This is a genomic window from Nocardioides antri (assembly GCF_008373765.1).
Lineage (GTDB): Bacteria > Actinomycetota > Actinomycetes > Propionibacteriales > Nocardioidaceae > Nocardioides > Nocardioides antri.
Genome location: NZ_VUJW01000002.1, coordinates 282,090 through 338,765 on the forward strand (window position 1 = coordinate 282,090; position 56,676 = coordinate 338,765).

Below are 56,676 nucleotides of genomic sequence, written 5' to 3' on the forward strand. Positions count from 1 at the left end.
CTACCAGCTGCCGCTCCCGGGTGGCGCCGACGTCGGCGACGACCCGATCACGGTCACGGTCGAGTTCGAGGACGTCCTCGACCTCGTCCCGAAGTCGTCGGTCAAGGTCGCCGACGTGACCGTGGGTCAGGTCACCGACGTCGAGCTCAAGGGCTACACAGCCGAGGTCACGCTGGAACTCCGCAACGACACGGACCTGCCCGACAACGCCATCGCGACCATCCGGCAGACCAGCCTCCTTGGCGAGAAGTTCGTCTCCCTCGAGGCGCCGCCGGGCAACCCGTCCGACGAGGAGCTGGACGAGGGCGACACCATCCCGCTGGAGGCGACCGGCCGCAACCCCGAGGTCGAAGAGGTCCTCGGCGCACTGAGCCTGTTGCTCAACGGCGGCGGCGTCGCGCAGCTGAAGACCATCGCGACGGAGCTGAACCTGGCCCTGGAGGGTCGCGAGGACTCCGCGAGGTCCGTGCTCACCCAGATCGACTCGCTGATGTCCCAGCTCGACGACCGCAAGGCGGACATCGTCAACGCGATCGAGTCGCTCAACCGGCTCGCCCTCGGTGCCCGCGAGCACCAGGACAGCATCGACCTGGCGCTCGAGGAGCTGCCGAGCGCGCTCGACTCGATCAGCCGGCAGCGCCGCGACCTGGTCCGGATGCTGCAGGGCCTCAACCGGCTGGGCACCGTCGGGGTGCGGGTCATCCAGCAGACCGAGGCCTCGACGCTCAGCGTGCTGCAGGAGCTGAACCCGATCCTCTCCCAGCTCAACAAGGCCGGCCAGTCCTTCGTCGACGCGCTGCACATCTTCTACAGCTTCCCGTTCTCCGACGACGTCATCGGGCGCGACCCGGCGGTGGCCAAGAGCCTGCACTTCGGTGACTACGTGAACCTGTCGGTCGAGATGGACCTCAACCTGGCGAACCTCGGCCTGCCGGACGTGCTGTGCATCCCGTTCCACCAGCTCCCCGACGACACGCCGCTCAGCGACCTGGTCGACCTGCCGAACCTCTGCCATGGCGTGCAGCGCGCGCTGCAGCGGTGCCTGAGGACGCCTCCGGACCCGCAGGCGTGTGCACGGCTGCCCGACTACCTCCTCGACGAGGTCTGCGACGCCGTGAACCTGCCGCTGTGCGACGCGCTGCCGCTCGGCGGCAACGCAGCCAGCCAGGGCACGACCATCGAGGACCTCCTCGACGGCGTCGTCGGCAACCTCCCGCTGCCACGGGGTGCCCCCGACCTGACGGGGGTCGACCGGGAGCGATGGGACAAGAGGTACGACGACACCGACGCCGACCTGGCGTTCTTCCTGGCCGCACCCGTGACCGGTGAAGAGGTGGCGCCGTGATCACCCGCCGCACCAAGGTCCAGCTGCTTGCCTTCGCGATCATCACGCTGCTCGGGGTGTCGTTCGTGGGCGCCCGCTACGCCCAGCTGGACCGGCTGGTGGTCGACCAGTCCTACACGGTGGTGGCGCACTACCCGCAGTCCGGCGGCATCTTCGCCGGCGGCGAGGTGACCTACCGCGGCGTGGGCATCGGCAAGGTCAGCAAGCTCGAGCTCACCAAGGACGGCGTCGACGTCTACCTCGAGATCGACAACGAGTGGGACGAGATCCCCAGCGACACGATGGCCCTCGTCGGCAACCGTTCCGCCGTCGGCGAGCAGTACGTCGAGCTGCAGCCGAACGTCGACGGCGAGCCCTACCTCGAGGAAGGCTCGGAGATCGACGAGGTCGCCACGCCGATCCAGACCGAGAAGCTGCTCGGCGACATCGTCCGCACCGTCAACAGCGTGGACAGGCAGGCCCTGCAGACCACCATCGAGGAGCTCGGCATCGCGTTCGCCGGCACCGGCACCGACCTCCAGCGCATCATCGACACCGGTAACTCGTTCATCGAGACGGCCAACGAGAACTTCGACATCACCACCGCCCTGATCCGGGACTCCAACACCGTTCTGCAGGGTCAGGTCGACTCGGACAACTCGCTGCGCACCTTCGCCCGGGAGCTCCGGGTGTTCTCGCGAGCGATGGTCGGGGCCGACCAGGACCTCCGCAAGGTGATCGACAGCGGCTCGTTCACCGCCAACCAGCTGCGCACCTTCCTCGAGCAGAACGAGGCCGTGATCTCCGAGCTCCTCAACAACGTGATCACGACCGGGAGGGTCGTCGTCGAGAACATCAAGGGTCTCGAGGCGGCGCTGATCGCCTACCCGATCCTGCTGGAGGGGTCGTTCACCGTCGTCGACAAGAACCCGGACACCAACAACTACGAGACTCACGTGGGCCTGATCCTCGCCAACACGACGCCGTGCTACGACGGCTACCAGGGGACGGACAAGCGCAGCCCCTCCAATGTCGAGCCGCGCGAGCTGAACAAGGACGCCCGCTGCACGGAGCCGCCGACGAAGAGCAACCCGCGCGGCTACCAGAACCTCCCGCGAGTGAAGCCCGACCTGGACGGCAAGCCCGACGCGAACGAGACCGTGCTGGGCTCCTTCGACTCCCGGACCGGCGAGTTCGAGTGGGGTGCCCCGAGCTCCTCCTTGGACCCGACCGGTAGCGTGGCGCAGCCGCCGCTCGGAGAGGACTCGTGGAAGTGGTTCTACGTCGAACCCCTGCTGGACGCTCAGGAGTGACGGATTCGCCTGCCCGCCGGCGTGCGATCCTCGCAGTGCTGGTCCTGGTGACTGTCGCCTGCCTGGCGTCGGTCACGCTCGTCGTCGCCACCCGCGGCGCGGGCGACGGTGTCGGTGAGCGGCTCCGCTCGCTGAAGAACGACGAGGTTCCCGAGTCCGACCGGGCCGAGGACCGCGAGGAGGTGCTCGCGCTCGCCCGTGAGTTCGCGTCCCGGTTCAACACCTACGGCCCGGAGATGCTGGACGAGCAGGGTCAGATGCCCGACTACGCGGCCGTCCAGGACCTGATGACGTCGAAGATGGGCACCGCCTTCGAGAAGTACCGCGGACTCGTCGAGACGACCGTGGCCCAGTGGGACGCGGCGAGCGCGTGCGAGGTCTACGTCGCGGGCGTCGCGTCGCAGGACGAGGACTCTGCCGAGGTGCTGGTCGCCGGGACCATCCAGACGTCGCTGTCCTACTCCAGGAACCAGGACGGCTCCCCGGGTCCCGGCGGGGGGGCCGAGGACGACGACGAGATCCGGGTGACCGACGACCCGAAGGACTTCCGCTACCAGGTGACGCTCGTCAAGATCGACGGGGCGTGGCTGGTCGACGACTTCGACGACGTCGACGACGGCCTGCCGCAGTTCTCGGAGCCGGGGATCCCGGAGGAGTCGCCCCTGCCCGAGCCGTCTGCCCCCGCCACGAGTGCGCCCCAGGACGACCCGACGAGTGAGCAGACCGGGGAGGGCGACCGATGACCGTCAGCCTCTACGACCTCCTCGACGTCGACGAGGACGCGACCGCCGACGAGATCCGCGCCGCGTGGAAGTCCGCGATCGTCGACCTCGAGCCGAGCGACCGCCGCTTCCGCGCCTACAACGACGCGGCCGCGGTGCTGCTCGACCAGGAGAAGCGGTCGGCGTACGACCTCGAGCTGGCCGCCACCCGTGCCGCCGAGGCCGACGAGCCCACCGAGGTGGAGGAGCGGACCGAGGCAGAGGAGCGGGCAGAGGTCGAGGAGCCGGCCGAGGTCGAGGAGCCGGCCGACGAGGAGGAGCAGCCCGTCGTACCGGCCGAGACGCCGGCGAAGGCCGCCCGCGACACCGACGCCGCCGGCCCGCCGACCTGGAGCCTGTACGCCGCCGCGGCCGTCGCCGTCGTGTCGCTCGCGCTCCTGGTCGTCGTGCTCACGTGGCCCGGGAGCGTGGGCGGGACCGCCCCGGCCGACCGGACCGAGGCCGCGAACGACGCCGCCGCCACGGTCGAGGACGCGGCTGCCCAGGCCGTCCCGATCGTCCTGTCCTACGACTACCGGACCTTCGACGAGGACGTCCGGGAGGCGGAGGCGCACCTGACCGAGGAGTTCGCAGCGGACCGCGCGGACCTGCTGACCCAGCTCCGGACCGAGGTGGTCCGGGAGAAGGTCGTGGTCAACGCCGTCGTCTCCGGGACCGCGCTGACGCGGATCTCCGAGGACGGCGACCGGGCGGTCGTCGTGGCCTTCATCGAGCAGGACAGCCAGAAGGGCGACACCGCTCCGCGCGTCCGGGAGACCTGGGCCTCGCTGAGCCTGGTCGCCGAGGGCGACACCTGGCTGATCGACGACATCTGCACCCAGGAGGACTGCGCCTGAGCGCGGTCCGGTCGGCTGCACGGCACGCTCCGGGGAGCCCGCCGCGCCGCGGTGGCGCTTGACTGGGAGCGGCCCGCACAGCATGATCCCGTGAGGGCTCGTCCCTGGTCCGAGATCGTCGGGGCCGGCGGGTGGTTGCCGGTATTGGATTGCGCCCTGAGTTCGTGTATCGTGGCGCCTTGCGCCTGCCCTCAGATGCGCGTTGGCCTGCCCGGTGGCCGACGATGTGGTGGGCAAGGCGCCACTCAAAGAGCGAACCCGTCGAAGGACACCTCTTGGCCGCGCGCACCACCCCCGGTAAGCCCCGCATCTCTTTCGCAAAGATCAACGAACCGCTCGAGCTCCCCAAGCTCCTCTCGCTCCAGACCGACAGCTTCGACTGGCTGGTCGGCAACGAGGCCCACCAGGCCCGGGTCGAGGCGCGCCGCGCCGAGGGCGAGGACGTCTCCGAGAAGTCGGGTCTGACCGAGATCTTCGAGGAGATCTCCCCGATCGAGGACTTCTCCGAGACGATGTCGCTCTCGTTCGAGAACCCGGTCTTCTACGACCCGAAGTACACCGTGGACGAGTGCAAGGAGAAGGACCTCACCTACTCCGCCCCGCTCTACGTCTCCGCCGAGTTCACCAACAACGAGACCGGTGAGATCAAGGGCCAGACGGTCTTCATGGGCGACTTCCCGCTCATGACGCCCAAGGGCACCTTCGTCATCAACGGCACCGAGCGCGTCGTCGTCTCGCAGCTGGTCCGGTCGCCGGGCGTCTACTTCGAGCGCACCGCCGACAAGACCTCGGACAAGGACATCTACACCGCCAAGCTGATCCCGAGCCGGGGCGCCTGGCTGGAGTTCGAGATCGACAAGCGCGACATGGTCGGCGTGCGGCTCGACCGCAAGCGCAAGCAGAACGTCACGGTGCTGCTCAAGGCGCTGCAGGCGATCGCCGAGGACACCGGCGAGGCCTACGACTACGAGGCCGTCATGGCCGAGCTGCGGCAGTACGAGTCGATCCAGCTGACCGAGGAGAAGGACAACACCCAGGGTCCGGACGACGCGCTGCTCGACATCTACCGCAAGCTGCGCCCGGGCGAGCCCCCGACGCGCGAGGCTGCGCTGACGCTGCTGCGCAACTACTACTTCAACCCGAAGCGCTACGACCTCGCCAAGGTCGGCCGCTACAAGGTCAACAAGAAGCTCGGCCAGCGCGAGGCCTTCGACCAGCAGACGATGACGATCGCCGACATGGTCGCCACGATCCGCTACATCGTCCGGCTCCACAACGGCGACGAGGAGATGGTCGACAACGCCGGCCAGGTCATCCTCGACGCCGACGGCAAGCCGGTTCCGGTCGGCGCCGACGACATCGACCACTTCGGCAACCGCCGGATGCGGACGGTCGGCGAGCTGATCCAGAACCAGCTCCGCACGGGCCTCGCCCGGATGGAGCGCGTGGTGCGCGAGCGGATGACGACCCAGGACGTCGAGGCCATCACGCCGCAGTCCCTGATCAACATCCGTCCCGTCGTCGCGGCGCTGAAGGAGTTCTTCGGCACCTCGCAGCTGTCGCAGTTCATGGACCAGACCAACCCGATCGCCGGTCTGACCCACAAGCGCCGGCTCTCCGCGCTCGGCCCGGGCGGTCTGTCCCGTGACCGCGCCGGCATGGAGGTCCGTGACGTCCACCCGTCGCACTACGGCCGGATGTGCCCGATCGAGACGCCGGAAGGCCCGAACATCGGTCTGATCGGCTCGCTCGCGTCGTACGGACGGATCAACCCGTTCGGCTTCGTCGAGACGCCGTACCGCCGGGTCGTGAACGGCAAGGTCACCGACCAGATCGACTACCTCACCGCCGACGACGAGGACCGTTACGTCATCGCGCAGGCCAACGCGGCGCTCGACAAGAACGGCCGTTTCGCCGAGGAGCGGGTGCTCGTGCGCCTGCGCCAGGGCGAGGTCTCCGAGATCCCGGGCGACGACGTCGACTACATGGACGTCTCGCCGCGGCAGATGGTGTCGGTGGCGACGGCCCTGATCCCGTTCCTCGAGCACGACGACGCCAACCGCGCGCTCATGGGCGCCAACATGCAGCGTCAGGCCGTCCCGCTCATCCGCAGCGACAGCCCCATCGTCGGCACCGGCATCGAGTTCCGTGCCGCCGTCGACGCGGGTGACGTGCTGGTGGCGGACAACGCCGGTGTCGTCCAGGGCGTCTCGGCCGACATCGTCGAGGTCATGAACGACGACGGCACCTACCAGACCTACAAGCTGGCGAAGTTCCGTCGCTCCAACCAGGGCACCTGCATCAACCAGCGGCCGCTCGTGGCGACCGGGGACCGGCTCGAGGTCGGCTCGCCGATCGCCGACGGCCCGTGCACCGACCAGGCCGAGATGGCGCTGGGCACCAACCTGCTGGTGGCGTTCATGCCGTGGGAGGGCCACAACTACGAGGACGCGATCATCCTCAGCCAGCGGCTGGTGCAGGAGGACGTCCTCACCTCGATCCACATCGAGGAGCACGAGGTCGACGCCCGCGACACGAAGCTGGGCCCGGAGGAGATCACCCGCGACATCCCGAACGTCAGCGAGGAGATGCTCGCCGACCTCGACGAGCGCGGCATCATCCGGATCGGTGCCGAGGTCACGACCGGCGACATCCTGGTCGGCAAGGTCACCCCGAAGGGCGAGACCGAGCTGACCCCGGAGGAGCGGCTGCTCCGCGCGATCTTCGGTGAGAAGGCGCGCGAGGTCCGCGACACCTCGATGAAGGTGCCGCACGGTGAGTCCGGCACGGTCATCGGCGTCCGCGTGTTCGACCGCGAGGACGGCGACGAGCTCCCGCCGGGTGTCAACCAGCTGGTGCGGGTCTACGTCGCCCAGAAGCGGAAGATCTCGGTGGGCGACAAGCTCGCCGGCCGCCACGGCAACAAGGGCGTCATCGCGAAGATCCTGCCGGTCGAGGACATGCCGTTCATGGAGGACGGCACGCCCGTCGACGTCGTGCTCAACCCGCTGGGTGTGCCGCGACGGATGAACATCGGCCAGATCCTCGAGCTCCACCTCGGCTGGCTCGGCAAGCAGGGCTGGCACATCGATGCCGACCTGGCCGACCAGGACTGGGCGCAGCGGCTGATCTCGATCGGCGCCGACAAGGCCGAGCCGAACACCAAGCTGGCGACGCCGGTCTTCGACGGCGCCCGCGAGGACGAGATCACCGGCCTGCTCGGCTCGACCCTGAAGAACCGCGACGACGAGCGGCTCATCGGCGAGGACGGCAAGGCCCGGCTCTTCGACGGTCGCTCCGGCGAGCCGTTCACGGACCCGGTGTCGGTGGGCTACATGTACATCCTCAAGCTCCACCACCTGGTCGACGACAAGATCCACGCGCGCTCGACCGGCCCGTACTCCATGATCACGCAGCAGCCGCTGGGCGGTAAGGCCCAGTTCGGTGGCCAGCGGTTCGGTGAGATGGAGGTCTGGGCGATGGAGGCGTACGGCGCCGCCTACGCCCTCCAGGAGCTCCTGACCATCAAGTCCGACGACGTGCCCGGCCGGGTCAAGGTCTACGAGGCGATCGTCAAGGGCGAGAACATCCCCGACTCGGGCATCCCCGAGTCGTTCAAGGTGCTCGTCAAGGAGATGCAGTCGCTCTGCCTCAACGTGGAGGTGCTGTCGCAGGACGGCACGGCCATCGAGATGCGCGACGCGGAGGAGGACGTCTTCCGTGCCGCCGAGGAGCTCGGCATCGACCTGTCCCGCCGCGAGCCCAGCTCCGTCGAAGAAGTCTGATGGAGGGTCTCGACAGGCTCGACCAGCAACGGTCGTCGAGCCTGTCGAGACGCCCTCAGTCCCCAGCCTCACTTTCCAAGAACTAACGAAGGACATCAGCCATCGTGCTCGACGTGAACTTCTTCGACCAGCTTCAGATCGGCCTGGCCACCGCGGACGACATCCGCACCTGGAGCAACGGCGAGGTCAAGAAGCCGGAGACCATCAACTACCGCACGCTCAAGCCCGAGCGTGACGGCCTCTTCTGCGAGAAGATCTTCGGTCCCACCCGGGACTGGGAGTGCTACTGCGGCAAGTACAAGCGCGTGCGCTTCAAGGGCATCATCTGCGAGCGCTGCGGCGTCGAGGTGACCCGTTCCAAGGTGCGGCGCGAGCGGATGGGCCACATCGAGCTGGCCGCGCCCGTCACCCACATCTGGTACTTCAAGGGTGTCCCGAGCCGGCTCGGCTACCTGCTCGACCTGGCGCCGAAGGACCTCGAGAAGGTCATCTACTTCGCGGCCTACATGATCACCGCCGTCGACGAGGACGCCCGCCACCGGGACCTCTCCTCGCTCGAGAACAAGGTCGGCCAGCAGCGCAAGATGCTCACCGACCGCCTCGACAGCGCGATCAACGACCGCGCCACGAAGCTGGAGCAGGACCTCGCGGCCCTCGAGGCCGAGGGTGCGAAGGCCGACCAGAAGCGCAAGGTCAAGGACGGCGCGGAGCGCGAGATGGCGCAGATCCGCAAGCGCTCCGAGGCCGAGATCGCCCGGCTCGAGGAGGTCTGGGAGACCTTCAAGACCCTCAAGGTCCAGGACCTCATGGGTGACGAGGTGCTGTACCGGGAGATGAAGAACTGGTTCGGCAAGTACTTCGAGGGCCACATGGGCGCCACGGCGATCCAGAAGCGCCTCGAGAGCTTCGACATCGAGGCCGAGGTCGAGTCGCTGCGCGAGACCATCGCCACCGGCAAGGGCCAGCGCAAGGTCCGCGCCCTCAAGCGCCTCAAGGTCGTCGACGCGTTCCGCAAGACCGGCAACAAGCCGCAGGGCATGGTCCTCGACGCCGTGCCGGTCATCCCGCCGGACCTGCGCCCGATGGTCCAGCTCGACGGTGGCCGGTTCGCCACCTCGGACCTCAACGACCTCTACCGCCGCGTCATCAACCGGAACAACCGCCTCAAGCGGCTGCTCGACCTCGGCGCGCCCGAGATCATCGTCAACAACGAGAAGCGGATGCTCCAGGAGGCCGTCGACTCGCTGTTCGACAACGGTCGTCGCGGTCGTCCCGTCACCGGCCCGGGCAACCGGCCGCTGAAGTCGCTGTCCGACATGCTCAAGGGCAAGCAGGGCCGGTTCCGCCAGAACCTGCTCGGCAAGCGCGTCGACTACTCCGGCCGGTCGGTCATCGTCTCCGGTCCGCAGCTGAAGCTGCACCAGTGCGGTCTGCCCAAGCAGATGGCGCTGGAGCTCTTCAAGCCGTTCGTGATGAAGCGTCTCGTCGACCTGTCGCACGCGCAGAACATCAAGTCCGCCAAGCGGATGGTCGAGCGGGCCCGTCCGGTCGTGTGGGACGTCCTCGAGGAGGTCATCACCGAGCACCCGGTGCTCCTCAACCGTGCGCCCACCCTGCACCGCCTCGGCATCCAGGCCTTCGAGCCGCAGCTGATCGAGGGCAAGGCCATCCAGATCCACCCGCTCGTCTGCACCGCGTTCAACGCGGACTTCGACGGCGACCAGATGGCGGTGCACCTGCCGCTCTCCGCCGAGGCCCAGGCCGAGGCGCGGATCCTGATGCTGTCGACCAACAACATCCTCAAGCCGTCGGACGGCCGTCCGGTGACCATGCCGACCCAGGACATGATCATCGGCCTGTTCTTCCTCACCACCGAGCGCGAAGGCTCCGTGGGCGAGGGCCGGGTGTTCTCCTCGCCGGCCGAGGCGATCATGGCCTTCGACCGGGGCGAGATCCTGCTGCAGAGCAAGGTCCGGATCCGGTTCGTCGACGCGGTCGTCGAGGGCGCTCCCGAGGGTGAGCCGATCATCCTCGAGACCACGCTGGGTCGCGCGCTGTTCAACGACACCCTGCCGGCGGACTACCCGTTCGTGAACTACGAAGTGGGCAAGAAGCAGCTCGGCGCGATCGTCAACGACCTCGCCGAGCGCTACGGCAAGGTCGAGGTGGCCGCGTCGCTCGACGCGCTCAAGGACACCGGTTTCCACTGGGCCACGCGGTCCGGCGTGACCGTGTCCATCGCGGACGTCACCACCCCGTCCAACAAGGGCGAGCTGCTGGCGGGCTTCGAGGCGAAGGCCGCGAAGATCCAGACGCAGTTCGAGCGCGGTCTGATCACCGACGACGAGCGTCGTCAGGAGCTCATCGAGATCTGGACCGAGGCCGGCAAGCAGGTCGGTGACGCGATGGAGCAGGCGTTCGACAAGACGAACCCGATCTTCATGCAGGTCATCTCCGGCGCCTCCGGTAACTTCAACCAGATCCGCCAGGTCGGCGCCATGCGAGGCCTGGTGGCGAACCCGAAGGGCGAGATCATCCCGCGCCCGATCAAGGCGAACTTCCGCGAGGGTCTGTCCGTGCTGGAGTACTTCATCTCCACCCACGGTGCCCGCAAGGGTCTGGCCGACACCGCGCTGCGGACGGCCGACTCGGGCTACCTCACGCGTCGGCTCGTCGACGTGTCGCAGGACGTCATCATCCGTGAGGACGACTGCGGCACCGAGCGCGGTCTGCCGAAGGTCATCGGTGTCCGTGAGGTCGCCGAGGACGGTACTTCCCGGGTCGTCAAGCACGAGAACGCCGAGACCGCGGCGTACGCCCGGACCTCGGCCGTCGACATCGCCCACCCCGAGACCGGCGAGCAGCTCGCTGCCGCCGGCGACGACCTCGGCGACGTCAAGATCGCAGAGCTCATCGAGGCCGGCATCGAGGAGGTCGTGGTCCGCTCCGTGCTGACCTGCGACGCCAAGACCGGCACCTGCGCGAAGTGCTACGGCCGCTCGCTGGCGACCGGCAAGCTCGTCGACATCGGCGAGGCGGTCGGCATCATCGCCGCCCAGTCGATCGGTGAGCCCGGCACGCAGCTGACGATGCGGACCTTCCACACCGGTGGTGTGGCGTCGGCCGACGACATCACGCAGGGTCTGCCGCGTGTCGTCGAGCTCTTCGAGGCCCGCACGCCCAAGGGTGTCTCGCCGATCTCCGAGGCCGCCGGCCGGGTGCAGATCGAGGAGACCGACAAGGCCCGCAAGGTCCTGGTCACCCCCGACGACGGCAGCGACGTCCAGGAGTACGCCGTCTCCCGCCGCTCGCGGCTGCTGGTCGCCGACGGCGACCACGTCGAGGTCGGCCAGATGCTCACCCAGGGCACCCCGGACCCGAAGGAGGTGCTGCGGATCCTCGGTGTCCGGCGGACCCAGCAGCACCTCGTCGACGAGGTCCAGGAGGTCTACCGGAGCCAGGGCGTGTCGATCCACGACAAGCACATCGAGATCATCGTGCGGCAGATGCTGCGCCGGGTCACGGTGCTCGAGTCGGGTGACACCAACCTGCTGCCGTCCGACCTGGTCGACCGCGGCAAGTTCGAGGTCGAGAACCGGCGCGTGGTCTCCGAGGGCGGCAAGCCGGCCTCGGGTCGCCCGGAGCTGATGGGCATCACCAAGGCCTCGCTGGCCACGGAGTCGTGGCTCTCGGCTGCCTCCTTCCAGGAGACCACCCGGGTGCTCACCGACGCCGCGATCAACGCTCGCTCGGACTCGCTGCGCGGTCTGAAGGAGAACGTGATCATCGGCAAGCTGATCCCCGCCGGCACCGGCCTGGAGCGCTACCGCGCGATCCGGGTCGAGCCGACCGAGGAGGCCCGCCAGGCGGCGTACGCCGTCACCGGCTACGAGTCCTACGACTACGAGTTCGGTGCCACCGGCGGCCAGGCCGTCGCGCTCGACGACTTCGACTTCGGCTCGTACCAGAACTGAGCTTTGCGAAGTTCTGGTGTAAGAGCCAGATCGAGTAGCACGAGACCCTCCCGAGCTTGCTCGGGAGGGTCTTTGTGCGTATCGAGATCCGTGCGGCGATCGCCCCACGGAGAGCGGCTGCGCCTGGTTACCTCCTCCGAATCGGGTACCGCTCCTTTGGTTGACACCCGACGAGAGGAGAACGGCATGCCCAGGGAACCCGCCGACACAGAAGCACAGGACGAGGCCAAGGACCAGGCGCACGACGAGGTCTCGACCGCGGACGCTTCCGAACAGGGTCAGAAGTTCGGTCGGGACGCCGAGGACGAGCGGAAGCGCGCCGAAGAAGCCGGTGAAACCGTCGAGACGCCCGAGGGTGAGTTCCCCGCCGACGCGAAGGGCTTCGACGGCGCGCCGTTGGAGGAGATCCTCAAGGATCGCGAGGAGCGGCTCGCGGAGGAGAACCGACCGGAGAACACCGAGGTCAGCAACGCCGGTCGCGAGTTCGACGGCGAGAAGGGGATGTTCACCGACGAAGAAGGCTACGAAGAGGCCGAGAAGAAGTACACGCTCGAATAGCCCTGATCTCGGCGTCGAGTGCGGACCGGCTCGCAGCAGCCCGGGTCCGGGCTGAGAGAATGGCGGGGTGACCACCCCGCAGCGCACCGACGTGCTCGTCGTGGGCGCGGGCCCGGCGGGCTCCGCGGCCGCGGCCTGGGCCGCGCGCCTGGGCGCGGACGTCGTGCTCGTCGACGCGGCGGTGTTCCCCCGCGACAAGACCTGTGGCGACGGGCTGACGCCGCGGGCGATCGGCGAGCTGGACCGGCTCGGACTGACCGACTGGCTGCGGGCGCACACCGTCAACCAGGGCCTGCGCGCCCACGGGTTCGGGCAGACTCTGCACCTGCGCTGGCCCGGGGGCACGCTTCCTGACTGGGGCAGCGCGGTCGCGCGCACCGAGCTCGACGACCACCTCCGCACCACCGCGATCAAGGCGGGTGCGACGGGCATCGACGGCGCCCGGGCGATCGACGTTCGGATGGACGGCGGCCGGGTGGCGGCCGTCGTCTTCGAGCGGGGGGCGCGCGGCGGCGACCGGTTCGAGATCGCGTGCGAGCGCCTGGTCGTGGCCGACGGCGTCCGGTCGCCGCTCGGCAAGCTGCTCGGCCGCGAGTGGCACCGCGACACGGTCTACGGCGTCGCCGGCCGGTCGTACGTCGCCTCGTCGATGTCGGACGACCCGTGGATCAGCTCGCACCTCGAGCTCCGGGGCGTGGACGGCAAGGTGCTCTCCGGCTACGGCTGGATCTTCCCGCTCGGCACGGGCGAGGTGAACCTCGGCGCCGGCACGCTGGCCACCGCCAAGCGGCCGACCGACGTGGCGATCAAGCCGCTGATGCGGCTCTACGCCGAGCAGTGTCGCGAGCCGTTCGGCCTCGAGGGTGACCTGCGCGCCGAGACCTCCGCGCTCCTCCCGATGGGCGGCGCGGTCTCCAACGTCGCCGGCGAGAACTGGGCGCTCATCGGCGACGCCGCGGCGTGCGTGAACCCGCTCAACGGCGAAGGCATCGACTACGGCCTCGAGACCGGACGGCTCGTCGCCGAGCTGATGGTCTCGACAGGCGCGACCACCGGAAAGGTCGACCTGGGCGTGGTGTGGCCGGCCGTCCTGCGGGAGCACTACGGCGAGTCGTTCTCGATCGCCCGCCGGCTCGCCGGGTTGGTGACGGTCCCGCGGCTGCTGCCGGCCCTCGGCCCGGTGGGCATGCGGTCGGACCTGCTGATGACCCTCGCGCTGCGGTGGATGGGCAACCTGGTCACCGACGAGGACCGCGACCGGGCGGCCCGGGTCTGGCGCTGGGCAGGGCGCCGGTCCCTCGCCCGCGACGAGCGGCCGCCGTTCTCCTGAGGTTCGCCGATGATCGGTCTGCCCGGGCGACCGGGCCGTAGGGTTGGGCGACGCGAGGAGGAGCCATGGGGCAGCGGGTGCAGAGGCTGGCGGCGTACGCCGTCATCCTCCGCGGCGACCGCATCCTCCTCAGCCGCCTCGCGGAGCGGGTGACCAAGCACGAGCTGTGGACGCTGCCGGGGGGCGGGGTCGACCACGGTGAGGACCCGCGTGCGGCCGTCGTGCGCGAGATCTACGAGGAGACCGGGCTCCGCGCCGAGGTCGGCGAGACCGCGCACGTCTTCTCCCTGCACCTCGCCGACACCTGGCGCCGCGGCCGGCGGGTGGACGCGCACTCCGTGCGCCTGGTGTACGACGGCTGGGTGCCCGCCGACGCGCCCGACCCGCGGGTCGTGGAGGTCGACGGGTCGACGGCGGACGCGGCGTGGCAGCCGATCGCGGCGGTGCTCGACGGCACGCTTCCGACGGTCGCGCTGGTCGGCGAGGCGCTCACGGTGCTGCACCCGGAGCGGCGCCAGCGGATCGCGGCCTACGCCTACGTCGAGCGGGACGGGGCGCTGCTGCTCACCCGCAACTCCGTGCTCGGACCGCACCCGGGGGTGTGGACGCTGCCCGGAGGAGGCATCGACCACGGCGAGTCCCCGCCGGACACCGTCCTCCGCGAGCTCCAGGAGGAGTGCGGCCTGGACGGGAAGCTCGGCGACCTGCTGACCGTCGACGACCACCACTTCACCGGCACCGCGCCGAGCGGCCGCCGCGAGGACTTCCACGCGATCCGGATCGTCTACCGGGCATCGGTCGCCGATGACACCGAGCCGCGGGTGGTCGAGATCGACGGCACCACCGACGCCGTGGCATGGGTGCCGCTGGCCGAGCTCGAGGCCGACGCGTGGCAGGTCAGCAGCCTGGTCCGGGCCGCGATCGCAGCTGCCCGGGGATAGGTTGGGCGCCGTGTCTGAGACCGTCTTCACCTATGCGGCGCCGGCGCTGAAGTTCGGGCGGGGAGCGTCGCGCGAGCTCGGCTACGACCTGACGACGTGGGGTGCCCGCCGGGTGCTGCTCGTCACCGACCCGGGCGTCGCCGCGGTCGGGCACGCGGCGTCGGTGGCCGAGGGGCTGCAGGACCACGGCCTCGCCGTGACGACGTACGACCAGACCCATGTCGAGCCGACGGACGCCTCACTGACGCACGCGGTCGATTTCGCCCGGGCCGAGGGTCCGTTCGACGCGGTGGTGGCCGTCGGGGGCGGCTCGTCGATCGACACCGCGAAGGCGGTGGCGCTCCTGGTGACCAACCCCGGCGAGCTGATGGACTACATCAACGCCCCGGTCGGGAAGGCGCGGGCGCCGCAGCACCCGCTCCTGCCGCTGGTGGCGGTGCCGACGACCACCGGCACCGGCAGCGAGAGCACGACGATCTGCGTCATGGACGTGCTGTCCCTCAAGGTCAAGACCGGCATCAGCCACCCCGCGCTGCGGCCGCGCCTGGCCGTGGTCGACCCCGACCTCAGCGCAACCCAGCCGCCCGGCGTCACCGCGGCCGCCGGGATGGACATCCTCTGCCACGCGCTGGAGAGCTACACCGCGCGCTGGTACGCCGACTTCGACGCCAAGCTGCCGGACCAGCGGGTGCCGTACTGCGGCTCCAACCCGATCGCCGACCTGTGGTCGGAGCGGGCGCTCGGGCTCCTGGCCGGCGCCTTCCGCTCGGCCGTCCGCGAGGGCGGGATGGCGCCGGAGGTGGCTGAGCAGATGGCGATGGCGGCGACCTTCGCCGGCCTCGGCTTCGGCAACGCCGGCGTCCACATCCCCCACGCCAACGCCTACCCGATCGCCGGCCGGGTCCGTGACTTCCGGCCGGCCGGGTACCCCGGCGACGAGCCGATCGTGCCGCACGGGATGGCAGTGGCCCTGACCGCGCCCGAGGCGTTCCGCTTCACCTACGACGCCGCGCCCGACCGGCACCTGCGGGCCGCCCGGCTGCTCGACCCCTCGGCGGAGGGCGACGGACCTGACGTGCTGCCGCGGACGCTGGCGACCCTGATGCGCGACATCGGCCTGCCCAACGGCCTGGCCGAGGTCGGCTACGGCGAGGCCGACGTCGACGACCTGGTGGCAGGCGCGGTCCAGCAGCAGCGGCTGCTCGCAACCGCCCCGAAGCCCGTCACGCCCGAGGACCTGGCGGGGATCATCGGGTCGTCGATGAGCCACTGGTGACATTTTCCGGCGATGCGGGGCAACCTCACCGCTTCCCACGCGTCTACTGAGGTGTCGGGCCGTCGTCGATGAGGAGAGGTGCCGTGCGCAGGCTTGCGGTGGTGGGCGAGGTCGGGACCTCTCCCGAGCAGCTCGCTGCCGACCTCTACGCCGCGCACCGGCTCAGCCTGGTCCGCCTCGCGGTGCTCCTGGTCGACGACCTCGCGGCGGCGGAGGACGTGGTCCACGACGTGTTCGCCGGCCTGCTCACCGGGGGGAAGCAGCTCCGCGACCCGGACGCCGCCGTCGGGTACCTGAGGCGTGCGGTGGTCAACCGGGCGCGCTCCGCTCTGCGCCGGCGCCGTACGGCGCGGGCCTACACGCCCCCCGAGGACCCCTCGCGCGCCGGCCCCGACGACATCGCCGTGCTCAGCGAGGAGCACCGTGAGGTCTGTGCCGCCCTGAAGACGCTGCCGGCGCGGCAGCGGGAGGTCCTGGTGCTGCGCTACTGGAGTGACTTGTCCGAGATCCAGATCGCCGATGCGCTGGGGATCTCGCGCGGCACCGTGAAGTCGACCGCGAGCCGCGCGCTCGCGGCGCTGGAGAAGAAGCTGGAGGGTGAGCGATGAGCGACATCGAACAGCGGCTCCGCAGCGCCCTGACCGCCCGGGCCGAGCTGGTGCAGCCCGAGGACCTGAGCCTGAGCCCGGTCTTCGACCCGCCCGAGGTCGACCCCGGTCCCTGGTGGCAGCGTCCGGGCGCCTACCTCTTCATCGCCGCGGTCGCGATCATCGTGATCGCCCTGCCGCTGCTCGCGCTGGCCAGCACCATCGACGACGACGGCGATCCCGACCGCGACCAGATCGCGCCCAGCCCGACCGGCACCGTGACGATGACGGACCCGATGCCCGCCGTCTTCGGCGAGGCCGCGGCTGACGTCGACGGTGACGGCACCGACGACAAGGTCCAGGTCGTCTCGACCGACGTCCCCGAGGACCCGAGCGACGAGTGGGCGATCGAGGTCGAGCTGTCGTCCACGGGCGAGACGCTCACCTTCGACCCCGGCCCGGTCCAGAGGAGCGTCGCCCTCGTCGAGACCGCCGACGTCGACGGTCGCAACGGCCAGGAGGTCCTCGCCGTCGTCGACCCCAGGCCCGAGGACGTCCGGCGGACCGCCCCCATCGCGCTCGGTCTCCGCGACGGGGAGCTCACCCAGATCGTCGACCACGAGTTCGCGACCGGCGACGACGGGAGGCTCACCCACTGGTGGGTCCGCGACGGCGAGCTGTGGTGGTGGCGGACCCAGGAGCCGGTCGCGGGTGGCCAGGCATCGTCGCCGTACGCCGTCGACGCGCTCCGGTTCCCCCCGGCCGCCCGGCTCCGCGGCGAGCGCGCCGGCGTCTTCTGCGTCGCCGCGGCCGAGCCGAACCGGTTGCTCCCCTGCGGCGGCGGCATCCAGCCGAACGAGCCTGACGGCGACGGCGACGGCGACGACGGCGGCCCGACCGGCGGACCGGTCGCCGACCCGTGGTGGACGCTGCCGGCCGACGGCCTGCCGTCCGCCTGGGGCGTCGAGGGCGGCTTCGCGGGAGGCTTCGTCTCCGACATCGACGGCGACGGGCAGGCCCAGGACTCCGTGTCGATCGCCGACGGGCCGGACGGGGCGGAGCTCGTGGTGGGGACCGGGTCGCAGCAGCACCGCGCCCCCATCGACGGCCCGAACCCGAAGCTGGAGGGTGTCGTGCACCTCAACGGCCTTGCGACGCCGGTCGTCCTCGTGCACTCCACCGAGGGCGCGACCAGCACGACGTACGTCTCCTGGGCCGCCTACGCCTTCGTCGACGGCGACCTGGCCCGGATCAGCACCACGCCACTCGGCCCGTCGTTCGCCTCGCAGTACAGCAAGCTGACTCCTGCCGAGGGCGGCCACCCGGTCGTGCGGACCTGGCTGGTGGGCGACAACGGGCTCTACGGCATGGACTACCTCGACCGGCGGCAGGTGGAGGGCCCCGGCGGCGAGGTCTGGGCCTACCGGGTCCGCGTGCGCAGCTGGTACGTCGACGGGCGGACCATCCGCGCCGTCACGCTCGGCCAGGGCTGTGTCGCGCCTGCCGTCGGGAGGCAGATCTCGGACTGCCCCGACGGACTCTGACGGTGGGGCCCTAGATTTGGCCGGGTGAACGCCGCCCGGGACCTCGTTGCCGAGCTGGCGCGGCGGGGTGTCGACAGCGACGACTCGAGCCTGACCCGGGCGCTGTACTCCACGGACGCCTCGCTCTACCGCGTCCTCCCCGCCGCTGTCGCCCGGCCGCGGCACCGGGACGAGCTGGAGGCGGTGCTCGAGGTCGCGGCCGCCTCGGGGTCGTCGGTGACCATGCGAGGCGCGGGCACCTCGATCGCCGGCAACGCGGTGGGCGAGGGGATCGTGGTCGACACCAGGCGCCTGGACCGGGTCCTGGAGATCGACCAGGAGGCGCGGACGGCGCGGGTCGAGCCCGGCATCGTCCATGCGTCCCTGCAGCGGGCAGCGGCGCCGTACGGACTGCGCTACGGGCCGGATCCGTCCACCCACACCCGCTGCACCATCGGCGGGATGCTCGGCAACAACGCGTGCGGCTCGCGCGCGCTCGGCTACGGCCGCACCGCCGACACGATCGTGTCCGCCGACGTGCTCTGGGGCGACCGGAAAGCCGCTCCGGGCGAGGTGGAGGCCCGGCTGGCCGACATCGTGGCCCGGGACCTCGCCCACGTGCGGACCGGCTTCGGGCGGTTCACCCGCCAGGTGTCCGGCTACTCGCTCGAGCACCTGCTGCCCGAGCGGCTGTCGGTGCCGCGCTTTCTCGCCGGCTCCGAGGGCACCCTCGGCCTGGTCCGCGAGGTCACCGTCGGGCTCGTCGAGGAGGAGGAGCGGGACCTGCTGGTCCTCGGCTACCCCTCCATGGTCGTTGCCGCGGATGCGGTGCCTGCGCTGCTGGCCGCCGTCGGCGATGCCCGGATGGTGGCGTGCGAGGGGCTCGACGCGCGGATCGTCGACCTGGTCCGAGCGCGGGGCGGCGCCGTGCCCGAGCTGCCGCGGGGGAGCGGCTGGCTGTTCGTCGAGGTCGCCGGGCCGGAGCGTGCCGCCGCCCTGCCGGCGCTCGTCGGAGTGTCCGGGGCGCTGGACTCGCGGCTCGTCGGGTCGGCTGCGGAGGCGGCCGCCCTCTGGCGGATCCGTGAGGACGGCGCCGGACTCGCCGCGCGCAGCCTCGGCCGGCCGGCGTACTCCGGCTGGGAGGACGCCGCCGTCCCACCGGAACGGCTCGGCGCCTGGCTGCGGGACTTCGACCGGCTGCTGAAGGAGCACCGGCTGGACGGCGTGCCCTATGGCCACTTCGGTGACGGCTGCGTGCACGTGCGGATCGACTTCGACTTCTCCGGCGGCCCGAGAGCCTTCCGGGAGTTCCTCGTCGCCTGTGCCACGACGCTGCGCGAGCACGGCGGGTCGCTGTCGGGCGAGCACGGCGACGGGCGGGCGCGCTCGGAGCTGCTGCCCCTGATGTACGACGAGGCGTCCCTCGCGCTGTTCGCCGCAGTGAAGCACGCCTGCGACCCCGCAGGCCTGCTCAACCCGGGCGTCCTCGTCGACCCACGGCCGCTCGACGCCGACCTGCGGCCGGTGCTGCCGGTGGTCGTCCCGGGCCCGCTGGCCGAGGAGGTCCACCGGTGCACCGGCGTGGGGAAGTGCGTCGCGCCCGCCGTCGCCGGCGTGATGTGCCCGTCGTACGCCGCCACCCGCGAGGAGAAGGACTCCACCCGCGGCCGGTCGCGGGTGCTCCAGGAGGCGGTCACCGGCGGCCTCCCCGGTGGCCTGGCCGACGCGGCGGTCCACGAGGCGCTCGACCTGTGCCTGTCCTGCAAGGGCTGCGTCTCCGACTGCCCGACGGGCGTCGACATGGCGGAGTACAAGTCCGAGGTGCTGCACCAGACCTATGCGGGGAAGCGGCGGCCCCGGTCGCACTACGCGCTCGGCCGGCTCCCGCGCTGGGCCCGGCTGGGAGCGCCGATGGCGCGGGCCGGCAACCTCGCGCTCCGGGGTGGGCCGCTGGCCGCGCTGGCGAAGGCGGTCGCCGGGGTGGACAAACGACGCTCGCTGCCGGAGCTGGCGGCGCCGCGCTTCCGGAAGACGCAGGAGGTTGCGAGGCTTGCCACCGGCGACCCCGACGTGTGGGTGTGGGCGGACACCTTCACCGACTACTTCCGCACCGGCCCCGGGCTGGCGGCGATCCGGTTCCTCGAGGCAGCAGGGCTGCGGGTGGGCGTGATCGAGGAGCAGGCGTGCTGCGCGCTGACCTGGACCTCGACCGGGCAGCGTGACACCGCGCGCAAGATCCTGGAGCGCACGACGGCGGCGCTCACGCCGTACCTCGACAGCGGCGTGCCGGTGCTCGGCGTCGAGCCGTCCTGCACGGCGGCGCTGCGGTCGGACGCCGGGCTCGACGTCGTGACCTTCGCCGAGCTGGTCACACGGCTCGACCTGCCGCTGCCGGACCTCGCCGGCCTCAACGTGGTCGCGCAGCCGCACTGCCACCACTCCTCGGTGCTCGGCTGGGCGGCCGACGAGGCGCTGCTGCGGAAGGCCGGCGCGACCGTGACGCGGGTGCCCGGCTGCTGCGGCCTGGCCGGCAACTGGGGCGTCGAGAAGGGGCACTACGACACGTCGGTGGCGGTCGCGGAGACGCACCTGCTGCCCGCCGTACGCACCGCGATCGAGGCCGACCCCCGGACGGTCGTCCTGGCCGACGGACTCTCCTGCGCCCTCCAGCTCGACGACCTCGCGGGCGTCCGGGCCCGGCACCTGGCCGAGCTCCTGGCCACGCCACCGGTAGATTGAACCGGTGAACCCGCGCCACCGCCGACTCGTCATCCCGATCGCGCTGGCCGCCCTCCTGGTGATCGTCGTCGTGGCCGCGTTCTTGAAGTGAGCCTCCGATGAGCAGCACCACCGAGCCCCTCGCCGACGGACTCGCCCGGGTCCGCGCGCACGTCCTCGACCCCGAAGCGCTGGTGCGCGCGGTGGCTGCCGGCCGGCAGAAGGGCGAGCGGCCGCAGTGGCGGCGGGCGGAGCTGCGCTGGGTGGACCTGAGGGCGGGTCGCCACCTCCAGGTCACGACGTACGACGCCACCCAGGCCCACACCGCCAACCACCCGGCCGGCGACGCCGCCGCTGCCGCGGTCGACGCCCTGCTGGCCGAGCCGTTCGGCAACTGGCACGTCGAGACGAACACGCAGGTCCACCAGCTCCGGGTGACCAAGAAGCGTGACGCGATCACCCACTCCACCGCGGTCGCCGGGCCGACCGCCGACACGCCTCCCGACCGCAGCCACGACCGCACGAAGGAGCGGCTGCTCCCCGCCGACGACCCGGTGCTGGCCGCCCTCGGGCTGGCCGACGCGCAGGGGCGGATCAAGCCGAGCCGTCAGGCGAAGTACCGCCAGGTCGAGGAGTTCGTCCGGATCCTCGACGTCTCGGTCGCCGATGCGCTGGGCAACCAGCTCCGCACGCCGACGGCCAACGACCCGCTGCGCATCGTGGACCTCGGCTGCGGCAACGGCTACCTGACGTTCGCCGCCCACCGGTTCCTCACCGAGCAGCGCGGGCTGCCGGTGCGCCTGATCGGCGTCGACGTCAAACAGCAGTCCGCGGAGCACAACAGCTTGGTCGCGGAGTCGCTTCGCCGAGAAGTCGGACACTGCGACGCCGAGTTCGTCGTCGGCACCATCGACGGGGCGAGGCTGCCGGAGCGCGACCAGCGCCCGGACGTGGTCCTCGCCCTGCACGCCTGCGACACCGCCACCGACGAGGCGCTGGCCCGCGCCGTCGGCTGGCAGGCGCCGCTGGTGCTGGCCGCACCCTGCTGCCACCACGACCTCTCGGCGCAGCTGCGCGCGGCGCCGACCCCGGCGCCGTACTCCTCCCTCACCCGTCACGGCATCCTGCGCGAGCGGTTCGCCGACACCCTCACCGACGCCGTGCGCGAGATGCTGCTGCGGCTGCAGGGCTACCGCGTCGACGTCATGCAGTTCGTCGAGAGCCGGCACACGCCCCGCAACACGCTCCTGCGCGCCGTGCGCACCGGGGCGACCGCCGACGCCGCGCTCCGCCGGGAGTACGACGACCTCGTCGCGTCCTGGCAGGTCACGCCTCGCCTCGCGGTCCTGCTCGGTCAGCAGGAGGGGTGAGCCGGGTGGAGAAGCTGCTCGCGGCCCTCGCCGTGCTCCCGTTCGGGATCGGGTTCTCGATCGACGCGGAGTCGCTGCCCGACGACGAGGTCGTCTTCTCGTTCGCCGACCCCGAGATCGTCGAGTCCAGCGGGCTGGTCGTGCAGGACGGCCTGTTCGCGACGGTCAACGACTCGGGCGACGGCGGCCGGGTGTTCACGGTCGACCCTGCCGACGGCGAGACCGTCGCGGAGACCTCGTGGGAGGGCTCGCCGGAGGACGTCGAGGCGCTCGCGACGCTGCCCGACGGCGACGCGCTGGTGGGGGACATCGGGGACAACCTCGGCCAGCGCGCGTCGCTGGAGCTGGTCCGGGTGCCGTTCGGGGAGGACGGCGAGGTCACCCCGACCACCTACGAGCTCGTCTACCCCGACGAGCCGCGCGACGCGGAGTCGTTGCTGGTCCATCCCGACACCGGCCAGGTCCTCGTGGCCGCGAAGGAGTTCGTCGGCCGTCTCTACGCCGCGCCGGAGGAGCTCGACCCGGACGGCCCCAACGAGCTGGAGCTGCTGGGCGAGGTGCTGCCGATCGCGACCGACGGAGCGTTCTTCCCCGACGGCGACCACTTCGTGCTGCGGAGCTACGGCGGCGCGACGTTCTACCGGTGGCCGTCGCTGGAGGAGGTCGGCGAGATCGACCTGCCGGCGCAACCGCAGGGCGAGGGGATCGCCGTCGACGACGACGGCACCGTCTTCGTCAGTACCGAGGGTCAGTTCACCGACGTGCTGAGGATCGCGCTGCCGCGGACGCTGCAGGCCGAGCTGGACGGGACCGGGAGCACCGCGTCTGCACGCCCCGGGGGTCCGTCCGGCGGGTCGGACGGGAGGGTGCCCGACGAGGCGGCGCCGGACGTGACCCGCGCGTTCTGGCCGTGGGTGATCGGCGGCGTGATCGGGGCGGTCATCATCGTCGTGCTGCTCCGCTCGCTGCGCCGGCCCTGACCGCTGTCGGAGCCGACTGCCACGATGAGCGCGTGACGACGTACGACTTCGCGGCGCCGCTGTGGCGCTGGGACGCCAAGGACGAGGAGACGTCCGGCGCCTGGTTCTTCGTCAGCCTGCCGTTCGACGTGTCGGACGAGATCGAGGCGACCGCCGGGCCCGGCAAGGGGTTCGGCAGTGTGCGGGTCGAGGTCACGATCGGCGGGTCGACGTGGCGGACCTCGGTGTTTCCCAGCAGCGTCGAGAAGACCTACGTCCTCCCCGTCAAGAAGGCGGTGCGCACGGCCGAGGGCCTCGACGAGGGCACCGAGGCGTCCGTGCGTCTCTCGCTCGTCTGAGGTCGCCCCTGAGTCTGAGCGGGAGGCGAGCGGTTACCTACAGGCCGTGCTACTTCGACGAACCTCTCCCGACCAGCCGGGCTGGACCCGGCGGCGTGCCGGGAAGGGCTTCGTCTATCTCGACGAGTACGGCGAGCGACTCGGGCCCGAGGACGTCGCGCGCTGCCGTGCGCTGGTGATCCCGCCGGCCTGGCGCGACGTGTGGATCTGCCCGCACCCGCGCGGCCACCTCCAGGTGGTCGGCACCGACGAGGCAGGCCGGCGCCAGTACATCTACCACCCGGTCTGGGTGGAGCAGCGCTCGGCGGAGAAGTATGACCGGGTGCTCCAGTTCGGCCGGCGACTACCGCGGGTGCGTGAGCGGGTGCTCGCCGACCTGGTGGGGGAGGGCGTCTCGGAGGCGCACGCCTGCGCGCTCGCCGTGCGCCTGCTCGACGTCGGCTACTTCCGGATCGGCAACGACGTGTACGCCGAGGAGTACGGCTCGTTCGGGCTCACGACCTTGGAGCGCCGGCACGTCCGTCGCCGGGGCGACCTGATGGTCTTCGAGTTCGTCGGGAAGTCCGGCATCGAGCACCACGTGGAGGTCGGCGACCCACTCGTCGTGGAGACCGTGGAGCGGATGCGGCGCAGGCGGACGATCTCCGACCCGCGCCTGCTCTCCTACCGCAACGGCCGCGGCTGGCGGTCCCTCACCCCGGACCTCGTCAACGAGTACCTCCGCGACACCAGCGGCCTGGAGGTCAGCGCCAAGGACTTCCGCACCTGGCACGCGACCGTGATCGCTTCAGCCGCACTCGCCGAGGCGCCCGGGCCGGACGCCAGCAAGACCGCCCGCAAGCGCGCCGTGGCCGGGGTGATGCGCGAGGTCGCGGAGTACCTCGGCAACACCCCCGCGCTGGCGCGTTCGTCGTACGTCGACCCGCGCGTCGTCGACGCCTACGCCGAGGGCCGCACGATCCGCACCGCCACCCGGCGCGCGTACGACGACCCCGACCAGCGCCAGGCCGCGCTGGAGCGGGCGGTGCTGCGGCTGATCGGCTGAGCCGTGGCAGGCTCGACGCATGCAGCTCACCGTGGTCGAGGGCGACATCACCCAGCAGGACGTCGACGCCGTGGTCAACGCCGCCAACAACCGGATGCGGGGCGGCGGGGGAGTCGACGGCGCGATCCACGCAGCCGGAGGCCCCGAGGTGCTGGAGGACTGCGTACGCCGGTTCCCCGACGGGCTCGCCACCGGTGACGCCGGCTGGACCACCGCCGGTCAGCTGCCCGCGCGGTGGGTCATCCACGTCGTCGGCCCGAACTACCGGATCGGCCAGACCGAGCGCTCCCTGCTGACCTCCTGCTACCGGCGCGCGCTCGAGGTCGCCGACGAGCTCGGCGTGCGGACGATCGCGTTCCCCCTGATCAGTGCGGGCATCTACGGCTGGCCCAAGGACGACGCCATCCTCGCGGCGGTGGAGACGCTCCGGGGCACGCCGACCCGGGTGGAGGAGGCGCGGCTGGTCGCGTTCGGCCGCGACGCGTACGACGCGATCCGGGCCGTCGTCGACCGGGAGGTTCAGGAGTAGCTCGGGTTGTTGGCCGTCGGCATGGTGATGTTGATCGGCCGCCCCTCGCCGAGGAAGAACAGCGCGCCCTGGCGGAGGAACTCGTCGAACATCCAGTAGCCCTGCGGCGGCAGCGGGAGCTTCATCGTGCCCTCGCGGAAGGCGACGAACGGCGGCCAGCCCCTCTCGACCATGGCGTCGGTCACCGGCTGGCGTGGCAGCTCCAGCCAGTCGGTGATCTGGTCGCCGAGGACGTAGCGGGTGAACGACTGGAACATGGTGCGGCTGATGCCGAGGTCGTAGTCGCTCGCCATGTTGACGAGGATGTGCGCGAGCGCGATGCCCTCCTTGGAGGGGGCGAGGATCGGGTCGAGCACCTGGCGCGACTGCGCGTTCGCCTGGTCCCAGGTCGCCGGGATGTACTCGTCCGCGACGCCGAGCAGGTGCGCGGTGACCTGCCAGACGTGGAGGAAGGCCTCGGACTCCGCGGTCGTCACCTCGAGCGGCCACGAGGCCAGCCGGTTGCGGGTGAACGTCGCCAGGCTGTGCCAGGTGACCATGATGTCGGCCTGGCTGATCGGCTTGCTCTCGGGAGCTGAGGCCCGCCAGTGCCCCGACGCCGGCAGCAGGTGGCGTACGGCGGCATGGGTCAGCCGGGTCTTGACGCAGGTGACCACCATCTTCCCGCCCGGTCCGAACGCGTCGCGGACGCCGATGTCGTAACCGAGCTTCGCGGTCTTCGCGATCCGGTCCTTCATGTCGGCGCCGCCGGCGGAGTAGTAGACCGCCTTCGCCTCGCGGGGGATGACGCAGCTCATCATGCCGCTGCCCATGCCGTAGAGGACCGCGATGTAGAGGCCGCGCTTCTCGTAGAAGGGGAAGAACGCCGAGAGCTTGCTCCCGTCGGCCCACGCGGGCAGCTGCCGGGCCTGCTCGAGGAAGTCCCGCAGGTCAGTCGGCAGGCCGGCCGGCAGCGGCTGGTCGTTGTCGGTCCAGCCGGCGAGGAGCTCGTTGACGAGGTCGACCTCGTCGCGCTCGAACAGCGCCTGGACGACGGTGTCGGCCGCGGGGTCCCACACGGTGTGCGGGTCGACGCCGCTCCCGGTGCCGACGACCGACCCCGCCGGTGCCCAGGTCCAGGCCGGGGCGGGGGAGACGAGCCCGAGCGCCCCGACCGCGCCGAGCATCCCGCCACCGAGGAGCACTCCTCGCCTGCTGACTCCCATGCCGCCACCCTTCTGATACGATGAAACAAGATTTGTTTCGTTGTATCATTTGGTGGACGACGACCACAAGGGAGCCGATGAGCATGGGGACCGGGACCGCGGGGGTCACTGCCGCAGAGGCGACGGCCTCGGTCTTCGAGCTGGCCCTCGCCGACTCCGCGGGCGACGTCGACGACGACCCGACCAGCAGCCGGATCCTCGACGCGGCGTGTGCGCTGTTCGCCCGGGTCGGCATCCAGCGCTGCTCGATGAACGACGTCGCCGCCGAGGCAGGCGTCTCCCGGATCACGGTCTACCGGCGCTTCGCGAGCCGCGAGGCGCTCGTCCAGCACGCCGTCCGGCGGGAGTTCCGCCGCTACATCGACCAGTTCGTCCTCGACGTCGCCGCTGCGGCCACTGCGGCCGACCGGGTCGTCGCGGGGTTCGTGAGCGCGCTGCGCAACACCCGCGACAACCCGTTGGTCGGCGGCCTGATGGCGACCGAGCCCGGCTCGCTGGTCTCGTCGATGATGGGCGACGGCGGCGACACCCTCGCCACCGTCCGTGCCTTCGTCGCCGGCCAGCTGCGCCGCGAGCAGCGCGCCGGCCACGTCGCGGACACCGTCGACGTCGACCTGGTCGCCGAGGTCATGGTCCGGCTGTCGACGTCGTTCCTGGTCACGCCGAGCAGGCTGGTCGACCTCGATGACGACGAGCAGCTCGCCGAGGTCGCCCGGCGGGTGCTCGTGCCGCTGCTGGAGCCGGCGTCCTGATCAGCCGTTCTCGACGACGTACTCGATGCAGCGCGTGAGCGCCTCGACGTCCGCCGGGTCGACCGCCGGGTACATCGCGATCCGGAGCTGGTTGCGGCCCAGCTTGCGGTAGGGCTCGGTGTCGACGATGCCGTTGGCGCGCAGCGTCTTCGCGACGGCAGCGGCGTCGATGCTGTCGTCGAAGTCGATGGTGCCGATCACCAGCGAGCGGTGGCTCGGGTCGGCGACGTACGGCGTGGTGTACGACGTCCGCTCGGCCCAGCCGTAGAGCGCGTTCGAAGACTCCGTGGTGCGCTCGACCATGCCCTTGAGGCCGCCGAGGCCGTTCATCCAGTCGAGCTGCTCGGCCATCAGGAAGAGCGTGGCCACCGACGGGGTGTTGTAGGTCTGGTTCTTCGCCGAGTTGTCGATCGCGGTCGGCAGGTCGAAGAACGCGGGGATGTGGCGGTCGCTCGCGCCGATCCGGGCTGCCCGCTCGAGGGCGGCCGGCGACATCAGCGCGATCCAGAGGCCACCGTCGGAGGCGAAGCACTTCTGCGGGGCGAAGTAGTAGGTGTCGACCTGGGCGAGGTCGACGGGCAGGCCGCCCGCGCCCGAGGTGGCGTCGATGAGCACGAGGGAGCCCTCTTCGGCGCCCTCGGGCCGCACGACCGGGGCCATGACCGCGGTCGAGGTCTCGTTGTGGGCCCAGGCGTAGACGTCGACGCCGGCCTCGGCGACCGCATCCGGACGGCTGCCCGGCTCCGACTTGATGACCGAGGGGGCGTCGAGCCACGGCGCGAGCTCGGCGGCCTTGGCGAACTTCGACGAGAACTCGCCGAAGCTGAGGTGCTGGCTCTTCTTCTCGATGAGGCCGAACGTCGCGATGTCCCAGAAGGCCGTGGCGCCACCGTTGCCCAGGACGACCTGGTAGCCCTCGGGTAGGTCGAAGAGCGCGGCGAGTCCCTCGCGCACCCGGCCGACCGTGTTCTTGACCGGTGCCTGGCGGTGGGACGTGCCCATCAGGTCCGCGCCCGTCGCGGCCAGCGCGTCGAGGTGGCTGGTCTGGATCTTCGACGGGCCGGCGCCGAAGCGGCCGTCGGCGGGCTTGAGGTCTGCGGGGATCTGCAGGGCGTCAGTCACGTCCATCTTCCTTCTCATCGAGGGACCGGGGCTGACGACGCTGTCAGTAGGAAACCAGTGTGACAGCCGGGTGACGACGGTGATAAATCGATGTCCGTCATGGACGCCGTGCTGGAGCTCCGCGGAGCGGCCTACTCCGACCCCGATGCGGTCGCCCTGGTCGCCCGCGTCCAGAAGGAGTACGCCGAGCGCTACGGCACGCCCGACGAGACGCCGGTCGACCCAGCCATGTTCGACCCGCCGGACGGCTTCTTCGTCGTCGCCTACCTCGACGGGGTCCCGGTCGGCACCGGCGCCTGGCGCCGGTCCCCGGTCGTCGCGCTCGGCGGCACGTCGGGAGTCGAGATCAAGCGGATGTACGTCGTGCCCGAGCACCGCGGCGGCGGCCTCGCCCGGCGGATCCTCGCCGAGCTCGAGACGACGGCGGTCGCCGCCGGCCACGACCAGGTCGTCCTCGAGACCGGCCTCAAGCAGCCGGAGGCGATCGCGCTCTACGAGTCGTCCGGCTACGTGCCGATCCCCGGCTTCGGGCACTACCGGGACAGCGACCTCAACCGCTGCTTCGGCAAGCGCCTTTGACCGCTCTAGGTTTGCCCGTCCTCCGAACGGTTACCGCCCTCAGAACCTAGGGAGGACTCATGGACACCTGGATCTGGATCGTGATCGCCGTGGTGGCGCTGCTGGTCATCGCCGCGCTCGTGGCGTTCGCGATGAAGCAGAAGCGCCACCGCGACCGCGAGAAGGCGGCGGAGATCCGCACCGAAGCGGCGCAGCGGACGCCGGACCTGCGCGTGCGTGAAGCGGAGGTGCAGGGCGCCGAGGCCGAGGCGGAGCGGATGCGCGCCGAAGCCGACCGGCTCGAGATGATCGCCCAGGAGCGTCGCGAGCACGTGCAGGAGGAGCGGAGCACGATGGACGACCGGCTCCACGAGGCGGACCGCCTGGATCCCGACACCAAGACGCCGAAGAGGACGGACAGCTGACCTCACGCGTCAGGCCACGTCGCGACGGCGTACGACGACCAGGGCGACCACCGCGGCGACCAGGATGTAGCACGCGGTGGTGATCGCCGCCTGGGGTCCGGCGACGGTGTCGAGCACGCCCGGGGTGCCCTCGCCCCCGGGCTCGACGCCCACGACCGAGCCGACCAGCGAGCCGGCGGCCGTGCCGGGCAGGACCGCGGTCAGCGAGTCCACCCAGCCGAGGAGCTGGCCGACGCCGCGCAGGAGGTTCTCGACGACGAGCGCCCAGACCAGTCCGAGGCCGACCGAGAGGGCGGGACCGCGGGCGAGCGTGCCGAGCGCGAAGCCGACGACGGCCCACATCTCCAGCACGAGGAACCCGACGCCGACGGACTCGAGCACCGAGCCGAGCGACGGCATCACGATCTCCTGCGACTCGGTGGTCGCGACCAGGAGCGACAGGGCGAAGTCGAAGCCGAGCCAGACGGCGAGGGTCGCGGCGACGAAGACGGTCAGCGCCGCGAGCGACCCGACGATCGTGCCCGCGCGGTGCGCGCCGAGGGAAAAGACGGTCTTCCAGGTGCCCCAGCCGTAGCCGTTGCCGGCGACGATCGCGCCCAGCACCATCATCAGCGCGCCGCCGAACATCGGCATGCCCTGGAGGAGGACGTCGGGAACGTTGGCCGGCATCATCTCGGCGAGCAGGCTGTCCTTCGTGGCGCCCTCGTTGGAGAACGAGGTGTCGCCACTGGCGTAGGACAGGTAGTTGAACAGGTAGCCGAACATCAGGCTCAGGGCCAGCCAGGCGCCGAGCGTGATCCAGACCGCCGGCCACTTGCGCAGGCGCAGCAGCTCGGCTCGGGTGGCGTTCAGGGGGCTCATGACACGGGCTCCTTCTCACGGGTCGCGGCGGTCATCTCGAAGAAGACCTCTTCGAGGCTCCGCTCGGTGGGGGTGATCTCGTGGACGTCGACGCCGGCGGTGACCAGCTCGCGGACCAGGTGGGGTGCGGCGTCGGCGGGGAGGTCGAGCGACAGGCCGGCGGGCGTGCCTCGTACGCCGTCGTCGCCGGCCAGGCGCATCGCGACCGCGAGCGCGACCGGCTCCGGCGTCGCCCGCAGCCGCAGCGAGGAGCCGCCGCGCATCTCGGCGACGGTGGACTCGAGGAGCAGCGTGCCGCCGTTGATGACGCCGACCCGGTCGCAGATCTCCTGCACCTCGGCCAGCAGGTGGCTCGACAGCAGCACGGTCTGGCCGCCGCGGGCGAGGTCGACGACCAGCGCGCGCATGTCGGCCATGCCGGCCGGGTCGAGGCCGTTGGTGGGCTCATCGAGGATGATCAGCTCGGGGTCGCCCATCAGCGCAGCGGCGACGCCGAGGCGCTGCTTCATGCCGAGCGAGTAGCCCTTGTACTTGTCCGACCCGCGTGCCGCGAGGTCGACCCGCTCGAGCACCCGGTCGACCTCGGTGTCGGCGTAGCCGCGGAACCGCGCGACGGTCCGCAGGTTGTCGCGACCGGAGAGGTACGGATAGAAGCCGGGGCCCTCGATCAGCGCGCCGATCCGGTCGGTCGCGACGCTCGCGGTGCCGGCGGTCGGCCGCACCAGGCCGAGCAGCATCCGGAGCGTGGTCGTCTTCCCGGCGCCGTTCGGCCCGAGGAAGCCGTACACCTCGCCACGTCGCACGGTCATGCTGACCCGGTCCACCGCGACGCGGTCGCCGCGCCGTCCCGAGCTTGTCGAGGGGTAGGTCTTCGTCAGCCCGTCGGTGGTGACCAGGGGGGTCTCGTTCGTTTCCATGGCTCCACGGTGCTGCCCGCCGGCCGCCCGCGCGTCCGACGGAGCGCGGCGGCGCCCTACGCGGTTCTGCGTACGGCGACCGGTCCCCGCGCCGTACGACGACGGCGCCCGTCCGGTCTAGCCTCACTGGCATGGCGCACCTGACTGCCGAGCTCACCCGTGTGCATCGGGCGTGGTGGCCGTGGGCGCTTGCGCTCGTCATCGTGCTCGGCACGTGGGGGTCGAACCGCGAGCTGGTCGTCGAGCGTCCGGTGGCGCGCATCGCCGTGTTGATCGCCGTGTTGGCTGTGATCCCTCTTCTCCTCGGTGCCAGCCACCACATCTCCCTCGTGTTCACGGGGTTGTGGACGGGGTTCTACTTCGCCGGGTCCTTCGCCGACGGTCCGATGTACCTCGCGCTCCCAGCCCTGACCTACCTCTATGCGAGCTCCACTGCGCCGCGGCGATTGGTTCCCTGGACGGTGGTCGCCGCGGGTCTCGCGGCATCCGGGTTCGTCGGAGGAGCGCTCCGTGACAGCGACCACCGCGGGTTCTGGCAAGCCGCCGGTTTCCTCGCGATCACCGCGGCCGCAGGGGCGGTGGGGGCAGCGCTGCGCAGCCGGACGGAGGCGGCCGCCGAACGGGGCGAGCGCGCCGCCACCGAGGAGCGGCTGCGGATGGCGCAGGACCTGCACGACGGCGTCGGCCACGGCCTGGCGGTGATCGCGATGCAGGCCGGCGCCGCGCTGCACGTGCTCGACCAGGACCCCGAGAGGGCGCGGGCCAGCCTCGAGGCGATCCGGGCGACCAGCAAGGAATCGCTGGACGCGCTGCGCTCTGAGCTAGCGGTGATGTCGGGCGCCGCGCTGCGCCGGCCCGCGGTCGGCCTGGCCGAGTTGCCGGCCCTGCTCGACCGGGTCCGTGCCGCCGGGCTGCGCGTGGACGTCGTGGGCTCGCCGGGCGAGGTGGCGGACGAGGTCGGCGAGGTCGCCTACGTCGTCGTCCAGGAGGCGCTCACCAACGTGCTGCGCCACGCAGGCGCCGGCGCCGTGTCGGTCGAGTGGGGCCGGCAGGGCGACCGGCTGGTGCTCGCGGTGCGCGACGACGGGCGCGGCGGCGCGGTCCAGGATGAGGGCATGGGCATCGGCGGCATGCGGGCCCGGGTCGCCCGTCTCGGCGGCTCCCTGTGGGTCGGGCCCCGCGCCGGCGGGGGGTTCGAGGTCGTGGCGGAGCTGCCGGCATGATCCGCGTCGCACTCGTCGACGACCAGCCGCTGGTCCGGATGGGCCTGGCCACGATCATCGACGCGGAGGCGGACCTCGAGCTCGCCGGAGAGGCGGGGGACGGCCGGGAGGCGCTGGGCATGCTGCGGCGCACCCGCCCCGACGTGGTGCTCTGCGACATCCGGATGCCCGTCCGCGACGGGCTCGAGCTGCTCGCCGACGTGACGGCGGACCCCGGCCTGGCGGACGTGCGGGTGGTGATGCTGACGACGTTCGAGCTCGACGAGTACGTCTTCGAGGCGCTGCGCCACGGCGCCAGCGGCTTCCTGCTCAAGGACGCGGAGCCGACCGACCTGCTCGGAGCCATCCGGGTCGTCGCCGACGGCGGCTCGCTGCTCGCGCCGTCGGTCACCCGCACCGTCATCCAGCACTTCGGGGCACGCCCGGCCTCCCGTCCGCACCCGCGGCTCGGCGACCTCACCGAGCGCGAGCGGGAGATCCTCGGCTGGGTCGCGACCGGCCGCTCCAACGCGGAGATCGCCGACGAGCTCGTGGTCAGCCCCGACACCGTCCGGACCCACGTCAGCCGGGCGATGGTCAAGCTCGGCGCCCGCGACCGCGCGCAGCTCGTGGTGTGGGCGATCGAGTCGGGGCTGTCGCGGTGATGCTCAGCCGGTCACAGCCGAGACGAGGTAGCGCTCGTCCGTCGTCGGCCCGCCCCACAGCGCGGGGTCGTCGAGCAGGGTGAGGCTCGGCTCGAGCCCGGCGCCGGCCACCAGGTCGACCGTCGCGGCCGCCGTCAGCCCTGCGCCGGTCGACCACGCGCCCTCGACCAGCACCAGGCGGCCGCCGGGCCGCAGCAGGTCGAGCCACCGTGCGAGCGCGGTGGCGGGGTCCGGCATCGCCCACAGGACGTGCCGGCAGAGGACGGCGTCGTACGACGACGCGGGCAGTGGCGGCTCGTACGCGTCGCCCTCGGTCACCGTGGCCCGCTCGACACCTGCCAGCTTGGCGCGGGCGCGCTCCACCATCGCCGGGGAGAAGTCGACGCCGTCGACCCGGTAGCCCTCCTCGGCCAGCAGGAGGCTCAGCGTGCCGGTGCCGCACCCGAGGTCGGCCACCCGCGCCGGGGCCGGCGGCAGCGCGCCGAGCAGGAGCGTGCGCCACGCCGACCTCACTGCCCGGTCGGTCAGACCATGGTCGGCCGGCTCGTCGTACGCCGGCGCCTCGGCGTCCCACTCGGCGATCCGGGCTCCGAGGTCCATCGGGTCGTGCTCACTCCGTCCAGGCGGGGTTCCACCCGTCGACCTCGTCGGCCTTGCGCGGCGGGGGACCGGTGTAGATCGCCGACGGGCGGATCAGGCGCCCGGTGAGCTTCTGCTCGAGGATGTGGGCGGACCAGCCGCCGGTGCGGGCGCAGGTGAACATCGACGTGAACATGGTGGCCGGCACCTCGGCGAAGTCGAGGACGATCGCCGCCCAGAACTCGACGTTCGTCTCGAGCACGCGGTCCGGACGCCGCTCCCGCAGCTCGGCGAGCGCGGCCTGCTCGAGCGCCTCCGCGACCTCGAAGCGGGGCGCACCGAGCTCCCGGGCCGTGCGCCGCAGCACCCGCGCCCGCGGGTCCTCGGCCCGGTAGACCCGGTGACCGAAGCCCATCAGCCGCTCACCGGAGTCGAGGAGACCCTTCACGTAGGCGCGGGCGTCGCCGGACTTCTCGACGTCCTCGATCATGCCGAGCACTCGCGAGGGCGCGCCGCCGTGCAGCGGGCCGCTCATCGCGCCGATCGCGCCGGACAGCGCGGCGGCGACGTCGGCGCCGGTCGAGGTGATCACCCGGGCGGTGAACGTGGAGGCGTTCATGCCGTGCTCGGCCGCGGACGACCAGTAGGCGTCGATCGCGTGGGCGTGCTTCGGGTCGGCCTCGCCACGCCAGCGGATGAGGAACTTCTCGGCCAGCGTCCTGCCCTCGTCGACGAGCCGCTGGGGCACGACGGGCTCGTGGATGTCGCGCGCGGACTGGCCTGCGTAGGCCAGCACCATCACGGCAGCGCGGGCGAGGTCCTCGCGGACCTTCTCCGGGGACGAGTCGTAGGTGTAGCGGATGCCGAACGCCGGAGCGAGCATGGCGATCGCGGCCTGGAGGTCGACCCGGACGTCACCGGTGTGCACGGGCAGCGAGAACGGCTCCGCCGGCGGCAGACCGGGCGTGTAGGTCCCGTCGATGAGGAGACCCCACACGTTCTCGAACGGCACCCGGCCCACGAGGTCCTCGATGTCGACGCCGCGGTAGCGGAGCGCTGAGCCTTCCTTGTCCGGCTCGGCGATCTCAGTCTCGAAGGCGACGACGCCCTCCAGTCCGTGGTGTACCTCGGGCATCGTCAGTCTCCTTCGACTAAGGCATGATCAGCGGCATTCTGCCGCACGCACTAGGTTCGGCGTATGTCCGGTGACGACGAGCCCGACCTCGCCGCCCTGCGGAGGGAGTACGGCGCAGTGGGGCTGGCCGAGTCCGCTGCTCACCCCGATCCGTTCGTGATGTTCCGCCGCTGGTTCGCCGATGCGCAGGCTGCGCACCTGCACGAGCCGAACGCGATGATCGTCGCCACCGTCTCCCCGGACGGCCAGCCCGCGGCGCGGACGGTGTTGCTCAAGGGGCTCAGCGACGGCGTCGACGGCGGCTTCGCGTTCTACACGAACGTCGTCTCGCGCAAGGGTGCCGACCTGGCGCACGAGCCGCGCTGCGCGCTGCTCTTCCCGTGGCACCCGCTCGAGCGGCAGGTGCGGGTCGAGGGCGTCGCCGGCCGGCTGACCGACGCCGAGGTGGCGGCGTACTTCGCCGGCCGGCCGCGCGGCAGCCAGCTGGGCGCGCACGCGTCGCCGCAGTCGCAGGTCGTCGCCGGCCGGCAGGAGCTCGACGAGCGGTTCGCCGAGGTCGAGGCGCGGTACGCCGGCGTCGCGGTGCCGGTGCCGCCGCACTGGGGCGGCTACCGGGTGCGCCCGGAGACGTTCGAGTTCTGGCAGGGGCGGCCCGGGCGGATGCACGACCGGCTGTGCTACCGCCGGACGGACGAGGGCTGGACGCTGGAGCGGCTCGCGCCGTGAGCCCGGGTCAGGCGGACGGGTTCGGCGGCGGCGCCGGCTGGTCGCCCGTGGGGCACAGGTAGCGCAGCGGGATCGTCGCCTGCGCGTCGCCCGGGCTGACGACGGCGACCACCTCGTCGATCACCTGCTCCTTCCCGCGGAGGGTCAGGTCGAGCGCGGCATGGACCGTCTCCTCGCCGTCGTCGACGGAGAACCGGTCGGTCTCCGCGATGCTGCCGTTCGGCAGCCGCCACTGCAGCTCGAGCTCGCCGGCACCACCCTCGATGGAGATCGCGGCGGTGAGGTGCAGCGACGCCCGCGGGCAGTGGACCTGCGGCGGCGTGACCGTCAGCGCGATCCCCTGCACCTCTAACCGGCCGGAGGCGTCGTCACCGGCGCTCGCGGTCGGAGGGGCGAAGAGCAGCCAGGCGCCGACGCCGCCGCCGGCGAGCACCGTGGCCAGTCCGAGGATGATCACGAACATCTCGAAGAACCGGCGCAGCCGGCGCTTCCTCGGCTGCGCCGGCACGATCCGTACGACGACCGGGCTGGTCGCGGTCGGCGGCCGCAGCGCGACGGGCTCGGTCTCGACCCCGACCTCGACCTCGGGCTCGGCCTCCGCCTCGACCGGGGCGCCGCCCTCGCGCGGCGCCCACCGCTCGGCGTCGGGAGCCTCCGGCCGACGGGCCACGGGCGGCTCCGCCGGGAGCGGCACGACCGCAGCGCGACGCAGGCGGTTGGTCGGCCAGTCCTCGGCAGGGATCGTGTCGAGCGTGGCGACCAGCTCGAGGGGACGTGGTCGCCGAGCCGGCGTGGCGGTGAGGGCCCGCTTGAGCGCGAGCGCCGCCGCCCGGGGCAGCGTGGGGAGCGACGGAGCCCTCGCGATCGCGGTCTGCACGTCGTGGGGGTGGTCACCGGTCAGCAGCTCGAAGGCGAGCATCGCGAAGGCGTGGGCGTCGTTCCTCCGCGCCGTCTCCTGCCGTGTCGCGGAGGCGGGTGGCATCTCTCCGGGGTGCGCGAGCGCCGAGCGTCCGTCGGGCAGCACGTAGACCGTGGCGGGCCGGAGGTCGCCGTGGACCAGGCCGCACTCGTGCATCGCGTCGAGGGTGCCGGCGACGTCCTGGAGCGCATGGAGCGCGGCCGCCGCCGGCAGTGGCGCGATGCTGACGAGGTCGTCGAGCGAGACGTCGGGGACGTACTCGGTCACCAGCGACGCCGTCGGCGACAACGGGTCCCGCTCGCACGCCCGGGCCAGTCCCGGGAAGGGTGTCGCGGCCACGAGTCGCGCTTCCTGGCGTCGGCGCCGCAAGGTGTTGCGTCCGTACGTCGTGATCTCGAGGAGACTCATCGGGCACGCCTTCCTGGCCGGACCCTCCCCGTTCGGACAAACGGTAGGACCGCCGCGCCGGACGCGTGCGCGATCCGTCGCAATATTTACCCGATCGAGAACCGGCCACACGCCCGCTGGTCCACCTGGCAGCAACCTCGCCGTCAGGTGACCAGCTCGCGTCGCCCGCGCGTGCGGTAGACGCCGCCGGTCACCACGTATCCGAGCTTCGCGTTGACGTGGCGGATGCCGGCGTTGCTCTCCTCGTTCATGGTGTGGCAGAGGGTGGCGCCGGCCTCGGCTGCGAGCCGGTGGCCGTACTGCTTCAGCGTGAACGCGAGGTTCCTGCCGCGGAACCGCTTCCCGACGCCGGTGTAGGCGATGCCGAGGACACCCTCGCTGATCTCGCCGATGATGATCGCCGCCGGAGCGCCGTCGACGCGCGCGAGCGCCGCGATCGGCTGCTCGGCCTTGGCGGTCATCCGGCGGTAGTCGGCGAGCCGGCTCACGAACCCCTCGGCCGCCTCGGGGTTGGTCTGGCTGTCGACGAGCATCTCCTCGACCTCGTCCTCGTCGGGGAACTGCAGGGAGGTGGCGTCCTCGACCGTCACGCCGGGCGCGAGCTCCGGCTCGGGGAGGTCGACGAGGGGGAGCTCGGAGTCGATGCCGTGCTGCACGACCTCGTAGCCGTGCGCGAGAGCGACCTCCAGCGACGCAGGGTCGTCGTCCTCGACGCCGACCCCGAGCATCTCGACCGACGGCGGCAGGGTCGTGACGAGCGCCCGGTAGAGCGCGCCGCCGACGCCCCGGCGCTCGTGCTCGCGCGACACCGTGACGTTGACGATCGCGAAGCCCGGCGGGAACCAGGGGCCGCGGAGGGTGTTGCCCCAACCGGCGAGCACGCCGTCGACGTACGCCGCGCGGACCGCGAAAACCTCCATCTCGTCGGCATGGACGAAGTTCCACTCCGCCTGCGCCCGGCGCAGCCGGGGACTGCGCGCCATGCGCAGCTCCACCAGTGCGTCGTACGACGTGGGATCGGGCTCCCGGATCTCGACGGCCATGCCCTGATCGTCCTTCGTGCGGGATGGCGGAGCAACGGGGATAAGCCGTTTGTGAGTGAGTGCTCACTCATTTAGGCTGCTGGGGTGGACGTGATGCGACGGGGACGGGCCCGGCCGATGTCGCCCGAGGAGCGGCGCGAGGCCCTGGTCGCGGTGACCCTGCCGTTGCTCCACGAGCACGGGCGCGCGGTGACGACCCGGCTCATCGCCGAGGCCGCCGGCGTCGCCGAGGGCACGATCTTCCGGGTGTTCGCGTCCAAGGACGAGCTGGTCGACGCGGCAGTGGCGAAGGCGTTCCGGCCCGGACGGATGATCGACGACCTCCGGTCGATCCCGTTGGACGCGCCGCTGCGCGACCGTGCCCTCGCGCTGGTCGGGCTGATGCAGCGTCGCTACTCCGGCGTCTTCGTGCTGATGCGGAAGCTCGGGATGGCGGGCCCGCCGGAGCCACCGCCCGACGACCCGGAGTGGGCCGACGCGCTGCAGCGCACGCTCGACGCCATGGTCGACGTGCTCAGCCCTGACCAGGACCAGCTGGTGCTGCCCGCTGCCGAGGTCGTGCGGGTGCTCCGGCTGCTCACGTTCTCGGGCACCCATCCCAAGGTCGCCGCCGGGGAGCCGCTGTCGGCGGAGCAGATCGTCGACACCGTGCTCTACGGCGTGGTCGCGCGCGACGGGAACGAACCCTCGTGCTGATCCGGCTCCTGCGGGAGCACCTCGCGCCGTACCGCGGCTGGCTCTGGGCCATCGTCGTGCTGCAGTTCACCGCGACCGTCGCGATGCTCTACCTGCCCAGCCTCAACGCCGACATCATCGACAACGGCATCGCCCGGGGCGACACCGGATACATCGTCCGCGTGGGCGGGGTCATGCTGTTCATCGCGCTGGTCCAGGCGGCGTGCTCGATGTCGTCGGCCTGGTTCGGCGGCCAGGCGGCGATGGCGCTCGGGCGCGACCTGCGGGCGGCGGTGTTCGGCCGGATCGGCACGTTCTCGAGCCGCGAGGTGGCGTCGTACGGCGCGCCGTCGCTGATCACCCGTGCCACCAACGACGTCCAGCAGGTGCAGATGCTGGCGATGATGACCTGCCTGATGGCGGTGACGATCCCGATCATGATGGTCGGCGGCGTCGTGATGGCCATGCGCGAGGACTTCGGGCTCTCGTGGCTGGTGGTCGCGGTCGTGCCCGTGCTGTTCCTCTGCATCGGGGTCGTCGTCTCGCAGATGGTGCCGGCGTTCCGGTCGGTGCAGGAGCGGCTCGACGACGTCAACCGCGTGCTCCGCGAGCAGATCACCGGCATCCGGGTGGTCCGCGCGTTCGTCCGGGAGCCGCAGGAGACTGCGCGCTTCGCGGCGTCGAACGACGACCTCACCGCGATGTCGGTGACGGCCGGTCGGTGGATGGCGGCCATGTTCCCGCTGGTGATGGTGGTGTCGAACGTCGCCAGCGTCGGCGTGATCTGGTTCGGCGGCCACCGGGTCGACAGCGGACAGATGGAGGTGGGCGCGCTGACCGCGTTCCTCGCCTACCTGATGCAGATCCTGATGTCGGTGATGATGGGCACCTTCATGCTGATGATGGTGCCGCGGGCGTCGGTCAGCGCCGACCGGATCGCCGAGGTGCTCGACACCGACTCGTCGATCGTGCCGCCCGTCGCGCCGGTGACGACCGTCGACGTCGCCGGCCACCTCGACCTCGAGGACGTCGGCTTCACCTATCCGGGCGCCGAGGCGCCGGTGCTCGAGGGCGTCTCGCTGTCGGTGCGTCCGGGCCGCACGGTCGGCGTGATCGGGTCGACCGGCGCCGGCAAGACGACGCTGGTCAACCTCGTGCCCCGGCTGCTCGACGCGACCGCCGGGCGGGTGCTCGTCGACGGCGTGGACGTGCGCGACCTCGACCCGGAGCTGCTCTGGTCGCGGATCGGGCTGGTGCCGCAGCGGGCGTTCCTCTTCACCGGGACCGTGGCCTCCAACCTCCGCTACGGCAATCCGGACGCGACCGACGAGGAGCTGTGGCGGGCGCTGGAGGTTGCGCAGGCCGCCGACTTCGTGAGCGCGATGCCCGAGCAGCTGGAGGCGCCGATCGTCCAGGGCGGCACCAACGTCTCCGGCGGCCAGCGGCAACGGCTTGCGATCGCCCGCGCGCTGGTACGACGCCCGGAGATCTACCTCTTCGACGACGCGTTCTCCGCACTCGACGTGGCCACCGACGCCCGGCTGCGGGCGGCGCTCCGCGCCGAGCTCGTCGCGACCGGCGACGCCGCGCTCGTCATCGTCGCCCAGCGGATCGCGACCATCCGCGACGCCGACGAGATCCTCGTCCTCGAGGACGGGCGGGTGGTCGGCCGCGGCACCCACGACCGGCTGGTGGCCGCCAACCCGACCTACCAGGAGATCGCGGTCAGCCAGGGCCTCGTCGAGGGAGCGCCGGCATGACGGTCTCGACGAGCAAGAGTCCCGCCACGCTGAAGCAGACCGAGCGGGTGGTCCAGGGGCCCGGCTTCGGTCGCGGCCCGATGGGCGGCGGGATGGTCGGCCAGAAGGCCCACGACTTCCGCGCCTCGGGGCGGCGCCTGCTCGGTCTGCTCCGGCCGGCGCGGTGGCGCGCGGTCGCCGTGCTCCTGCTGGCGGCGGGCAGCGTCGCCTCCGTCGCGGTCGGGCCGTGGCTGCTCGGCAAGGCGACGGACATCGTGTTCAACGGGTTCATCGCGTCGCGGGCGGACGACAGCCCGGCGTTCGCGGAGACGGCGTCGACGCTCGGCATCGAGCCCGGGCCGGGTGTCGACTTCGACGCGGTCGGCCGGGTGCTGCTGCTCGTGCTGGTGATCTACGTCGTCGGTCAGGTGCTCGGCTGGCTGCAGGGCTGGCTCGTCAACGACGTGGTGCAGGAGACGGTCCGGCGGATGCGCTCGGACGTCGAGGACAAGATCCACCGGCTGCCGCTGGCCTACTTCGACCGGCAGCCGCGCGGTGAGCTGCTCAGCCGGGTCACCAACGACATCGACAACGTCGCGCAGAACCTCCAGCAGACGATGAGCCAGCTGCTGACCTCGCTCATGCTCGTCGTCGGCGTGCTCGGGATGATGTTCTGGGTCTCGCCGCTGCTCGCGGTCATCGCGCTGGTCTCGGTGCCGCTCGCGATGATCGTGACCAGCCGCATCATGAAGCGCTCGCAGAAGCAGTTCATCAACCAGTGGCGGCAGACCGGGCGGCTCAACGGCCAGGTCGAGGAGGCCATCTCCGGCCACGCGCTGGTTACCGTGTTCGGTCGGCGCCGGGCCGTCGAGGCGGAGTTCGCCGAGGCGAACGAGGAGCTGTACCAGTCGTCGTACCGCGCGCAGTTCGTCAGCGGCCTGGTGATGCCCGTGATGATGCTGATCGGCAACCTCAACTACGTCGTGATCGCCGTGGTCGGCGGCCTCCGGGTGACCAGCGGGTCGCTCACGCTGGGGGAGGTGCAGGCGTTCATCCAGTACTCCCGGATGTACACCCAGCCGATCACCCAGATCGCCTCGATGGCCAACCTGCTGCAGTCGGGCGTCGCGTCGGCCGAGCGGGTCTTCGAGCTCCTCGACGCCGACGAGGAGGTGGCGGACGCCGCCGCTGGTCGAGAACCTTGCTCTGGCGACCGTCTCGAGACCACCGGTGAAGTGCGCTTCGAGGATGTCTCCTTCTCCTACGAGCCCGACGAGCCGCTCATCGAGGACCTCTCCCTCGTCGCGCGCCCGGGGGAGACGGTCGCGATCGTCGGTCCGACCGGCGCCGGCAAGACGACGCTGGTCAACCTGATCATGCGGTTCTACGAGCTCGACGCCGGCCGGATCACGCTCGACGGCGTGGACATCACGGCGATGCCGCGCGCCGACCTGCGCAGCCGGATCGGCATGGTGCTCCAGGACACCTGGCTGTTCGAGGGCACGATCCGCGACAACATCGCCTACGGCCGCCCGGGGGCGAGCGAGGAGGAGATCCGCGAGGCCGCGCAGGCGACGTACGTCGACCGCTTCGTCCACTCGCTGCCCGAGGGCTACGACACCCGGGTGGACGACGAGGGCTCGAACCTGTCCGCGGGCGAGCGACAGCTGATCACCATCGCGCGGGCGTTCCTGGCCCGGCCGGCGCTGCTGATCCTCGACGAGGCGACGTCGTCGGTCGACACCCGCACCGAGCTGCTTTTGCAGCAGGCGATGGCGGCGCTGCGCACGGACCGCACGTCGTTCGTCATCGCCCACCGGCTCTCCACGATCCGCGACGCGGACCTGATCCTCGTCATGGAGCACGGCCGGATCGTGGAGCAGGGCGGTCACGCCGAGCTGCTCGAGCGCAGTGGTCCGTTCGCCCGGTTGCACGCGGCCCAGTTCGCCGCCGTAGCGGTCTGACGGAACCCGGCGGAAATATTGCGTTGTGCCTCTTTGGGGTGCCGACCTACCGTGGTCGCACACGAGAAAGGAGGTGATCCGAGGAATGAGTTCCTATAGGACGCGTGAGGTGGTTGCCGGTTAGGCGACCCCAGCGACGGGGTGGGATCACCCCGATCTCTGATGCCGGGCTGCCGGCCAATCCACAGCAGCCACCCGACCCGCAGGCGAACCGGGCACGTCCCCCGGTGCGGTCCTCACGGACCACGCCTGCGGGTCGCTCCTTTTTGGCGAGCTGGTCGCGGGCAACCTCGGGGTCGCTCGCGCGTCTGGAGGGGTGTGTTCTTCGACGACTACCCCGCCTTCTACGAGTCCAGCAGGACGGCGGCGTTCCCCCGCCGGCTCGACCTGCGCCACCAGGCCATGATCGAGGCGAACCGCGACATCCTGGCCGGCGCCCGCGTCCTGGATCTCGCGAGCCACGACGGCCGCTGGTCCTTCGCAGCGCTGAAAGCAGGTGCGGAGCACGTGATCGGCGTCGAGGCCCGCGCTTCGCTGGTCGACCACGCGAACCGGCTGTTCGAGCAGTACGGCGTGCCGCCGGAGAGCTACCAGTTCCGGCAGGGCGACATGTTCCGCGTGCTCCAGGAGGGCGAGTTCGACGTCGACGTGGTGCTCTGCCTCGGGTTCGTCTACCACACGCTGCGGTACGGCGAGCTGTTCCGCGGGATCGCCGAGGTGGGGGCGGAGTACTGCATTCTCGACACCAAGGTCTTCCCGAGCGAGGAACCCCTCGTGCGGGTCCTCACCAACCGGACGGCGGTGCAGGGGCACGCCGCCAAGGACGATCTCTCCCAGGGCGGCCGGGCGCTGGCCGGGTATCCGTCGGTGCCCGCGCTCGAGGTGATGCTCGACGTCTACGACTTCGACATCGAGGAGCAGTTCGACTGGGCAGACCTGCTGGCCACCCTTCCCGAGCCACTGCGGGCCGTGCGGGGCTACGCCACCGGGAACCGGGTGACGCTGCGCTGCCGGTCGCGGCGTCCGCACGTAGTTGACCTGGACAACTAGCTGGCCATAAAGTTGACCTCGACAACCAATCGAGGGAAACCGAGGCTGCCGCGTGACCCAGGCACCCACCGCCGAGCAGACCGGCCGGATGTCGCACCGCGAGGTCATGGAGGCGCTCACCGGCCTGCTGCTCGCGATGTTCGTCGCGATGCTGTCGAGCACGGTCGTCACCAACGCGCTGCCGGCCATCGTCACCGACCTCCACGGGAGCCAGACCGGCTACACCTGGGTCGTCGTCGCAACCCTGCTGACGATGACGGCGACCACCCCGATCTGGGGCAAGCTCGCCGACCTCACCAGCAAGAAGCTGCTCGTCCAGGCGGCGCTGGTCATCTACTCGGCCGGGTCTCTGGTCGCGGCGTTCGCGCCCGACATGGGCGTCCTGATCGGCGCTCGCGCGATCCAGGGCCTGGGTATCGGCGGCCTCACCGCGCTGGTCCAGGTCGTCATCGCGTCGATGGTGTCGCCGCGCGAGCGCGGTCGCTACAGCGGCTACATCGGCGCGGTTTTCGCCACCGCCACGGTGAGCGGGCCGTTGCTGGGAGGCCTCGTCGTCGACAGCCCGCTCGGCTGGCGGGGCTGCTTCTTCGTGGGCCTGCCGATCGCGGCGCTCGCCTTCGTCGTGCTCCAGAAGACGCTGCACCTGCCGGTCGTCCGCCGCGACGACGTGTCGATCGACTACGCCGGCGCCACGCTGGTCATGGCCGGGGTCAGCGTGATCCTGGTCTGGGTCTCCCTCGCCGGCACGGACTTCGGGTGGCTCTCAGGGACCACGGCGCTGATGGTCGGTGGCGGACTCTTGCTCGTCTCAGCGGCGGTGTACGTCGAGGCGCGGGTCGCTGCCGAGCCGATCATCCCGCTCCGGCTGTTCAGGAACCGGACCATCGCGCTCGCGACCGTCGCCTCGGTGATGGTCGGTGTGGCGATGTTCGGCGCGACGGTCTACCTCGGCCAGTACTTCCAGCTCGCCCGCGGCATGTCGCCCACCGAGGCCGGCCTGATGTCGATCGCGATGGTCGGCGGCCTGCTCGTGTCGAGCACGGTGACCGGGCGGCTCATCACCTCGACCGGGCTGTGGAAGCGCTACCTCGTCGGCGGGACCGTCCTGGTGATCGTCGGCATGGTCCTGCTGGGGACGATCGACGCCCGCACGCCGCTCGTGGTCGTCACCGGCTACATGCTGGTGGTCGGCCTCGGCATCGGCGCGACGATGCAGAACCTCGTGCTGGCCGTCCAGAACACCGCCGATCCGCAGGACCTCGGCGCCGCGAGCTCAGTCGTCGCGTTCTGCCGCTCGATGGGCGGCTCGATCGGCGTCTCCGCATTCGGCGCGGTGCTCGCCCACCAGGTCGCCGACGACGCCAAGGCCGGCATCACGCGCCTCGCCTCCGGCGGCGGCCTCACCCCGGCGGAGCTGCGCGGGCTCGACCACGACCACGGCGCGATCCCCGACCTCGCCGAGCTCCCGTCGCCCGTCCGTGTCGTCTACGAGACCGCGTTCGGCGACGCGACCGGCCACGTCTTCCTGATCGCAGTGCCCCTGGTCGTGATCGCCCTGGTCTGCGTCCTCCTCATCGAGGAGGTCCCGCTGCGGACCACCACCGGCGAGGTGGAGCCGGTCGGGGAGGATGTCGTCCCGTGACCAGTCGTCCCGAGGCCCTCCGCGAGCTCGAGCGCGAGGTCGGGGTGATGATGCGGCGGGTACGCCGGGTGATCGCCGAGCGCGCCCACGCGGTGCACCCGGAGCTGCAGTCGTCGTCGTACCTCATGCTCGGCTACCTGCTCGACCAGGGACCGCTGCGCGCCTCCGCGCTGTGCGCGGTCTTCGACGTCGACAAGGGCGCGATCAGCCGCCAGGTGCAGCACCTCGTCGACCTCGGCCTCGTCGACCGCACGCGCGACCCGGCCGACGGCAGGGCGACCCTGATCAGCGTCAGCGAGGAGGGCGCGCGGCGCATCCACGACGTCGTCGAGCCCCGCCGGAAGTGGTACGACGAGCGCCTCGGCGACTGGACGGCCGACGAGATCCTCGACTTCGCCGCCACCCTGAGTCGTTACAACGAGGCGCTCGGCGGCTGAGTCGTTCCGGGACCCTCAGAACCCGCGCCCTCAGAAGGTGTCGGGGTCGACGGTGATCCACACGTGCTCGGCGGTCGCGCGGAGGCCGCCGTCGTAGTCGTAGAGCGACGAGGCCGTGAACGTCTTGCGGCCCTCGCCCCCGCGCACCTCGCCCACGACCACGTAGTGCTCGCCCGTGACCGGCAGGTGGTCGATCCGGAGCGTCATCGTCCCGAGCACCATCGGCCGCTCGTCGACGTCGCTCGCCCAGGCGCCGGGGCAGTCGAGCGCCGCCCAGGTGATGGGCACGCTCACGTCGTACGGCGTCCACGTGGCGGCCACCAGCGCGTCGGAGCGGGCGACGGGGCCGGCGAAGATCCGCAGCCCCTCGCCCTCGGGGCGGTCCGGCCCGCACGTGAAGCACGAGGGGAACGGGTGGTCGCGGTGGCCCCGGTAGCGGGTCTCCGCATCGGCGGCCGCCGACATCGACACCGGCGGGACCGGTGTCGGGTCGGTCTCGGCGAGCCGGGCCTCGGCGACGGTGCGGCCGTCGATGGAGGCCGCGATCCCGGTCTCCGTCGGGGTCACGTCGAGCGGGGTGTCGAGGGGCGGCGGGAGCCGGAGCGCGACCGTGACCGGTCGACCGGGGTGGTCGTCGGCCAGCCGCTCGGCCAGTCGCTCGGCCAGGGCGCCGGCGGTCCAGCCGCCGTTGCCGGACCTCGGAGGACCGTGGAAGCGGCTCGGCACGACGAGCGGTGCGGAGGGGGGCATGACGTAGAGCCTGCCAAACAAAGTCGCTGGCGTGCGGTTGGTGGGCGCCATGGGAGAGGATGTGCGGGTGAGCGACCTGATCGACACCACCGAGATGTACCTCCGCACGATCTACGAGCTGGTCGAGGAGGGCATCGTGCCGCTGCGGGCACGGATCGCCGAGCGCCTGCACCAGAGCGGTCCCACGGTGTCGCAGACGGTCGCCCGGATGGAGCGTGACGGCCTCCTGACCGTCGAGGGCGACCGCCACCTCGAGCTCACCGAGGAGGGCCAGCGCCTCGCCACCCGGGTCATGCGCAAGCACCGGCTCGCCGAGCGGCTGCTGACCGACGTCATCGGCCTCGACTGGGAGCTCGTCCACGAGGAGGCGTGCCGCTGGGAACACGTCATCTCCGAGACCGTCGAGCGGCGGCTCCTCGAGCTGCTCGACCACCCGACCGAGTCGCCCTACGGCAACCCGATCCCGGGCCTCGCCGAGCTCGGCCAGGAGAGCGTCGGCGAGGAGTTCATGTCCGACGTCGAGCCGCTCTCCAAGGCCGCCGGCGAGGAGTCGAGCCGCGCCCTGGTCCGCCGGATCTCCGAGGAGATGCAGAAGGACGAGGCGCTGATGAGCGCGATGCGCCGGGTCGGTGCCCTGCCGGACAAGACGATCACGATCCAGGCAACGGCCGACGGCGTTCTCGTCGGCTCCGGTGGGGAGACCGCCGAGATCTTCCCCGAGGCCGCGGACCACATCTTCGTCAAGCGCCTCTGAGTCGCCGCGCTGCCAGCTCCGGCAGCCAGTCGGAGGTCCCCGCGTCGACCTTGTACGACGCCAGCTCGTCCCCGCGCGTCGGGCCGCGGTTGACGATCACGACGGGCACGCCGAGCTTGGCCGCGCGCCGTACGAACCGGAGTCCGCTCATCACGGTGAGGCTCGACCCGGCGACGAGCAGCGCACCCCCGCAGCCGGCCAGCGCCTCGACCGCGGCGTAGCAGCGCTCGACCCGCGCCGGGGGGACGTTCTCGCCGAAGAACACGACGTCCGGCTTGAGCGCGCCGCCGCAGGTCGGGCACGCGGGGACGACGAAGTCGTCGGTGTCGTCGAGGTCGACGTCGCCGTCGGGCCGGCTGGCGACGGCCGCGTGCCGTTCGACCCAACCGGGGTTGAGCTCGGCCAGCCGCTGCTGCAGGGAGGCGCGGGCCGTCGTACTCCTGCAGGACAGGCACACCACGTCGGCGATCCGGCCGTGCAGCGCCACCAGTCGCGGCGTGCCCGCCGCCTCGTGGAGGCCGTCGACGTTCTGGGTGATCACCAGGTCCGCGCCGAGCGCGGCGACCGCGCGGTGGCCGGCGTTCGGCTGCGCCCGCCGCATCCGCGACCACCCGAGGTGGGAGCGCGCCCAGTAGCGCTGCTGGGCCGCCAGGCCCGAAACGAACTCCTGGTAGGTCATCGGCATCCGCGCCGGCGCCCCGGGCCCGCGGTAGTCCGGGATGCCCGAGTCGGTCGACAGACCCGCCCCGGTCAGTGCCACCAGCGGGCGGTCCGCGCACACGGCGAGCGCCTCCGCTGCCGCGGTGGTCGCCGGTGCCGTCGTCACGGCAGCAAGAGTACGGGCCGGTCAGTCCTCGATGAGGGGCACGAACAGATAGCGCCCGTGCTTCTCCACGACCGGCCCCTCCGGGCTCAGCACCACGCGGTGCATGACGCCGTCCACCGGCAGGACCAGGACGCCTCCGATCACCAGCTGCTCGAGCAGCTGGTGCGGGACGGCCCCGGCCGCTGCTGACACCAGCACCCGGTCGTACGGCGACCCCGCTGGCCAGCCGAGCACCCGCGGCTCCGCCTCGTGCACCTCGGCGTTCGGGTACCGGTCGCCCAGGCTGGCGCGGCTCGCCTCCACCAGCTGCGGGATCCGCTCGACACCGACGACCGAGCCGGTGGGGCCGACCAGGTGCGCGAGCAGGGCGGTGGTCCAGCCCGAGCCGGAGCCGACGTCGAGCACCCGGTCACCGGGCTGCGGGTCCAGCAGCGCGAGCATGTTGCGCACGGTGGTCGGCTGGCTGTTGGTGACGCCGTACCCGATGTCGAGCGCCTGGTCGAGGTCGGCGTAGCGGTGCTGCCGTGCGGGGAGGAAGTCGCGGCGGGGGACCGCCGCGAACGCCTCCTCGAGCCGAGAGCTCATGAGGACCGATCAGCCGTACCGGAGCTTGGCCCGCTCGCGCGCCTTGGCGGCCTCGACCTCACGGTCCTTCGGCGGGGCGGTCGTGACCAGCGCCTCCAGCAGGTGCTCGGTGGCGTGGGCGACCTCGCGGACGGCGCGGTCGAACGCCTCCTGGTTGGCCTGGGACGGCTTCGTCGTCCCGCTCACCTTCCGCACGTACTGCAGCGCAGCCGCGGTCACCTCATCCGTCGTCGCCGGCGGCTCGAAGTTGTGGAGGACCCTGATGTTGCGGCACATGCTTCGAGCGTACGCCGCCGGGCGGTGCGCCGGGGTTGTCCGCCTTTCCCACGGGTTGTCCGCTCCTGCAGTGGCTGACAACCCGTGGAATACCCGGTCGACCGGGTATTCCACGCAGGGCCGTGCGAACCCCCGCCCCAGACCCGCCCTAGGACCGGTCCCGCAGGTCGAAGAACTCCACGTCCTCGCCCGTGACCAGCACGACCCGCCCGTCCGGCAGGGGTACGGCGCGCACCTGGTCGACGTCGTCGCCGTACTCCACCTGGACCATCCGGTTGTGCAGCTCCCCGTCCTGGATCCGGAGGACCGACAGGTAGCCGACCAGGCTGCTCCGGCGGTCCTGGATGACGGTGAGGATCGTGCGGTGGTCGTGGATGAACGTGAACGAGCGCGGGTCGGAGCCGGCCAGCGCGTCGGTGCCGGGCGCGTAGTGCTGGACGTCCATCCGGTGCACGTCGTCCAGGTCGGCCACGTTGAACAGGCCGGCCTGGGCGCCCCACCGGCCGCCGCCGACCGGGCCCTCGCCCATGCCGACGAGCCGCTTGGGCCCGAGCGGGTGGAGGTAGGAGGAGAACCCGGGGATCTTCAGCTTCGCGATCAGGCTCGGCTTCTCGACGTTCGTCAGGTCGATCGCGTAGAGCGGGTCGACCTGGCGGAACGTCACGAGGATCGCCAGCCCGTCGAACCACCGCACCGACTTGATGTCCTCGTTGCGGCCGAGCTCGTCGAGCCGGCCGATCTCGACCAGGTCCTGCCCCTCACGCCCGAGCGTCACGACCGAGTTGAAGTTGCCGGTCTCCGACGTCGGGGCGACCGCGACCCGCAGCACGCCGCCGGCCTCGTCCATCGCCCACCGGTCCGCGATTGCGCCCTCGACCTCGCCCGACGCGACGTGCGTGGCTTTCGTGCCGTCGAGCTTGAAGTCGAACAGGTAGGTGCTGCCGCCCCGCACACTCGGGATGATGCGGGAGCCGATGCAGCCGATGCAGTCGAAGCCGTCGCCCCAGCTCGGGCTCGCGGCCAGGTAGAGGTGGTCGACCGACTCGTAGGCGATGTCGGTCGCCCCCGCCAGGCCGATGGCGTCGACCTCGGCCGGCGCCGCCGCGTCGAACCCGACCACGCTCACGGTGTCGAGGGTCAGCTCGTCCGACGGGATCGCCACATTGGTGCAGTCGAGCAGCTGCGCAGGGTCCTCGCCGTTCGCCGTCAGCGTCGGCAGCCAGTCCTCGATCGTCGAGCTCTCCACCTGGTCGCGGTTCTTCTCGAGCGCCGCACGCCGGCCGTACTGCTTGCCGGGGTGCACGAACCCGAGGTCCGGGAGCCCGCTCGACAGCACCAGCCGTACGGCGTCGCCGTGCTGGCGCGCCGACAGCAGCCGGGCGTCGTAGGCCACGTCGTCGACGACCTCCGGCCTCGCCGGGTCGGCGAGCGAGACGGTCAGGACCCGGGTGCCGAGCGGCGCGCCGACGTCGTACGACGACCGCGCCCGCGGTGCCTCCTCGTCGATGCCGACCGCGACCACGGTGTCGCCGGCGAGCATGATCTCGCCCTCCTCGAGGCCGGGCAGGTCGACCGATGCGAGCCGTTCGGTCTCGTCGCCGGTGACGTCGTAGACGACCAGCTCGTCGTCGCGGAGCCGCAGCAGCAGGTCGCCGTTCGTCTTCACGACGTCCGGCTCGTCGACGCCGATCTCCTGGACGTTGGTGCCGGTGTCGCTGTTCTCGGCGCGCTCGGTCATGGGGGCGTCCTGTGCGGAGCGCTGGTTGGTGGAGAGGTAGCCCTCGACGACCGCGTTCGTGTCGCTCAGGCTCAGATCGCGATCCACGCTCAGCTCGTCGATGACAGTCCCGAACGTGCCGCTCCGCCCCCAGTAGGGGTTGTACGGCTCGTCCCAGCCCCACGCCGTGACCCGGCGGAGCCCGCGGTCGACGTATGCCGCGAGCAGCTCGTCACAGGACGCGGCGGCCTCCAGGTCGGCCTGGAACGCGACGTGGCTGGGCTGGTCGCCCGCTCCCGCGTCGCCGGAGCCGCCCGAGTCGTCGCCGCCGTCGACGACGGTGCCGGCGAGGAAGGCGGCGACCAGGCCGGTGGCGAGCCCGGCGGTGAGCAGCGGCCGGACCAGGAGGCGGTGCCGCCTCCCGGGTGCGCCTGCGGCCTTGCGGCCGGCGCGCAGGATGTCGTTCGTGGGCGGCTTGCCGACGGGCAGGTCGTCCCAGAGGTTCTCGAGGTCGGTCATCGCGACGCCCCTCCACTCAGGTCGAGGATGTGGTCGTTCGCAGCAAGCTGGGCCAGCGAGCGGGACAGCCGGCTCTTGACCGTGCCCGTCGGAACGCCGAGCACGTCGGCGGTCTGCCGCTCGGTGAGCTGCACGAAGTAGCGCAGCACCACGACGTCGCGGTTGGGCTTGGTCAGGCAGGAAAGGGCGCGGTGCACGGCGTCGGCGAGCGCGAAGGCGTCGGCGCCGTCACTCACCGCGGTCCGCGCACCGCCGTCCTCCAGCGTGCCCGTCGCCGCCCGGTCCTTCCACCACCGGGTGCGCCGGGTGTCCCGCAGGCAGTTGAGGAGCATCCGGTAGACGTAGGCGTCGCGGTTGTCGGCGCTGCTCACCTTGTCCCAGCCCGTGTAGCACCGGACGAGGGTCGTCTGCGCGATGTCCTCGGCCTCGTGGGGAAGGGCCCCCAGGAAGACGGCGGCACGGACGAGCGACCCCCAGGCCTGCTCGACGTAGGAGGCGTACGCCGCCTCGCTGTCACGATCCACGTGCTCTCCGATGCACTTCCGATACTGGGCTGCTGACCGTACGACGGGACTACGACCCCGGGAGGTTCCATCGGAAGTCGGGAGAGTGCGACGATGCCGGAATGGCTCAGTCACCAGGCTCCCCCCGCTCGTACGACGTCGTGCTCCTCGGAGCCACCGGTTTCACCGGTGGGCTCACCGCCGACTACCTCGCCGCGCACGCACCCGACGGGTTCCGGTGGGCGATCGCCGGTCGGAGCAAGGAGAAGCTCGAGCAGGTCCGCGACCGGCTGGGCGTCGGTGCTGAATCGGTCGACCTCCTCGTCGTCGACTCGACCGACGAGGCGGGGCTGCGGGACCTGGCCGCGCAGACGAAGGTGGTCGCGACGACGGTCGGCCCCTACCTGGAGCACGGCGCCCCGCTCGTCTCCGCCTGCGCGCAGGAGGGCACCGACTACGCCGACCTGACTGGCGAGCCGGAGTTCGTGGACCGGATGTACGTCGAGCACCAGGCGACCGCCGAGGCCAGCGGCGCGCGGCTCGTGCACGCGTGCGGGTTCGACTCGGTCCCGCACGACCTCGGGGCGTACTTCACGATCCAGCAGCTCGCCGACGAGGTCGGGGGCGAGATCACCACCCCGGTGTCGATGCGGGGGGTGGCGCGGTCCAACGGCACGTTCTCCGGCGGCACGTTCCACTCCGCCCTCAACGCGTTCGCCCGGGCGAAGCACATGCGCGACGCGATGCAGGCCCGCAAGCGGCTCGAGAAGCGTCCCGAGGACCGTCGCTCCAAGGCCGTCGCCGGGAAGCCGGGCCGCGACAAGGTCCTCGGCTACTGGCTGGTCCCGCTGCCCACCATCGACCCGTTCGTGGTGGCGCGGAGCGGCAGCGCGCTGCCGGCGTACGGCCCCGACTTCCGGTACTCCCACTACGCCGGCACGAAGACCCTGCGCTACGCCGCGGGCGGGGCGGCCGGTGCCGGTGCGCTCGCGGTCGCGGCGCAGGTGCCGCCGGTGCGGAACCTGCTCAAGAAGCGGGTGCCGCAGGGCACGGGTCCGTCCGAGGGACGGCGCGACGCCTCGTGGTTCACGGTCGAGTTCGTCGGGGAGACGAACCCTTCGACAGGCTCAGGGACCGTGCAGGTCCGCACCAAGGTCTCCGGCGGCGACCCCGGCTACACGGAGACCGCGAAGATGCTGGCCGAGTCGGCGATGTGCCTCGCGCTCGACGACAACCCGTCGACCGCCGGCCAGGTCACCACCGCGCACGCCATGGGTGATGCCCTGCTCGCGCGGCTGCAGACGGCGGGCATCAGGTTCGAACGCGTCTCCTGAGGCCTACCGGGCGCCCTCGGACGCCCACATGCCGGAGGGGTCGACCGGCAGCTCGTTGGTCACGACCTCGAGCAGCTCGCCCGCCCGGTGCCGGTTCCCCGGCGTGGCCGACGCCAGCATCGCCTCGGCGCCCTGGGCCGCGTCGAACGTAGGCGGCACCACGAGGAGGCAGTAGGTGACCCGGTCCGAGGTCGTGAGGTAGATGACGTGCGTGTCGTCGCTGGGGAACTTCCCGACCTTCACGAAGCGGCCGGTCACGGCGACCCGCCGTGGGGAGTCGTCCCAGTCCGGCGGCGAGTACACGGCTCGTACGACGCGGCCGAGCTCCGCCGGGAAGCCGTCGACGAGCGCGGCGAACTCGGTGGCGAGGTCACGACTGTGCGGCCACCAGCCGCCGTCGAGGCGGTCCCGCCCCGGAGGGCCGCCGATGGTGAGGCGGAGGGAGCTCATCGACTCGTCCCGTCGGCGTTGAGGACGTGGTGCTCGCGCGGTGTCGGTGACCGGAACGTGCTCACGAAGTCCACACGCTTCCAGGTCGAGTGGTGGTTGGTCGCCTCGCCGAACAGCTCCTCCGCGACCTCTGCAGGCGTGTCGGGAGGGAGCTGCAGCAGCCGGCAGCTCGACCGGTCGGCAAGCACCAGGATCAGCGTCCGGGTGCGGTAGCGGGTCGGAACCGCGTCCTCGCTCCGGTCCCAGTCCTCGTGGAGGTAGGCGTAGCTGACGATCTTCGGCAGCTCGGCCGGCCAGCGGTGCATCAGGTCGAGCAGCTCGTGGGACATGCCGTCGCCCGCGGGCCACCAGCCCCCGGCGTACGGCCGGTTCGTCAGGTCCTTCTGGAGCTGCAGAAGGGGAGGTGCGAGGGTGGCCATGACGGCCTCATTTCCGGACGGCGATAACCGCAGCACCTGAACTGGGCTGCTGGAGCCGTCCGTCCCCTCGACGGTAGCACCGGAGCGGCTCCGGACTGCCTTTCCGACTCTTCACGTATGAACCGCCGCGATCCGGGCATCGACCTCCCTATGTACATGGGGCTTGGAGTCGTCCTGACCTTGCTCGGGGTGGCCTTCGCGTTCGACGCGATCACGCTCGGAAGCTCCATGGTGGACGCCGTCGTGGGGACGATCCTGGTGGCCGCAGGCCTGCTGGCGATCGTCCGGTCGCACGTGCCGCCGCCCTGGCACCGCCACGTGCACGTCCAGCGCTCCTCCGACAGATCAGTGCGATGAACGAGCCGCCGGGTGCCGCCCTGCTGCCGGCACCCGCAGCACACGAGCACACATGGCGACTGGTGAGCGTCGAGTCCGACTGCGGCATGGAGGTCCGGGAGCTCCTCTGCCCCGACTGCGACGCGGTCCGGTTCGAGGGCTGACCAGCGCCCCTCTCGCCGGGCGGCAGCCCCGTGCGGCTGCGCCGGTGGGCTAGCTTGAGCCCATGCGATGGAGGGCGCGCGACGGCCGGCCGACGACGGCAGCCGACCTGTCGTTCCACTACGACTCGATCGGCAGGTCGGGTGTCATCGACCAGACCCTGTCGATCCGCAACCGGGGGTCGTCGGCCGTCGCTCTGCGGTTGACCTTCGCGCCCCTCGACGCGAACGGACAGGAGCTTCCGGGGCTGACGACGACCACCGCGTACGGCACCGACTCGGGACGCCACATCATTCCGGCCAGGTTCACCGATATCGACGTCCTCGCATTCCAGGGCCCTGGCTTCCGCGACGTGGCTGATGTCCGCGTGCAGGTCGAGCAGGTCGAGGAGGTGCCCTTCCCGGCGAAGATCCGCGACGTGGTCCTGACCGACCGGATCGACAGTCGGGGCAACGTGGTCGGAGGCGGTGAGTATGCGCAGGTCCGGCTGACGAACCCCAGCCGCGAACCCGTGCCAGTGCGCGTCGCGCTGCTCGAGTACGAGGACCCACCGCCGGGACGGTCGCAGCAGGCGGTCAATGTCCAGGACCTCGGCGGGCTCGTCACCGTGCCCGGGCGGGGCACGACGACCATCCCCGGCCCGACGACCTTCCCGGACGCCTTCGTCAGCGTGAAGGCCTACTTCTCGCGCTGAGGGTCTGCCAGCGCGGTGGGCGGCGTTCATCCGAGCCCGGGGGCGCCCTGGATCGGGTCGTGGCGCACCACGCCGGCATGAGCCGGCCCCGTCGGCTGTTGGTTAACCGACGGGGCCTCGTTAGAAGACGTAGGCGCCTACGTGGACTAACGTCCGGCCGACGGTACGCCTCTGCCTGTGTGTCGTCCCGAAAACGAAGAAAGGCCTTGCCCGCTGGGTTGCGCTCGCGCTCGTGTTGGCCGCTGTGCACGGCCTCTGGCCTGCGCACGCCCGGGTGCCCCCGGTAGGAGTCGAACCTACGACCTTTCGCTTAGGAGGCGGCTGCTCTATCCACTGAGCTACGGGGGCTTTCGGCTGAGCATTCTCGCAGGTCGCGTCCCTGGCAGCGGAATCACCCGGGCGCACGCCGGGCCAGTCGATTCGTGATTGCTGGGAGGGGCCGTCACAATGGAGCGAACGTCCCCGCCCGACCAGGTGAGATCTTGACCGACACTCCCGATGCCGCCGGCACCCCCTCAGGTGCGCCCGCCGGCAGCCGGAAAGCGCGTCGCGTCTCCGGTTCCCTGACGCAGCGCCGGGTCGCCGGCAAGCGCCGTCTCCGGCGTCGCCGCACGGTCGCCAAGGTGATCGCGGTGACGCTCGCCCTCCTCGCGGTGGGCACCGCGACCTCGGTCGTCCTCGCCTACAACAACTGGAACGACCGACTGCGACACGTCGACCTCGCCGGCCAGCTCAAGGACCGCCCCGAGAAGCAGGAGGTCGAGGGGCCCCAGGAGCCGCTCAACATCCTGGTGATGGGATCCGACACCCGCGAGGGCGCGGGCAACAACATCGACGGCCTCACCGGCGACGGCGAGCGGTCCGACACCACGATCCTGCTGCACCTGTCGGCGGACCGGGAGCACGCCTACGGCATCAGCATCCCGCGCGACACCCTGGTCGACCGCCCGACCTGCTACGACGAGGGCGGGAACGCCATCGAGGGTGCCGAGGGCACGATGTGGAACGAGGCGTTCTCCGTCGGCGGCGCGGCGTGCACTATCCAGCAGTTCGAGCAGATCACCGGGGTCCGGATCGACAACTACGTCGTGATCGACTTCCGCGGCTTCAAGGACATGGTCAACGCCCTCGACGGCGTCGAGGTCTGCATCCCCGAGGACATCGTGGACCCCGAGCACGACATCACGCTCGAGGCCGGCACCAGGGAGATCCGCGACGACGAGGCGCTCAGCTACGTCCGGGTGCGCTACACCGTCGGCGACGGCACCGACCCCAACCGGATCCGCCGGCAGCAGGCGTTCATGGCCGCGATGATCAACAAGGCCATCTCCGCCGGGATGCTGGTCCGGCCCGACCGGATGCTGTCGTTCCTCAACGCGGTGACCGGCTCGATCCAGACCGACTACGACAACGTCGCGGAGCTCGCCGACCTCGGGCGCAGCTTCCAGGGCATCGGCCTCGGCAACATCAAGTTCGTCACCACGCCGTGGGTCTACTCCACGACCCAGGAGGGTCGCGTCGAGTGGACCGACGAGGTCGACGACCTGTGGCAGCTCGTGATGGACGACGAGCCGCTCAGCCCCGAGTTCGCCCAGGACGCGATCAGCGCCGCCGACGACCCCGAGGGCGAGACGGGGTCTTCCGACGGCGAGGGCGGGACGGGCTCGAACGGCGGCCGGAAGAACCGCGACCAGGGTCTCTCCGACGATGCCCGCGCGAGCGCGGGGCTCTGCACATGAGCGGCACATGAGCGGCACATGAGCGGCACATGAGCGACAAGAAACAGGTTCCGACCGGCTCGACCGGCAAGGGCGAGTCCGACTGGGAGCGCCGGCGCCGGCTGGCCGAGGTCTTTGGCGACGCGCTGCCCGAGGTCACCAGTGACGAGAAGGAGCCGGGGGAGCGGTCGGCCGACGGCGAGTCGGCGACCGACCGCTGGCTGAAGTCGCAGGTGCCGCCTCACCACGGGTGAGACGGCACCTGGCGTGCGTGCTGCGGACCGGCGTTGGGGGCCGCCGGTACGCCGGGCGGTCAGGCCCGGGTGGCCAGCGAGTCGCGGATCTGCGTGAGGAGGTCGATCTCCGTCGGCGCACCGCTGTCCTCGCTGGGGAAGAAGCG

General features: G+C 71.4%; 54 protein-coding genes and 1 tRNA gene (2 of these 55 running past the window's edge). 37 read left to right on the forward strand and 18 right to left on the reverse strand.

The window, feature by feature from the left end:
- From F0U47_RS05810 to F0U47_RS05895, 18 genes are all read left to right on the forward strand, one after another.
- Positions 1-1,345 carry the 3' portion of an MCE family protein gene (locus F0U47_RS05810; protein ID WP_149749368.1) on the forward strand. The gene continues 74 nt to the left of window position 1, outside the view, so only the last 1,345 of its 1,419 coding nucleotides appear in the window; its start codon lies beyond the left edge, outside the window; it ends in the stop codon at positions 1,343-1,345.
- Complete coding sequence (locus F0U47_RS05815; protein WP_149749369.1) at positions 1,342-2,637, forward strand: MCE family protein; 1,296 nt, start codon at positions 1,342-1,344, stop codon at positions 2,635-2,637. Before F0U47_RS05810 ends, F0U47_RS05815 begins: the two co-directional genes overlap by 4 nt.
- Positions 2,634-3,380, forward strand: a complete 747-nt coding sequence (locus tag F0U47_RS05820) for a hypothetical protein (RefSeq protein WP_149749370.1) — start codon at positions 2,634-2,636, stop codon at positions 3,378-3,380. Before F0U47_RS05815 ends, F0U47_RS05820 begins: the two co-directional genes overlap by 4 nt.
- A complete protein-coding gene (locus F0U47_RS05825; protein WP_149749371.1) occupies positions 3,377-4,255 on the forward strand; it encodes a J domain-containing protein in 879 nt (292 codons plus the stop codon). The genes F0U47_RS05820 and F0U47_RS05825 overlap by 4 nt, the downstream gene beginning before the upstream one ends.
- A gap of 275 nt (positions 4,256-4,530) precedes the next feature.
- Complete coding sequence (rpoB, locus tag F0U47_RS05830) at positions 4,531-8,040, forward strand: DNA-directed RNA polymerase subunit beta (protein WP_246159476.1); 3,510 nt, start codon at positions 4,531-4,533, stop codon at positions 8,038-8,040.
- Positions 8,041-8,144: 104 nt separating this feature from the next.
- Complete coding sequence (locus F0U47_RS05835) at positions 8,145-12,014, forward strand: DNA-directed RNA polymerase subunit beta' (protein ID WP_149749373.1); 3,870 nt, start codon at positions 8,145-8,147, stop codon at positions 12,012-12,014.
- 186 nt (positions 12,015-12,200) lie between these two features.
- Positions 12,201-12,572 (forward strand): hypothetical protein, encoded by a 372-nt coding sequence (locus F0U47_RS05840; protein ID WP_149749374.1) that lies wholly within the window; start codon positions 12,201-12,203, stop codon positions 12,570-12,572.
- Between the two features lie 67 nt (positions 12,573-12,639).
- A complete protein-coding gene (locus F0U47_RS05845) occupies positions 12,640-13,902 on the forward strand; it encodes a geranylgeranyl reductase family protein (protein ID WP_149749375.1) in 1,263 nt (420 codons plus the stop codon).
- 65 nt (positions 13,903-13,967) lie between these two features.
- Positions 13,968-14,843, forward strand: coding sequence for an NUDIX domain-containing protein (locus F0U47_RS05850; RefSeq protein WP_149749376.1), 876 nt, complete (start codon positions 13,968-13,970; stop codon positions 14,841-14,843).
- Positions 14,844-14,853: 10 nt separating this feature from the next.
- A complete protein-coding gene (locus F0U47_RS05855; protein WP_149749377.1) occupies positions 14,854-16,119 on the forward strand; it encodes a hydroxyacid-oxoacid transhydrogenase in 1,266 nt (421 codons plus the stop codon).
- 83 nt (positions 16,120-16,202) lie between these two features.
- Complete coding sequence (locus tag F0U47_RS05860) at positions 16,203-16,727, forward strand: SigE family RNA polymerase sigma factor (RefSeq protein WP_246159478.1); 525 nt, start codon at positions 16,203-16,205, stop codon at positions 16,725-16,727.
- Entirely contained in the window at positions 16,724-18,250 is a 1,527-nt protein-coding gene (locus F0U47_RS05865; protein WP_149749379.1) for a hypothetical protein, read from the forward strand. Before F0U47_RS05860 ends, F0U47_RS05865 begins: the two co-directional genes overlap by 4 nt.
- A 24-nt stretch (positions 18,251-18,274) precedes the next feature.
- Positions 18,275-20,968 carry an FAD-binding and (Fe-S)-binding domain-containing protein gene (locus F0U47_RS05870; protein WP_149749380.1) on the forward strand — a complete coding sequence of 898 codons (2,694 nt, stop codon included), beginning with the start codon at positions 18,275-18,277 and terminating at the stop codon, positions 20,966-20,968.
- A 98-nt stretch (positions 20,969-21,066) separates the two neighbouring features.
- Positions 21,067-22,317: a class I SAM-dependent methyltransferase gene (locus F0U47_RS05875; RefSeq protein WP_149749381.1), complete on the forward strand. Its 1,251-nt coding sequence runs from the start codon at positions 21,067-21,069 to the stop codon at positions 22,315-22,317.
- A 5-nt stretch (positions 22,318-22,322) separates the two neighbouring features.
- On the forward strand, positions 22,323-23,297 hold the full coding sequence (locus F0U47_RS05880) for a hypothetical protein (RefSeq protein ID WP_149749382.1): 975 nt from the start codon (positions 22,323-22,325) through the stop codon (positions 23,295-23,297).
- Between the two features lie 32 nt (positions 23,298-23,329).
- The gene (locus tag F0U47_RS05885; RefSeq protein WP_149749383.1) at positions 23,330-23,635 is read left to right on the forward strand and encodes a DUF1905 domain-containing protein; all 306 of its coding nucleotides are present in this window, start codon (positions 23,330-23,332) and stop codon (positions 23,633-23,635) included.
- A 46-nt stretch (positions 23,636-23,681) separates the two neighbouring features.
- Complete coding sequence (locus F0U47_RS05890) at positions 23,682-24,680, forward strand: DNA topoisomerase IB (protein WP_149749384.1); 999 nt, start codon at positions 23,682-23,684, stop codon at positions 24,678-24,680.
- Positions 24,681-24,699: 19 nt separating this feature from the next.
- Positions 24,700-25,209, forward strand: coding sequence for an O-acetyl-ADP-ribose deacetylase (locus F0U47_RS05895; protein WP_149749385.1), 510 nt, complete (start codon positions 24,700-24,702; stop codon positions 25,207-25,209).
- Here the strand turns inward: F0U47_RS05895 and F0U47_RS05900 are convergent.
- Entirely contained in the window at positions 25,200-26,414 is a 1,215-nt protein-coding gene (locus tag F0U47_RS05900) for an oxygenase MpaB family protein (protein ID WP_149749386.1), read from the reverse strand. The two genes, F0U47_RS05895 and F0U47_RS05900, sit on opposite strands and share 10 nt — an antisense overlap.
- Before the next feature lie 77 nt (positions 26,415-26,491).
- On the opposite strand from F0U47_RS05900, the gene F0U47_RS05905 reads away from it, so the two are divergent.
- On the forward strand, positions 26,492-27,166 hold the full coding sequence (locus F0U47_RS05905) for a TetR/AcrR family transcriptional regulator (RefSeq protein WP_246159479.1): 675 nt from the start codon (positions 26,492-26,494) through the stop codon (positions 27,164-27,166).
- Here F0U47_RS05905 and serC read toward each other — a convergent pair whose 3' ends face one another.
- Positions 27,167-28,288, reverse strand: a complete 1,122-nt coding sequence (serC, locus tag F0U47_RS05910; RefSeq protein ID WP_188111184.1) for a phosphoserine transaminase — start codon at positions 28,286-28,288, stop codon at positions 27,167-27,169.
- Between the two features lie 90 nt (positions 28,289-28,378).
- Between serC and F0U47_RS05915 the strand changes: the two genes are divergently transcribed.
- Positions 28,379-28,867 carry a GNAT family N-acetyltransferase gene (locus F0U47_RS05915; RefSeq protein ID WP_246159480.1) on the forward strand — a complete coding sequence of 163 codons (489 nt, stop codon included), beginning with the start codon at positions 28,379-28,381 and terminating at the stop codon, positions 28,865-28,867.
- A gap of 59 nt (positions 28,868-28,926) precedes the next feature.
- Positions 28,927-29,271 (forward strand): hypothetical protein, encoded by a 345-nt coding sequence (locus F0U47_RS05920; RefSeq protein ID WP_149749388.1) that lies wholly within the window; start codon positions 28,927-28,929, stop codon positions 29,269-29,271.
- A gap of 9 nt (positions 29,272-29,280) precedes the next feature.
- Here the strand turns inward: F0U47_RS05920 and F0U47_RS05925 are convergent, their stop codons facing one another.
- Both F0U47_RS05925 and F0U47_RS05930 read right to left on the reverse strand, forming a co-directional pair.
- A complete protein-coding gene (locus tag F0U47_RS05925) occupies positions 29,281-30,132 on the reverse strand; it encodes an ABC transporter permease (protein ID WP_149749389.1) in 852 nt (283 codons plus the stop codon).
- Positions 30,129-31,049, reverse strand: a complete 921-nt coding sequence (locus tag F0U47_RS05930) for an ABC transporter ATP-binding protein (RefSeq protein WP_149749390.1) — start codon at positions 31,047-31,049, stop codon at positions 30,129-30,131. The genes F0U47_RS05925 and F0U47_RS05930 overlap by 4 nt, the downstream gene beginning before the upstream one ends.
- Before the next feature lie 131 nt (positions 31,050-31,180).
- Here F0U47_RS05930 and F0U47_RS05935 point away from each other — a divergent pair, with 131 nt between their 5' ends.
- On the forward strand, positions 31,181-32,272 hold the full coding sequence (locus F0U47_RS05935; RefSeq protein ID WP_149749391.1) for a sensor histidine kinase: 1,092 nt from the start codon (positions 31,181-31,183) through the stop codon (positions 32,270-32,272).
- Positions 32,269-32,916: a response regulator gene (locus tag F0U47_RS05940; RefSeq protein ID WP_149749392.1), complete on the forward strand. Its 648-nt coding sequence runs from the start codon at positions 32,269-32,271 to the stop codon at positions 32,914-32,916. The genes F0U47_RS05935 and F0U47_RS05940 overlap by 4 nt, the downstream gene beginning before the upstream one ends.
- 3 nt (positions 32,917-32,919) lie before the next feature.
- On the opposite strand, the gene F0U47_RS05945 is transcribed toward F0U47_RS05940, so the two are convergent.
- The gene (locus F0U47_RS05945; protein WP_149749393.1) at positions 32,920-33,516 is read right to left on the reverse strand and encodes a class I SAM-dependent methyltransferase; all 597 of its coding nucleotides are present in this window, start codon (positions 33,514-33,516) and stop codon (positions 32,920-32,922) included.
- A 10-nt stretch (positions 33,517-33,526) separates the two neighbouring features.
- On the reverse strand, positions 33,527-34,630 hold the full coding sequence (locus F0U47_RS05950; RefSeq protein ID WP_149749394.1) for a citrate synthase 2: 1,104 nt from the start codon (positions 34,628-34,630) through the stop codon (positions 33,527-33,529).
- Positions 34,631-34,693: 63 nt separating this feature from the next.
- On the opposite strand from F0U47_RS05950, the gene pdxH reads away from it, so the two are divergent.
- Positions 34,694-35,356 (forward strand): pyridoxamine 5'-phosphate oxidase, encoded by a 663-nt coding sequence (gene pdxH / locus F0U47_RS05955; RefSeq protein WP_149749395.1) that lies wholly within the window; start codon positions 34,694-34,696, stop codon positions 35,354-35,356.
- A gap of 7 nt (positions 35,357-35,363) precedes the next feature.
- Here pdxH and F0U47_RS05960 read toward each other — a convergent pair whose 3' ends face one another.
- Both F0U47_RS05960 and F0U47_RS05965 read right to left on the reverse strand, forming a co-directional pair.
- Entirely contained in the window at positions 35,364-36,683 is a 1,320-nt protein-coding gene (locus tag F0U47_RS05960) for a serine/threonine-protein kinase (RefSeq protein WP_149749396.1), read from the reverse strand.
- 143 nt (positions 36,684-36,826) lie between these two features.
- Positions 36,827-37,726 carry a GNAT family N-acetyltransferase gene (locus F0U47_RS05965; RefSeq protein ID WP_149749397.1) on the reverse strand — a complete coding sequence of 300 codons (900 nt, stop codon included), beginning with the start codon at positions 37,724-37,726 and terminating at the stop codon, positions 36,827-36,829.
- 93 nt (positions 37,727-37,819) lie between these two features.
- Here F0U47_RS05965 and F0U47_RS05970 point away from each other — a divergent pair, with 93 nt between their 5' ends.
- The 6 genes from F0U47_RS05970 to F0U47_RS05995 all read left to right on the forward strand — a co-directional run bounded on the left by F0U47_RS05970 (position 37,820) and on the right by F0U47_RS05995 (position 45,233).
- The gene (locus F0U47_RS05970; protein ID WP_246159486.1) at positions 37,820-38,422 is read left to right on the forward strand and encodes a TetR/AcrR family transcriptional regulator; all 603 of its coding nucleotides are present in this window, start codon (positions 37,820-37,822) and stop codon (positions 38,420-38,422) included.
- Positions 38,416-40,161: an ABC transporter ATP-binding protein gene (locus tag F0U47_RS05975; RefSeq protein WP_149749398.1), complete on the forward strand. Its 1,746-nt coding sequence runs from the start codon at positions 38,416-38,418 to the stop codon at positions 40,159-40,161. The genes F0U47_RS05970 and F0U47_RS05975 overlap by 7 nt, the downstream gene beginning before the upstream one ends.
- Positions 40,158-42,104 (forward strand): ABC transporter ATP-binding protein, encoded by a 1,947-nt coding sequence (locus tag F0U47_RS05980; RefSeq protein WP_149749399.1) that lies wholly within the window; start codon positions 40,158-40,160, stop codon positions 42,102-42,104. Before F0U47_RS05975 ends, F0U47_RS05980 begins: the two co-directional genes overlap by 4 nt.
- Before the next feature lie 318 nt (positions 42,105-42,422).
- Positions 42,423-43,154: a class I SAM-dependent methyltransferase gene (locus tag F0U47_RS21005; protein WP_188111185.1), complete on the forward strand. Its 732-nt coding sequence runs from the start codon at positions 42,423-42,425 to the stop codon at positions 43,152-43,154.
- Positions 43,155-43,206: 52 nt separating this feature from the next.
- Complete coding sequence (locus F0U47_RS05990; protein ID WP_246159481.1) at positions 43,207-44,796, forward strand: MDR family MFS transporter; 1,590 nt, start codon at positions 43,207-43,209, stop codon at positions 44,794-44,796.
- Complete coding sequence (locus tag F0U47_RS05995; protein WP_149749400.1) at positions 44,793-45,233, forward strand: MarR family winged helix-turn-helix transcriptional regulator; 441 nt, start codon at positions 44,793-44,795, stop codon at positions 45,231-45,233. Before F0U47_RS05990 ends, F0U47_RS05995 begins: the two co-directional genes overlap by 4 nt.
- 30 nt (positions 45,234-45,263) lie before the next feature.
- On the opposite strand, the gene F0U47_RS06000 is transcribed toward F0U47_RS05995, so the two are convergent.
- Complete coding sequence (locus F0U47_RS06000) at positions 45,264-45,983, reverse strand: hotdog family protein (protein WP_149749401.1); 720 nt, start codon at positions 45,981-45,983, stop codon at positions 45,264-45,266.
- Positions 45,984-46,050: 67 nt separating this feature from the next.
- Between F0U47_RS06000 and F0U47_RS06005 the strand changes: the two genes are divergently transcribed.
- Positions 46,051-46,737 carry an iron-dependent transcriptional repressor DtxR gene (locus F0U47_RS06005; RefSeq protein ID WP_149749402.1) on the forward strand — a complete coding sequence of 229 codons (687 nt, stop codon included), beginning with the start codon at positions 46,051-46,053 and terminating at the stop codon, positions 46,735-46,737.
- Here F0U47_RS06005 and F0U47_RS06010 read toward each other — a convergent pair.
- The 5 genes from F0U47_RS06010 to F0U47_RS06030 form a co-directional block, all read right to left on the reverse strand.
- Positions 46,724-47,563 (reverse strand): Sir2 family NAD-dependent protein deacetylase, encoded by an 840-nt coding sequence (locus tag F0U47_RS06010; RefSeq protein WP_149749403.1) that lies wholly within the window; start codon positions 47,561-47,563, stop codon positions 46,724-46,726. The genes F0U47_RS06005 and F0U47_RS06010 overlap by 14 nt on opposite strands.
- A gap of 21 nt (positions 47,564-47,584) precedes the next feature.
- Positions 47,585-48,148, reverse strand: a complete 564-nt coding sequence (locus tag F0U47_RS06015; RefSeq protein ID WP_149749404.1) for a protein-L-isoaspartate O-methyltransferase family protein — start codon at positions 48,146-48,148, stop codon at positions 47,585-47,587.
- 9 nt (positions 48,149-48,157) lie between these two features.
- Positions 48,158-48,424, reverse strand: a complete 267-nt coding sequence (locus F0U47_RS06020) for a DUF2277 domain-containing protein (protein ID WP_149749405.1) — start codon at positions 48,422-48,424, stop codon at positions 48,158-48,160.
- Between the two features lie 148 nt (positions 48,425-48,572).
- On the reverse strand, positions 48,573-50,660 hold the full coding sequence (locus F0U47_RS06025; RefSeq protein ID WP_149749406.1) for a beta-propeller domain-containing protein: 2,088 nt from the start codon (positions 50,658-50,660) through the stop codon (positions 48,573-48,575).
- Positions 50,657-51,184, reverse strand: a complete 528-nt coding sequence (locus F0U47_RS06030) for a SigE family RNA polymerase sigma factor (RefSeq protein WP_149749407.1) — start codon at positions 51,182-51,184, stop codon at positions 50,657-50,659. Before F0U47_RS06030 ends, F0U47_RS06025 begins: the two co-directional genes overlap by 4 nt.
- 101 nt (positions 51,185-51,285) lie before the next feature.
- On the opposite strand from F0U47_RS06030, the gene F0U47_RS06035 reads away from it, so the two are divergent.
- Positions 51,286-52,497: a saccharopine dehydrogenase family protein gene (locus F0U47_RS06035; RefSeq protein WP_149749408.1), complete on the forward strand. Its 1,212-nt coding sequence runs from the start codon at positions 51,286-51,288 to the stop codon at positions 52,495-52,497.
- Positions 52,498-52,500: 3 nt separating this feature from the next.
- Here the strand turns inward: F0U47_RS06035 and F0U47_RS06040 are convergent, their stop codons facing one another.
- Entirely contained in the window at positions 52,501-52,947 is a 447-nt protein-coding gene (locus F0U47_RS06040) for a DUF5994 family protein (protein ID WP_149749409.1), read from the reverse strand.
- Positions 52,944-53,366 carry a DUF5994 family protein gene (locus F0U47_RS06045; RefSeq protein WP_149749410.1) on the reverse strand — a complete coding sequence of 141 codons (423 nt, stop codon included), beginning with the start codon at positions 53,364-53,366 and terminating at the stop codon, positions 52,944-52,946. Before F0U47_RS06045 ends, F0U47_RS06040 begins: the two co-directional genes overlap by 4 nt.
- Before the next feature lie 156 nt (positions 53,367-53,522).
- Here F0U47_RS06045 and F0U47_RS06050 point away from each other — a divergent pair, with 156 nt between their 5' ends.
- From F0U47_RS06050 to F0U47_RS06055, 3 genes are all read left to right on the forward strand, one after another.
- Positions 53,523-53,723, forward strand: a complete 201-nt coding sequence (locus F0U47_RS06050) for a hypothetical protein (RefSeq protein WP_149749411.1) — start codon at positions 53,523-53,525, stop codon at positions 53,721-53,723.
- On the forward strand, positions 53,720-53,866 hold the full coding sequence (locus F0U47_RS21010) for a hypothetical protein (RefSeq protein ID WP_188111186.1): 147 nt from the start codon (positions 53,720-53,722) through the stop codon (positions 53,864-53,866). The genes F0U47_RS06050 and F0U47_RS21010 overlap by 4 nt, the downstream gene beginning before the upstream one ends.
- Before the next feature lie 62 nt (positions 53,867-53,928).
- Positions 53,929-54,558 (forward strand): hypothetical protein, encoded by a 630-nt coding sequence (locus tag F0U47_RS06055; protein WP_149749412.1) that lies wholly within the window; start codon positions 53,929-53,931, stop codon positions 54,556-54,558.
- A 275-nt stretch (positions 54,559-54,833) separates the two neighbouring features.
- Here the strand turns inward: F0U47_RS06055 and F0U47_RS06060 are convergent.
- Positions 54,834-54,906, reverse strand: a tRNA-Arg gene (locus F0U47_RS06060).
- A 134-nt stretch (positions 54,907-55,040) separates the two neighbouring features.
- Here F0U47_RS06060 and F0U47_RS06065 point away from each other — a divergent pair.
- Together F0U47_RS06065 and F0U47_RS06070 are read left to right on the forward strand one after the other, a co-directional pair.
- The gene (locus F0U47_RS06065; protein ID WP_149749413.1) at positions 55,041-56,297 is read left to right on the forward strand and encodes an LCP family protein; all 1,257 of its coding nucleotides are present in this window, start codon (positions 55,041-55,043) and stop codon (positions 56,295-56,297) included.
- A gap of 29 nt (positions 56,298-56,326) precedes the next feature.
- Positions 56,327-56,530, forward strand: coding sequence for a hypothetical protein (locus F0U47_RS06070; protein ID WP_149749414.1), 204 nt, complete (start codon positions 56,327-56,329; stop codon positions 56,528-56,530).
- A 59-nt stretch (positions 56,531-56,589) separates the two neighbouring features.
- On the opposite strand, the gene F0U47_RS06075 is transcribed toward F0U47_RS06070, so the two are convergent.
- Positions 56,590-56,676 carry the 3' end of an MscL family protein gene (locus tag F0U47_RS06075; RefSeq protein WP_149749415.1) on the reverse strand. It continues 270 nt past the right edge of the window, so 87 of the gene's 357 nt are visible here — the last part of the coding sequence; the start codon falls outside the window, past its right edge; the stop codon is at positions 56,590-56,592.

Excerpts from the sequence above, each read along its gene's own strand:
- F0U47_RS21010 (WP_188111186.1), top strand. The coding sequence starts at position 53,720 with ATGAACGAGCCGCCGGGTGCCGCCCTGCTGCCGGCACCCGCAGCACAC.
- F0U47_RS05825 (WP_149749371.1), top strand. The coding sequence starts at position 3,377 with ATGACCGTCAGCCTCTACGACCTCCTCGACGTCGACGAGGACGCGACC.
- F0U47_RS05930 (WP_149749390.1), bottom strand. The coding sequence starts at position 31,049 with ATGGAAACGAACGAGACCCCCCTGGTCACCACCGACGGGCTGACGAAG.
- F0U47_RS05920 (WP_149749388.1), top strand. The coding sequence starts at position 28,927 with ATGGACACCTGGATCTGGATCGTGATCGCCGTGGTGGCGCTGCTGGTC.
- F0U47_RS05945 (WP_149749393.1), bottom strand. The coding sequence starts at position 33,516 with ATGGACCTCGGAGCCCGGATCGCCGAGTGGGACGCCGAGGCGCCGGCG.
- F0U47_RS05925 (WP_149749389.1), bottom strand. The coding sequence starts at position 30,132 with ATGAGCCCCCTGAACGCCACCCGAGCCGAGCTGCTGCGCCTGCGCAAG.
- F0U47_RS06025 (WP_149749406.1), bottom strand. The coding sequence starts at position 50,660 with ATGACCGACCTCGAGAACCTCTGGGACGACCTGCCCGTCGGCAAGCCG.
- F0U47_RS05905 (WP_246159479.1), top strand. The coding sequence starts at position 26,492 with ATGAGCATGGGGACCGGGACCGCGGGGGTCACTGCCGCAGAGGCGACG.
- F0U47_RS06000 (WP_149749401.1), bottom strand. The coding sequence starts at position 45,983 with ATGCCCCCCTCCGCACCGCTCGTCGTGCCGAGCCGCTTCCACGGTCCT.
- F0U47_RS05900 (WP_149749386.1), bottom strand. The coding sequence starts at position 26,414 with ATGGGAGTCAGCAGGCGAGGAGTGCTCCTCGGTGGCGGGATGCTCGGC.
- F0U47_RS06015 (WP_149749404.1), bottom strand. The coding sequence starts at position 48,148 with ATGAGCTCTCGGCTCGAGGAGGCGTTCGCGGCGGTCCCCCGCCGCGAC.
- F0U47_RS05865 (WP_149749379.1), top strand. The coding sequence starts at position 16,724 with ATGAGCGACATCGAACAGCGGCTCCGCAGCGCCCTGACCGCCCGGGCC.
- F0U47_RS05950 (WP_149749394.1), bottom strand. The coding sequence starts at position 34,630 with ATGCCCGAGGTACACCACGGACTGGAGGGCGTCGTCGCCTTCGAGACT.
- F0U47_RS05940 (WP_149749392.1), top strand. The coding sequence starts at position 32,269 with ATGATCCGCGTCGCACTCGTCGACGACCAGCCGCTGGTCCGGATGGGC.
- F0U47_RS05980 (WP_149749399.1), top strand. The coding sequence starts at position 40,158 with ATGACGGTCTCGACGAGCAAGAGTCCCGCCACGCTGAAGCAGACCGAG.
- F0U47_RS05965 (WP_149749397.1), bottom strand. The coding sequence starts at position 37,726 with ATGGCCGTCGAGATCCGGGAGCCCGATCCCACGTCGTACGACGCACTG.
- F0U47_RS05875 (WP_149749381.1), top strand. The coding sequence starts at position 21,067 with ATGAGCAGCACCACCGAGCCCCTCGCCGACGGACTCGCCCGGGTCCGC.
- F0U47_RS06020 (WP_149749405.1), bottom strand. The coding sequence starts at position 48,424 with ATGTGCCGCAACATCAGGGTCCTCCACAACTTCGAGCCGCCGGCGACG.
- F0U47_RS06040 (WP_149749409.1), bottom strand. The coding sequence starts at position 52,947 with ATGAGCTCCCTCCGCCTCACCATCGGCGGCCCTCCGGGGCGGGACCGC.
- F0U47_RS05970 (WP_246159486.1), top strand. The coding sequence starts at position 37,820 with ATGCGACGGGGACGGGCCCGGCCGATGTCGCCCGAGGAGCGGCGCGAG.
- F0U47_RS05895 (WP_149749385.1), top strand. The coding sequence starts at position 24,700 with ATGCAGCTCACCGTGGTCGAGGGCGACATCACCCAGCAGGACGTCGAC.
- F0U47_RS06070 (WP_149749414.1), top strand. The coding sequence starts at position 56,327 with ATGAGCGACAAGAAACAGGTTCCGACCGGCTCGACCGGCAAGGGCGAG.
- F0U47_RS06050 (WP_149749411.1), top strand. The coding sequence starts at position 53,523 with ATGGGGCTTGGAGTCGTCCTGACCTTGCTCGGGGTGGCCTTCGCGTTC.
- F0U47_RS06035 (WP_149749408.1), top strand. The coding sequence starts at position 51,286 with ATGGCTCAGTCACCAGGCTCCCCCCGCTCGTACGACGTCGTGCTCCTC.
- F0U47_RS05960 (WP_149749396.1), bottom strand. The coding sequence starts at position 36,683 with ATGAGTCTCCTCGAGATCACGACGTACGGACGCAACACCTTGCGGCGC.
- F0U47_RS05840 (WP_149749374.1), top strand. The coding sequence starts at position 12,201 with ATGCCCAGGGAACCCGCCGACACAGAAGCACAGGACGAGGCCAAGGAC.
- F0U47_RS06055 (WP_149749412.1), top strand. The coding sequence starts at position 53,929 with ATGCGATGGAGGGCGCGCGACGGCCGGCCGACGACGGCAGCCGACCTG.
- F0U47_RS05850 (WP_149749376.1), top strand. The coding sequence starts at position 13,968 with ATGGGGCAGCGGGTGCAGAGGCTGGCGGCGTACGCCGTCATCCTCCGC.
- F0U47_RS05915 (WP_246159480.1), top strand. The coding sequence starts at position 28,379 with ATGTCCGTCATGGACGCCGTGCTGGAGCTCCGCGGAGCGGCCTACTCC.
- F0U47_RS05935 (WP_149749391.1), top strand. The coding sequence starts at position 31,181 with ATGGCGCACCTGACTGCCGAGCTCACCCGTGTGCATCGGGCGTGGTGG.
- pdxH (WP_149749395.1), top strand. The coding sequence starts at position 34,694 with ATGTCCGGTGACGACGAGCCCGACCTCGCCGCCCTGCGGAGGGAGTAC.
- F0U47_RS06045 (WP_149749410.1), bottom strand. The coding sequence starts at position 53,366 with ATGGCCACCCTCGCACCTCCCCTTCTGCAGCTCCAGAAGGACCTGACG.